Origin of the sequence: Actinomadura sp. NPDC000600 (genome assembly GCF_040492135.1) — a bacterium.
Lineage (GTDB): Bacteria > Actinomycetota > Actinomycetes > Streptosporangiales > Streptosporangiaceae > Spirillospora.
In genome coordinates, this window is the sequence record NZ_JBEUPD010000047.1 from 1 (window position 1) to 56,275 (window position 56,275).

At 72.1% G+C, this 56,275-nt stretch carries 53 protein-coding genes and 1 riboswitch (1 of these 54 cut by a window edge); of the genes, 35 read left to right on the forward strand and 18 right to left on the reverse strand.

Annotated elements, in window-relative coordinates:
* Positions 1-1,318 precede the first annotated feature (1,318 nt).
* Complete coding sequence (locus ABWI07_RS39035; RefSeq protein WP_353821609.1) at positions 1,319-1,618, forward strand: hypothetical protein; 300 nt, start codon at positions 1,319-1,321, stop codon at positions 1,616-1,618.
* Positions 1,619-1,742: 124 nt separating this feature from the next.
* Here ABWI07_RS39035 and ABWI07_RS39040 read toward each other — a convergent pair whose 3' ends face one another.
* Both ABWI07_RS39040 and ABWI07_RS39045 read right to left on the reverse strand, forming a co-directional pair.
* Entirely contained in the window at positions 1,743-2,204 is a 462-nt protein-coding gene (locus tag ABWI07_RS39040) for a nitroreductase family deazaflavin-dependent oxidoreductase (RefSeq protein WP_353821610.1), read from the reverse strand.
* Positions 2,201-2,650: a DUF6069 family protein gene (locus ABWI07_RS39045; protein WP_353821611.1), complete on the reverse strand. Its 450-nt coding sequence runs from the start codon at positions 2,648-2,650 to the stop codon at positions 2,201-2,203. The genes ABWI07_RS39040 and ABWI07_RS39045 overlap by 4 nt, the downstream gene beginning before the upstream one ends.
* Positions 2,651-2,773: 123 nt before the next feature.
* Between ABWI07_RS39045 and ABWI07_RS39050 the strand changes: the two genes are divergently transcribed.
* Positions 2,774-3,259 carry a MarR family winged helix-turn-helix transcriptional regulator gene (locus tag ABWI07_RS39050; RefSeq protein WP_353821612.1) on the forward strand — a complete coding sequence of 162 codons (486 nt, stop codon included), beginning with the start codon at positions 2,774-2,776 and terminating at the stop codon, positions 3,257-3,259.
* A gap of 15 nt (positions 3,260-3,274) precedes the next feature.
* On the opposite strand, the gene ABWI07_RS39055 is transcribed toward ABWI07_RS39050, so the two are convergent.
* Entirely contained in the window at positions 3,275-4,246 is a 972-nt protein-coding gene (locus ABWI07_RS39055) for a GlxA family transcriptional regulator (protein ID WP_353821613.1), read from the reverse strand.
* 89 nt (positions 4,247-4,335) lie between these two features.
* Here ABWI07_RS39055 and ABWI07_RS39060 point away from each other — a divergent pair, with 89 nt between their 5' ends.
* The gene (locus tag ABWI07_RS39060) at positions 4,336-4,722 is read left to right on the forward strand and encodes a cupin domain-containing protein (RefSeq protein ID WP_353821614.1); all 387 of its coding nucleotides are present in this window, start codon (positions 4,336-4,338) and stop codon (positions 4,720-4,722) included.
* A 14-nt stretch (positions 4,723-4,736) separates the two neighbouring features.
* On the opposite strand, the gene ABWI07_RS39065 is transcribed toward ABWI07_RS39060, so the two are convergent.
* Positions 4,737-6,383, reverse strand: coding sequence for a methyltransferase domain-containing protein (locus tag ABWI07_RS39065; protein WP_353821615.1), 1,647 nt, complete (start codon positions 6,381-6,383; stop codon positions 4,737-4,739).
* A 101-nt stretch (positions 6,384-6,484) separates the two neighbouring features.
* Between ABWI07_RS39065 and ABWI07_RS39070 the strand changes: the two genes are divergently transcribed.
* Positions 6,485-7,114, forward strand: coding sequence for a TetR/AcrR family transcriptional regulator (locus ABWI07_RS39070; protein WP_353821616.1), 630 nt, complete (start codon positions 6,485-6,487; stop codon positions 7,112-7,114).
* Between the two features lie 74 nt (positions 7,115-7,188).
* On the opposite strand, the gene ABWI07_RS39075 is transcribed toward ABWI07_RS39070, so the two are convergent.
* On the reverse strand, positions 7,189-7,443 hold the full coding sequence (locus ABWI07_RS39075) for a hypothetical protein (RefSeq protein WP_149259016.1): 255 nt from the start codon (positions 7,441-7,443) through the stop codon (positions 7,189-7,191).
* Positions 7,444-7,597: 154 nt separating this feature from the next.
* Here ABWI07_RS39075 and ABWI07_RS39080 point away from each other — a divergent pair, with 154 nt between their 5' ends.
* Positions 7,598-7,855: a hypothetical protein gene (locus ABWI07_RS39080; RefSeq protein WP_149259017.1), complete on the forward strand. Its 258-nt coding sequence runs from the start codon at positions 7,598-7,600 to the stop codon at positions 7,853-7,855.
* Between the two features lie 155 nt (positions 7,856-8,010).
* Here ABWI07_RS39080 and ABWI07_RS39085 read toward each other — a convergent pair whose 3' ends face one another.
* The gene (locus ABWI07_RS39085) at positions 8,011-8,580 is read right to left on the reverse strand and encodes a DUF6817 domain-containing protein (RefSeq protein ID WP_200841836.1); all 570 of its coding nucleotides are present in this window, start codon (positions 8,578-8,580) and stop codon (positions 8,011-8,013) included.
* Between the two features lie 273 nt (positions 8,581-8,853).
* On the opposite strand from ABWI07_RS39085, the gene ABWI07_RS39090 reads away from it, so the two are divergent.
* Positions 8,854-9,684, forward strand: coding sequence for an alpha/beta fold hydrolase (locus tag ABWI07_RS39090; protein WP_353821617.1), 831 nt, complete (start codon positions 8,854-8,856; stop codon positions 9,682-9,684).
* A 54-nt stretch (positions 9,685-9,738) separates the two neighbouring features.
* On the opposite strand, the gene ABWI07_RS39095 is transcribed toward ABWI07_RS39090, so the two are convergent.
* Positions 9,739-10,497, reverse strand: a complete 759-nt coding sequence (locus tag ABWI07_RS39095) for an AraC family transcriptional regulator (RefSeq protein ID WP_353821618.1) — start codon at positions 10,495-10,497, stop codon at positions 9,739-9,741.
* A 55-nt stretch (positions 10,498-10,552) separates the two neighbouring features.
* Here ABWI07_RS39095 and ABWI07_RS39100 point away from each other — a divergent pair, with 55 nt between their 5' ends.
* Positions 10,553-11,764: an MFS transporter gene (locus ABWI07_RS39100; RefSeq protein ID WP_353821619.1), complete on the forward strand. Its 1,212-nt coding sequence runs from the start codon at positions 10,553-10,555 to the stop codon at positions 11,762-11,764.
* Here ABWI07_RS39100 and ABWI07_RS39105 read toward each other — a convergent pair whose 3' ends face one another.
* Genes ABWI07_RS39105 through ABWI07_RS39115 form a run of 3 tightly spaced genes read right to left on the reverse strand, consistent with a single transcriptional unit; the run spans position 11,765 to position 13,412 of the window.
* A complete protein-coding gene (locus tag ABWI07_RS39105; protein ID WP_353821620.1) occupies positions 11,765-12,259 on the reverse strand; it encodes a MaoC family dehydratase in 495 nt (164 codons plus the stop codon).
* Between the two features lie 42 nt (positions 12,260-12,301).
* Positions 12,302-12,784 (reverse strand): hypothetical protein, encoded by a 483-nt coding sequence (locus tag ABWI07_RS39110; RefSeq protein WP_353821621.1) that lies wholly within the window; start codon positions 12,782-12,784, stop codon positions 12,302-12,304.
* Between the two features lie 7 nt (positions 12,785-12,791).
* Positions 12,792-13,412: a TetR/AcrR family transcriptional regulator gene (locus ABWI07_RS39115; protein WP_353821622.1), complete on the reverse strand. Its 621-nt coding sequence runs from the start codon at positions 13,410-13,412 to the stop codon at positions 12,792-12,794.
* Between the two features lie 51 nt (positions 13,413-13,463).
* On the opposite strand from ABWI07_RS39115, the gene ABWI07_RS39120 reads away from it, so the two are divergent.
* Together ABWI07_RS39120 and ABWI07_RS39125 are read left to right on the forward strand one after the other, a co-directional pair.
* Positions 13,464-14,009, forward strand: coding sequence for a GNAT family N-acetyltransferase (locus ABWI07_RS39120; protein WP_149259023.1), 546 nt, complete (start codon positions 13,464-13,466; stop codon positions 14,007-14,009).
* A 62-nt stretch (positions 14,010-14,071) separates the two neighbouring features.
* On the forward strand, positions 14,072-14,839 hold the full coding sequence (locus ABWI07_RS39125) for a sulfite exporter TauE/SafE family protein (RefSeq protein ID WP_149259024.1): 768 nt from the start codon (positions 14,072-14,074) through the stop codon (positions 14,837-14,839).
* 41 nt (positions 14,840-14,880) lie between these two features.
* Here ABWI07_RS39125 and ABWI07_RS39130 read toward each other — a convergent pair whose 3' ends face one another.
* Entirely contained in the window at positions 14,881-16,227 is a 1,347-nt protein-coding gene (locus tag ABWI07_RS39130; protein WP_353821623.1) for a glycoside hydrolase family 15 protein, read from the reverse strand.
* 1 nt (position 16,228) lies between these two features.
* On the opposite strand from ABWI07_RS39130, the gene ABWI07_RS39135 reads away from it, so the two are divergent.
* The 4 genes from ABWI07_RS39135 to ABWI07_RS39150 all read left to right on the forward strand — a co-directional run bounded on the left by ABWI07_RS39135 (position 16,229) and on the right by ABWI07_RS39150 (position 21,042).
* Positions 16,229-16,513 (forward strand): hypothetical protein, encoded by a 285-nt coding sequence (locus ABWI07_RS39135; RefSeq protein WP_353821624.1) that lies wholly within the window; start codon positions 16,229-16,231, stop codon positions 16,511-16,513.
* A gap of 262 nt (positions 16,514-16,775) precedes the next feature.
* Positions 16,776-17,978, forward strand: coding sequence for an ADP-forming succinate--CoA ligase subunit beta (gene sucC, locus ABWI07_RS39140; RefSeq protein ID WP_353821625.1), 1,203 nt, complete (start codon positions 16,776-16,778; stop codon positions 17,976-17,978).
* A gap of 2 nt (positions 17,979-17,980) precedes the next feature.
* Entirely contained in the window at positions 17,981-18,868 is an 888-nt protein-coding gene (gene sucD, locus ABWI07_RS39145) for a succinate--CoA ligase subunit alpha (protein ID WP_149259026.1), read from the forward strand.
* Between the two features lie 176 nt (positions 18,869-19,044).
* On the forward strand, positions 19,045-21,042 hold the full coding sequence (locus tag ABWI07_RS39150; RefSeq protein ID WP_353821626.1) for a cell division protein PerM: 1,998 nt from the start codon (positions 19,045-19,047) through the stop codon (positions 21,040-21,042).
* A gap of 100 nt (positions 21,043-21,142) precedes the next feature.
* Here the strand turns inward: ABWI07_RS39150 and ABWI07_RS39155 are convergent, their stop codons facing one another.
* Positions 21,143-21,643, reverse strand: a complete 501-nt coding sequence (locus ABWI07_RS39155) for a DUF4190 domain-containing protein (protein ID WP_149259027.1) — start codon at positions 21,641-21,643, stop codon at positions 21,143-21,145.
* A 211-nt stretch (positions 21,644-21,854) separates the two neighbouring features.
* On the opposite strand from ABWI07_RS39155, the gene purN reads away from it, so the two are divergent.
* From purN to ABWI07_RS39170, 3 genes are all read left to right on the forward strand, one after another.
* Positions 21,855-22,616, forward strand: coding sequence for a phosphoribosylglycinamide formyltransferase (gene purN, locus ABWI07_RS39160; RefSeq protein ID WP_353821627.1), 762 nt, complete (start codon positions 21,855-21,857; stop codon positions 22,614-22,616).
* Positions 22,597-24,162, forward strand: a complete 1,566-nt coding sequence (gene purH, locus ABWI07_RS39165) for a bifunctional phosphoribosylaminoimidazolecarboxamide formyltransferase/IMP cyclohydrolase (RefSeq protein WP_353821628.1) — start codon at positions 22,597-22,599, stop codon at positions 24,160-24,162. The genes purN and purH overlap by 20 nt, the downstream gene beginning before the upstream one ends.
* Before the next feature lie 326 nt (positions 24,163-24,488).
* Entirely contained in the window at positions 24,489-24,665 is a 177-nt protein-coding gene (locus ABWI07_RS39170) for a hypothetical protein (protein WP_160160889.1), read from the forward strand.
* Between the two features lie 63 nt (positions 24,666-24,728).
* On the opposite strand, the gene ABWI07_RS39175 is transcribed toward ABWI07_RS39170, so the two are convergent.
* Complete coding sequence (locus ABWI07_RS39175) at positions 24,729-25,337, reverse strand: GNAT family N-acetyltransferase (RefSeq protein WP_353821629.1); 609 nt, start codon at positions 25,335-25,337, stop codon at positions 24,729-24,731.
* A 126-nt stretch (positions 25,338-25,463) separates the two neighbouring features.
* Positions 25,464-25,549: riboswitch (ZMP/ZTP riboswitch) on the forward strand.
* A gap of 64 nt (positions 25,550-25,613) precedes the next feature.
* On the opposite strand from ABWI07_RS39175, the gene ABWI07_RS39180 reads away from it, so the two are divergent.
* Positions 25,614-26,462, forward strand: a complete 849-nt coding sequence (locus ABWI07_RS39180; RefSeq protein WP_149259030.1) for a bifunctional methylenetetrahydrofolate dehydrogenase/methenyltetrahydrofolate cyclohydrolase — start codon at positions 25,614-25,616, stop codon at positions 26,460-26,462.
* A 166-nt stretch (positions 26,463-26,628) separates the two neighbouring features.
* On the opposite strand, the gene ABWI07_RS39185 is transcribed toward ABWI07_RS39180, so the two are convergent.
* Positions 26,629-27,360: an FHA domain-containing protein gene (locus tag ABWI07_RS39185; protein WP_149259031.1), complete on the reverse strand. Its 732-nt coding sequence runs from the start codon at positions 27,358-27,360 to the stop codon at positions 26,629-26,631.
* A gap of 217 nt (positions 27,361-27,577) precedes the next feature.
* Between ABWI07_RS39185 and ABWI07_RS39190 the strand changes: the two genes are divergently transcribed.
* The 5 genes from ABWI07_RS39190 (at position 27,578) to ABWI07_RS39210 (ending at position 35,444) form a co-directional block, all read left to right on the forward strand.
* The gene (locus ABWI07_RS39190) at positions 27,578-28,018 is read left to right on the forward strand and encodes a DUF3017 domain-containing protein (protein WP_149259032.1); all 441 of its coding nucleotides are present in this window, start codon (positions 27,578-27,580) and stop codon (positions 28,016-28,018) included.
* A 138-nt stretch (positions 28,019-28,156) separates the two neighbouring features.
* Positions 28,157-29,374: an NADP-dependent isocitrate dehydrogenase gene (locus ABWI07_RS39195; RefSeq protein WP_149259033.1), complete on the forward strand. Its 1,218-nt coding sequence runs from the start codon at positions 28,157-28,159 to the stop codon at positions 29,372-29,374.
* A gap of 332 nt (positions 29,375-29,706) precedes the next feature.
* On the forward strand, positions 29,707-30,696 hold the full coding sequence (locus tag ABWI07_RS39200) for a malate dehydrogenase (protein ID WP_149259034.1): 990 nt from the start codon (positions 29,707-29,709) through the stop codon (positions 30,694-30,696).
* A gap of 247 nt (positions 30,697-30,943) precedes the next feature.
* Positions 30,944-32,716: an HSP90 family protein gene (locus ABWI07_RS39205; RefSeq protein ID WP_353821630.1), complete on the forward strand. Its 1,773-nt coding sequence runs from the start codon at positions 30,944-30,946 to the stop codon at positions 32,714-32,716.
* Positions 32,706-35,444: a hypothetical protein gene (locus ABWI07_RS39210; RefSeq protein ID WP_353821631.1), complete on the forward strand. Its 2,739-nt coding sequence runs from the start codon at positions 32,706-32,708 to the stop codon at positions 35,442-35,444. The genes ABWI07_RS39205 and ABWI07_RS39210 overlap by 11 nt, the downstream gene beginning before the upstream one ends.
* 46 nt (positions 35,445-35,490) lie before the next feature.
* Here ABWI07_RS39210 and galK read toward each other — a convergent pair whose 3' ends face one another.
* Together galK and galE are read right to left on the reverse strand one after the other, a co-directional pair.
* Positions 35,491-36,654 (reverse strand): galactokinase, encoded by a 1,164-nt coding sequence (gene galK, locus ABWI07_RS39215; protein WP_353821632.1) that lies wholly within the window; start codon positions 36,652-36,654, stop codon positions 35,491-35,493.
* Positions 36,651-37,604 carry a UDP-glucose 4-epimerase GalE gene (gene galE / locus ABWI07_RS39220; RefSeq protein WP_149259037.1) on the reverse strand — a complete coding sequence of 318 codons (954 nt, stop codon included), beginning with the start codon at positions 37,602-37,604 and terminating at the stop codon, positions 36,651-36,653. The genes galK and galE overlap by 4 nt, the downstream gene beginning before the upstream one ends.
* A 141-nt stretch (positions 37,605-37,745) precedes the next feature.
* Here galE and ABWI07_RS39225 point away from each other — a divergent pair, with 141 nt between their 5' ends.
* From ABWI07_RS39225 to ABWI07_RS39240, 4 genes are all read left to right on the forward strand, one after another.
* Positions 37,746-38,795 (forward strand): hemolysin family protein, encoded by a 1,050-nt coding sequence (locus ABWI07_RS39225; RefSeq protein ID WP_149259038.1) that lies wholly within the window; start codon positions 37,746-37,748, stop codon positions 38,793-38,795.
* 18 nt (positions 38,796-38,813) lie between these two features.
* Positions 38,814-39,890 carry a tryptophan--tRNA ligase gene (gene trpS / locus ABWI07_RS39230; protein WP_149259540.1) on the forward strand — a complete coding sequence of 359 codons (1,077 nt, stop codon included), beginning with the start codon at positions 38,814-38,816 and terminating at the stop codon, positions 39,888-39,890.
* Positions 39,880-40,527: a 2'-5' RNA ligase family protein gene (locus tag ABWI07_RS39235; protein WP_235036743.1), complete on the forward strand. Its 648-nt coding sequence runs from the start codon at positions 39,880-39,882 to the stop codon at positions 40,525-40,527. Before trpS ends, ABWI07_RS39235 begins: the two co-directional genes overlap by 11 nt.
* A 107-nt stretch (positions 40,528-40,634) precedes the next feature.
* Positions 40,635-41,819 carry a YihY/virulence factor BrkB family protein gene (locus tag ABWI07_RS39240; protein ID WP_353821633.1) on the forward strand — a complete coding sequence of 395 codons (1,185 nt, stop codon included), beginning with the start codon at positions 40,635-40,637 and terminating at the stop codon, positions 41,817-41,819.
* 31 nt (positions 41,820-41,850) lie between these two features.
* On the opposite strand, the gene ABWI07_RS39245 is transcribed toward ABWI07_RS39240, so the two are convergent.
* Both ABWI07_RS39245 and ABWI07_RS39250 read right to left on the reverse strand, forming a co-directional pair.
* Positions 41,851-42,321, reverse strand: a complete 471-nt coding sequence (locus ABWI07_RS39245; RefSeq protein ID WP_149259040.1) for a nuclear transport factor 2 family protein — start codon at positions 42,319-42,321, stop codon at positions 41,851-41,853.
* 126 nt (positions 42,322-42,447) lie between these two features.
* A complete protein-coding gene (locus ABWI07_RS39250) occupies positions 42,448-43,716 on the reverse strand; it encodes a D-alanyl-D-alanine carboxypeptidase family protein (RefSeq protein ID WP_353821634.1) in 1,269 nt (422 codons plus the stop codon).
* 537 nt (positions 43,717-44,253) lie between these two features.
* On the opposite strand from ABWI07_RS39250, the gene ABWI07_RS39255 reads away from it, so the two are divergent.
* The 9 genes from ABWI07_RS39255 to ABWI07_RS39295 all read left to right on the forward strand — a co-directional run.
* Positions 44,254-45,420: a glutamate--cysteine ligase gene (locus tag ABWI07_RS39255; RefSeq protein ID WP_353821635.1), complete on the forward strand. Its 1,167-nt coding sequence runs from the start codon at positions 44,254-44,256 to the stop codon at positions 45,418-45,420.
* A gap of 271 nt (positions 45,421-45,691) precedes the next feature.
* Positions 45,692-47,179 carry an amidohydrolase gene (locus ABWI07_RS39260; protein WP_502912894.1) on the forward strand — a complete coding sequence of 496 codons (1,488 nt, stop codon included), beginning with the start codon at positions 45,692-45,694 and terminating at the stop codon, positions 47,177-47,179.
* Positions 47,180-47,450: 271 nt separating this feature from the next.
* Positions 47,451-48,509, forward strand: a complete 1,059-nt coding sequence (locus tag ABWI07_RS39265; RefSeq protein ID WP_149259043.1) for a BMP family lipoprotein — start codon at positions 47,451-47,453, stop codon at positions 48,507-48,509.
* Positions 48,510-48,677: 168 nt separating this feature from the next.
* Entirely contained in the window at positions 48,678-50,216 is a 1,539-nt protein-coding gene (locus ABWI07_RS39270; protein ID WP_149259044.1) for an ABC transporter ATP-binding protein, read from the forward strand.
* Entirely contained in the window at positions 50,213-51,505 is a 1,293-nt protein-coding gene (locus ABWI07_RS39275; protein ID WP_235036745.1) for an ABC transporter permease, read from the forward strand. The genes ABWI07_RS39270 and ABWI07_RS39275 overlap by 4 nt, the downstream gene beginning before the upstream one ends.
* Complete coding sequence (locus ABWI07_RS39280; protein WP_353821636.1) at positions 51,502-52,860, forward strand: ABC transporter permease; 1,359 nt, start codon at positions 51,502-51,504, stop codon at positions 52,858-52,860. The genes ABWI07_RS39275 and ABWI07_RS39280 overlap by 4 nt, the downstream gene beginning before the upstream one ends.
* A 5-nt stretch (positions 52,861-52,865) precedes the next feature.
* Complete coding sequence (locus ABWI07_RS39285) at positions 52,866-53,270, forward strand: cytidine deaminase (protein WP_149259046.1); 405 nt, start codon at positions 52,866-52,868, stop codon at positions 53,268-53,270.
* Positions 53,271-53,369: 99 nt separating this feature from the next.
* Positions 53,370-54,644 carry a thymidine phosphorylase gene (locus ABWI07_RS39290; protein WP_149259047.1) on the forward strand — a complete coding sequence of 425 codons (1,275 nt, stop codon included), beginning with the start codon at positions 53,370-53,372 and terminating at the stop codon, positions 54,642-54,644.
* Positions 54,645-54,734: 90 nt separating this feature from the next.
* On the forward strand, positions 54,735-56,275 hold the 5' portion of the coding sequence (locus ABWI07_RS39295) for a Xaa-Pro dipeptidyl-peptidase (protein WP_353821637.1). The gene runs 313 nt beyond the window's last position; only the first 1,541 of its 1,854 coding nucleotides appear in the window; its start codon is at positions 54,735-54,737; its stop codon lies beyond the right edge, outside the window.

A 56,275-nucleotide genomic window follows, 5' to 3' on the forward strand; every position in this document is an offset into this window, starting at 1 on the left:
CCCAGCCACGAACAGCCCAGCCACGAACAGCCCAGCCACGAACAGCCCAGCCACGAACAGCCCAGCCACGAACAGCCGAGCCATGGGAAGTCGAGTCATGGACGGCTGAGCCATGGGCGGCTGAGCCTTGGACGGCTGAGCCGCGACCAAGCGAGCGGCGAGTAGCTGAGCCGCGGACGGTCGAGCTGCGAGCCACCGCGCCGCGAGCCACTGACCCGCGGACGGTCGACCCGCGGACGGTCGACCCCCGGACCGTCGAGCCGCGGACCGTCGAGCCGCGGACCGTCGAGCCGCGCGCCACCGGGGCGCGAGCCACCGCGCCGCGAGCCACCGCGCCGCGAGCCACCGCGCCGCGAGCCACTGACCCGCGGACGGTCGAGCCGCGGACGGTCGACCCGCGGACCGTCGAGCCGCGGACCGTCGAGCCGCGCGCCACCGGGGCGCGAACCACCGGGGCGCGACCAAGCGAGCCACCCACGACCATCCACTGGGCCGCTTGATGGTCGTTTCGTTTGGTGTGCTCGAGGGTGCTTCGTCGTGACGATGATGGAGCGCTCAGGGCAGACGAGTTTGTGGGAGTCGTTTCAGCGGGCGGTGCCACCTGCACCGACGCGTCCGCAGGGTGGTGTGGGCGGCGCCGCGCCGCTGATCGAGAGGTGGTGGATGCGGCCGTGTTCCGGCCCACCACCGGTTGCGCCAAGCGGTAGGGCCTGCGTCTTGCTCGTCTCGGAGGCCTTTATGGTGCGCGCCAGAGTACGGCCGACCCCTGCGCGGTCGCTGTCTTCTGATTGGGCGCATTCGTGGTCAGGGCATGTCGCCTGGCGCCCCATGCTTCTTGCGTTGCTCACTGACTCGGGACGCGTGGGACTGCTGCCCTATCAGTGCTAGGCGGCCAGCGGCGGGACACCGTGGCTGCGTAGGCGCCCGGGACGGTGGGGGCCGGCGCCTCGGCCGCGGCGGTGATGTGGGCGGATCCGGGGCGTTGCCGACGGCCGGGGCGGATAGCGCCTTGTCCTTGGTCTTGGCCGGGTCCGTGATGGCCGTGCGCGCGGCCCGCTGCGCAGCTCGATCAGCCCGTTCCAGCGTTCTTTGCGGAACCGTGCGATCCACTTGTGCGGCGCCGTGCTGGGACGCCATTCGGTCGGCCATGGCCTAGTGCACCTAGGTTGCGGCAAGACCTGCACCCGAGCTCTGCTTCGACTCGTCCGACCACCGTCTCAGCCCCCTTCCGCCAGGCTCGCGACGACACATGTAGGAGCACAGGATTTTCACCCCGCGAGAATCAGCAGGCATGCGCGTGAGTGAGAGCGGAGTGTGTATGACGCTTCAGGAGTTGATCAGTCGGCTGACTGCAGCAGATGACAGCCTTACCGTCTACGCCAGCGAACCCTGGTCCGCGCACAGCGACGCCGTAGCCGTCGTCAATGCCGATGGCACAACCCGACCCGACCAACAGGGGCGGGCCTACCTGCTGGAAAGCGTCCTGGTCCGCGACGTCCTGGAAGCCTGGAGCAGCCACAATGGCGGAGCCGCTCCCTCGCCGCAGGAGGCCTGCCAGGCCGTCGTCTACTACGCCGAAAACGATGCGTACCTGTTCCCGGACGACGAGCTGACTTGATCAGAACGTAGAGGCCCCGGCGCCAGGGAAACCAGCGGCGGGTGCGTCGCTACGACGCCTCGTGCAGGCCGGGGTGGGTCTGCACGATCCCTCATGGAGACGCCGGGGCGCTAACCGCACCTCGTCACGGATGGGGTGTGGGGTCAGGGGTGACAGGGGCCAGGATTACTACCGGGATTTCGCGGTCGGAGGTGGTCTGGTAGTTGTCGTACAGGGGGAAGATCGAGGCCATTCGGGCCCATAGCGGTGGTTTCTCCTGCGGGGTGGCGGTGCGGGCCTGGGCGGTGAAGGTGTCGGCTCCGAGTTGCACGGCCACCTGCGGGTGTGCGGTGAGGTTGAGGTACCAGGCGGGAGGCTGGACGGCTCCCGCGTTGGAGGCCACCACCAGGTAGCGGTCCGCGTCTCGGCCGTAGATCAGTGCGGTGCGGCGCAGTCGGCCGGACCGGCGGCCTCGCGTGGTGAGCAGCAGCGTAGGCCAGCCCTGGTAGAGGTGGCCCTGGGCGCCGTCGGTTTCGAGGTAGGCGCGGATGTGGTCGGCGACCCAGGGGGTCGGGCTGTCGTGGATCTCCTCGCCGGGTGCGGTCATCGCTCGCTCCCGGTGCCGGCGCGGCGGGAGGTGGCCGTCCGCCAGAAGACGGGGATGAGAATGGCCCCGACGGCCACGTGGGTGAGGGCCAGCACCGCTTTGCTTCCCCCGGAGGCCTGTACGCCGATGATGGGCAGGAACGACAGCGCGAGCACGATCAGGGCGGCGGTGGTCCAGATCCGGGCCGTGAGTGGCGTTACCCGCTCCAGTGCGGCGAGCGCGGCCCAGCCGAGCAGCGACGGGGCCAGTGCGAAGACGCCGATGGCGGCCGCTCCCAGGTCCTGCGGCTCCTGGCCCTTCTGCTGGACGACCAGGTCATGGCCCAGCAGCGGCTCCCCGATCGCCCAGATGGCCAGTGCGGCCGCGACCGCGCCCGCCACTGCGAGTGCCCGCGCACGCCGCGGACTTCCGAGGTCGGCGCGGCCGCCCGTGCTCAGTTGCGTCATCTCGAAGGCTCCTTCAGCTGCTTGATAGTTAAGTTTCTGAAGTTCTTTGGGCAGGCGGGGAGCGTAGCACTTACTTCAGTAGCTAAACAATTAAGCGACTTAAGTGACGGCTATGCTGGCCGCATGAGTCTCGATGCCGACGCCGCCGCCGAGACCGGCGCAGGTTCCGACGGGGATGCGGTCGTAGCGGAGTTGAGTGCCCTGGTCTTCGAGGTCACCGGGCGGTTGCGGGCCCAGTTCAACGCCGCCGCGGCGGAGCTCGGCCTTCCTCCGGCCCAGGCGCTCGTCCTGACCAACCTGTCCGGACCCGCCCCGATGCGTCAGCTCGCCGACTGGCTGTCATGTGAGCCGTCGAACGTCACCGGCATCGTCGACGGTCTGGAGGGCCGCGGCCTGGTGACGCGGCAGCCCGCGCCGGGTGACCGCCGCGTCAAGCACGTGGTGCTCACCGAGGCAGGTGAGCGCAAACGTCGGGAGTTGCGTTCCAGCGCCCACGCGCTGGCCACGACCTTTTTTGAAATGCCCGGCCCCGACCAGAAGCACCTCCGTGACCTGCTGGCGCGCGTCTTGACCGGCCCTCCGGCGAGCGTGGATGCCGGATCTGGCTGAGGCGCGGAGCCTTCGTCACCTCGAAGGCAGGACGTGCCCTTGCGGCCTGGTGCGGAAGGTGCGGCGGTAGGCGCCCGGTGTCGTGCCCAGGGTGTTGAGGAAGCGTCTGCGGAGGTTGGTGGCCGAGGAGAGTCCGGTGCGCCTGGCGATGGCGTCCAAGGGAAGGTCGGAGGACTCCAGTAGGTCTTGTGCCGCGGCGATGCGCTGGGCGAGCAGCCACTGCCCCGGGCTGGTTCCGAGTTGCTCGGCGAACCGGCGGGCGAGGGTGCGCGTGGATACGCCCGCGTGTGCGGCCATGCTCTCGATGGTCACCGGTTCGCCGAGCCGCTCGGCGATCCAGTCCAGCAGGGGTGCCAGCGTGCCGTCGATCTGGGCGGGGCGCGGCGGTGCCGAGTACTGCAGCTGGCCGCCCTCGCGGTGGGGCGGCATGACCATGGTCCGTGCGACATGAGCGGCGTAGCGGGCACCCTGGTCGCTGCGGATCAGGTGCATGCACAGGTCTATGCCGGCTCCGGCTCCGGCGCTGGTGGCGACGTCTCCGTGGTCCACGTACAGGACATCCGGGTCGACCTGGACGTGCGGGAAGCTTGTGGCGAGTTCGTCCGCCAGGCCCCAGTGGGTGGTCGCCTTCCGTCCGTCCAGGAGGCCCGCGTGCGCCAAGGCGAAGGCGCCGGAGCAGATGCTGACCACTCGGGTGCCGCGGGCATGGGCGCGGCGCAGGGCTTGGACGACCGCGGGGGACGGCGGTCTGTCGGCGGGCAGCCAACCCGGGACGATCACGGTGTCGGCCGCGTCGAGCGCGTCCAGCCCGTCGGTCACGATCATGTCGTACCCGGCCAGCGTGGCTACGGGGCCGGGGTGCTCCGTGCACACGCCGAAGGCGTACCGGACTGGAAGCCCGGCCCGCTCGATGCCGAACATCTGCGCCGCGCAGCCGAGTTCGAAAGTCGATTGGGGTGGACGTACGAGCGCCGCCACGCGATGCATGGCATGAAAGTACCGCAACATGTCTTTCCTGACACTCGGCCGGGTGCGGTGCCGATCGCCAGGCTTGTCCCATGACTACGGAACGTCCTATGGCTGCCGAACGCCCCGTGACTTCGGAACGCCCCGTGAGCGCGGAAAGCCTTGTGACTGCGGAGGACGGTGCGTCCGGCTATGTGTGGTCCACCGTTCAGGACGCCCCAGTCCGTGAGCTCTTCCCGGGCATCCGGCTGCGGCCGCTGTGGAAGGGGGACAACGGCGCGAAGGCCTTCGTCCTGCAGATGGACCCGAACACGTGCTGGGAAGGGGTCGACGTCCATGATCCAGGTCCTGAGGAGGTCTTCGTGGTCTCCGGAACCTTCAACGACGGCGACCGGGACTACCCGGCCGGCTCGTTCATCCATGCCCCGGCGGGCTCTTCCCACGTCCCGCAGACGTCGACCGGCTGCACCCTGTTCCTCTTCTATCCGGAAGGCTGAAAGCCCGGCCGAGGTCAGGGGCGGATGGCGCGCACCAGCCACACGGAACCGCGGATGTGGACGCCGTCCGGCGTCTCGTAGGCCGCGAGTGCTGCTTGGAGTTCCTGTCGGACGCGGGTGATGACGGTCTGGTCCACGTCTTGGAGGTTGTAGCGGACCGGGCCCTGGCTGAGGATGAAGTCCGCGGCGTCGCCGGTGTCACGGCCGTAGTCCATCGGCGCCTGGACGGGACGCACGTTCACGTCCGTCAGGCCTGCTTGGTGCAGTACTTCGCGGATCCGGGCTGGGTCGGACAGCGAGCCCATGCCCTGGGCCGCGGGTGAGGGGCGGCGCATCAGCGGCGCAAGCGCGGCGGTGGCCTGGGCGTACTCGCTGTCCGGGCCACCGGCCTGCGGAACGATGAACGCCATTCGGCCGCCGGGCCGCAGCGCGCGGGCGATGTTGGCGAACGCCGCGGCGGGGTCGGAGAAGAACATGACGCCGCCGCGGCTGACGACGACGTCGAAGCCGCCTTCCTCGAAGAGATGGGCCTCCGCGTCGGCCTGATCGAACCGCGCGTTGACGATGCCGTGCTCGGCGGCGTCGGCGCGGGCGCGGGCCAGCATCGGTTCGGAGATGTCGACGCCGACCGCCCGTCCCGCCTCGCGTGCGGCCAGCAGGGTGAGTTGGCCGGTGCCGCATCCAATGTCCAGGACGGTCTCCTCCTCGCCGATCGCGGCGAGATCCAGGAGCGGCTGGTTGAAGCCGCCCATCATCGCGTCGTAGCGCGGGGCGTTGTCGGCCCAGGCCGTCCCCTCCCACCCGTTCCACGCTTCGGACTGCTGGACGTTGATGACCGAGTGCATCCCATCTCCTTCGCTGAGGTCGTGGTCGTGGTCGTGGTCGTGGTCGTGGTTGTGGTCGCGGGCGTGGGCGTGGGCGGCTGATGTGGGCGCGTCGGTGTGGCGCAGCGTGAACCAGAAGGTGGGCACCGGGTTCGTGCCGGGTGTGACGTCCACCAGTTCCCAGCCGGGGAACCGGGCCCGCAACTCGTCGGCGGTGACGCCGGAGATCGGGTCGTCGAACGCCTCGGGGCCGTAGCCGAACATCAGCAGCAGCGCGCCGGGGGCGGCGCGGCCGGTGAGGCCGATGGCGTAGGCGTCGCGGCGGTGCGGTGGGATCCCGCAGTAGCAGCTCAGGTCGAAGAACAGGTCGTAGGGGCCGGGCACGTCCAGTTCTTCGAGCCTGGTGGCGTCTCCGTGCAGCAGTCGGACCGCCGTCCCTGCCGCGGCGGCCTTGGCCCGGGCCTGGTCGATCGCCCGGCCGATCAGGTCGACGGCGGCGACGTCCCAGCCGTGCCGGGCCAGATAGACGGCGTTGGTCCCGGTGCCGCAGCCGAGTTCCAGGACGCGGCCGGGCGGCAGCGCGTCGTCTCCCTCCACCAGCGCGACGAGCTCTGGCGGGGTCACACCGCTGTCCCAAGGCGGTCTGCCGGTGCGGTAGTAGGCCTCCAGTTCCCTTCGGACGGACTCCTCTTGCTCACGTTCCGCGCCGATCCCGTGTGCGTCCGCTCTCTGCGCGATGTCCGGCTGTTCCACGGCCTCTCCCAAGTCATCCACGGCGTCTCCCAGGTCATCCACGGCGTCTCCCACGTCATCCACGGCCTCTCCCGCGTCATTCACGGGGCCTCCGAGTCATCCACGGGCCTCCGAGTCATCCGTGGTCTCCTTCCAAGTTCTTAGAGCTGAACTCTAGTGATGAACTCTAGAGATATACTCCGGCCATGGAGACCGTCAAGCGGCCGGACAAGCGGGCCGAGCGTTCGCGGCGCACCCGGGGGAAGGTCATCGAGGCGGCGCGGGAGCTGTTCGTCGCGCAGGGCTACGGGGCGACGAGCCTGCAGGAGGTCGCCGACCGGGCGGGGGTGGCCGTCCAGACGGTGTACTTCGTCTTCGGCAACAAGCGCGCGCTGTTCAAGGACGTCGTGGACACGTCCATTGCCGGGGACGCCGAGCCGGTCGCCACCATGGAGCGGGAGTGGTTCCGCGCCGCCTGCGCCGAGCCCACCGCGGCCAGCCAACTTCGGACGCACGTGCACGGCACCGGCGAGATCCTCGGCCGGGTCGCCCCGATCCTGCCGATGATCGCGGCTGCCGGCGCCGCCGATCCGCAGATCGCCGCGCAATGGCCCGACGACCCCGACCCGCGCTACACCGTGCACCGCGCCGCCGCCGAAGCACTGGTCGCCAAGCCCGACGCCCGCCCCGGCGTCTCCGCCGATATGGCGGCCGACCTGCTGTTCGGCCTGCTCAGCCCGCAGCTGTACCTGCTTTTCGTTCAGGACCGCGGCTGGACGCCGGACGCCTGGGAGGAGTGGGCCCGCACCACCTTGGCCGCTCAGCTATGCGGCTGAGTGCGGTTGAGCGCAGTTGAGCGCGGCTGAATCCGGCTGAGCGAATACCGGGGTGCCCGCGGAGCGCGTGATGATCATGCCGGCGTGGACGACTCGCGGATCGTGGACGACTTACGGATCAGGCCGCGCACCCGCTCCTGCTTGCCGCCGGACGACCTTCCGGCGCCGAGCGTGCTTTGGCGGCGACCTTCATCGAGGCCGACCGCCTCGGCAGGCGGTGGAGGAGCCGAACCCGGAACCGCCCGACACTGCCCGGAACCGTCCGACGCGGCGTCGTCGCAGCGCAGGATCGCCGACATCATGCGCGGCTGCCGGAGCGAGGCCGGCACCTCCAGATCACCTCGTCGATCTCCGCCCCCAGTGGGGCAGGGCCCAGTCGCCACCTGCTGTCGATCGATCCCGGCGGCTGCCGGTGCCGGCGCATGCCGGCGGGCGGCCGGGCCTGTCTTCCGCGACCGCGCATCCGCGACCGCGCATCCGGCCGTGACACGCCGCTACCGGCTGGCCTGCTTCACGCTGCATCCGCAGATGCGCATGATGGGCCGTGTCGAACGCTCCGCCCTCATCGCGGGCGGCGGGCTCCGCGAGGGGTGGTCCGACGGCCTCGAGTGGATGGACCGGCTGGACGAAGTCCTGCGCGGCGGCGGGCACCGCCCCGACCGCGTCCGCCTGCCGGCGAGCCTGCGGCTGGTCGTTTCCGACTGCCGCGACCGCCGGGGTTGCGTCTACATCGATGACTAACGCGGCCGCCTCGCGCTTCTGGCTGCCGCGGACACCGCGACCGCCGAGGTGCTTCTGCGGGAGGCCCACGCCTTCACGCGCGGCGAGACGGTCGTCAACTGCATCCCCACCGCCGACCCCTGGGCGGTGAATGTCGGGCTGGCTCGCGGTCCGCGTCACACGGGGTGCGTGCTTCGCCGGGCGTCTTCGATGGCGTGGAGGGCAGGGGCGCTCAGCAGGGACCGCCAGGTGGCGAACAGGTCCAGAAGATCTGTGACCTGGGCTCTGTCCAGGGAGGCCGTGCGCATGACGTCCAGTTCGTTGGCGACGGTGAGTTCGGCGAAGTCCCGGCGCCGACCTGCCGAGGGTCGCAGCGAAAAGCCGGTGAAGCGGTCGGCGAAGGCGCCGTCGGGGCGGTGCAGGGATGGATACGTTCGGGCCCGGTCGCAACTGGCGTACAGGTAGACGAGGGACTCGGCCTCCGTCCCGACGATGGCGCTCAAATCCTCGCGCCGGTCAACGGAGCCGAGTGCTACGGGGAAGCCGTCGGTTCCGTAGAAGGCGTGGCACAGGCCCGCAAGACGAAGTGTGCGTCGCGCACCCCAGGCGCCGAGGAGAGCGTGCACTCGGTGGAGGTGCTCCAAGAGAGTGCCGCCGGGATGCTGGATCAGGTCGGCGCGTTTGGTGCGCAGCAGTTCGGCGGCCTCGGCCTCGCTGGCCACGCGGTCGTTCTGCTCCGTCGTCACGCCCGCTCCTTCGCCGGAGGTCCTCCCGACAGGCTGCGAGCCGAAGACGACGCTCGTCAATCGGTGATTCTGGTTCGCCTCACCCAAGGCTGAGCTTGGAGTCGCGGAGGTGGAGCGGGAGAAAGACCCCGTAAAGACACCTCGACCGGCCATTGGTCGTTCTGGGCGTTAGTTGGGGTATTGGAGCGCCTGATGTCGAATGGGCGCATTGCCGCAGATTGCGGCGATTCATCCGGTCCATCGTTCCCACACGAGCGCTACGGGGGTTCCAGCATGGGGTTCGTCACCACTCGCGACGGCAACGAGATCTTCTACAAGGACTGGGGCAGCGGGCCTCCCGTCGTCTTCATCCACGGCTGGCCGCTCAACGCCGACGCGTGGGAGGACCAGATGAAGCTGGTGGCCGACAACGGCTACCGCGGCATCGCCCACGACCGCCGGGGGCACGGACGCTCCAGCCAGCCGTTCGACGGCTACGACTTCGACACCTTCGCCGACGACCTCAACGACCTGGTCAACGAACTCGACCTGCGGGACGCCACGCTGGTCGCGCACTCGATGGGCGGCGGCGAGCTGGCCCGCTACATCGGACGCCACGGCACCGGGCGGGTCCGCAAGGTCGTCCTGCTGTCGGCGATCACGCCGTCCATGCTCCAGACCGAGGACAATCCGGATGGCGTGCCCCAGCAGGCGCTGGAGGACATCAAGAACGGCCTCATGCACGAGCGCTCGCAGTTCTGGAAGGACGCCTCGGAGGGGTTCTTCTCCGCGAACCGTCCGGGCAACAAGGTCACCCAGGGCAACCGTGACGCGTTCTGGTTCATGGGCATGCACGAGAGCCTCCAGGCCGGCGTGAAGTGCGTGGACGCCTTCGGCTTCACCGACTTCCACGAGGATCTGCGCAAGTTCGACGTGCCCACCCTGATCGTGCACGGCGACGACGACCAGATCGTCCCGATCAATGCCACCGCCCGCAAGGCGGCCGAGATCGTTCCGGACGCCGTCCTGAAGGTGTACGAAGGGTCCTCGCACGGCATCGCGATGGTGCCGGGCGACAAGGAGAGGTTCAACGCCGACCTGCTCGACTTCCTGAACGGCGGCTGAGCCTTCCTGAACGGCTGAGCCTTCCTGAACGGCTGAGCCTGCCGGGGCGCCCGCTCACGCGGGGTGGTGGGTGCCCGGGGTGTGGCCGAAGGCCCGGCGGAAGACGTCGATGAAGCTGCTGGCGGACGACCAGCCGCACCGGTGGGCCACGGTGGTCACCGGCGTGTCCTCGGCCAGAAGCACCAGCGCGTGGTACAGGCGCAGCTGGGTGCGCCACTGCGGGAACGTCATCCCGAGGTCGGCCCTGAAGAGCCGGGACAGGGTCCGCTCGCTCGCGCCGACCTCCCGGCCCAGCTCGGCGAGCGTGCGGTTGTCGGCGGGATCGGCGTGCAGGATCGCGCACAGCGCCTTGAGGTGCGGGACGGTCGGGGCGGGAAGGTGCAGCGGCTGCTGGGACGAGACCCGCAGCTGGTCCAGCAGTACGTCCCGCAGCCGGGCGCGGGCGGGGGTGTCGTCGTCCGGGTCGCGGGTGTAGGCGAGGATCAGCTCCCGCAGCAGCGGGCTGACGCCGAGCACCGCCGGCTCGTCCAGCCCGAGCGGGTTGTCGGCGGCGGGGAGGCCGACCAGGTGCAGTTCGAGCTCGCCGTGGGCCTGGTGGGAGTGGACGGCCCCGGCCGGGATCCAGATGGCGCGGTCGGCGGGCGCCACCCATGACCCCGCGCTGGTGGTGACGGCCACCACGCCGCGTCCGGCGTACGCGATCTGGTGGTCGTCGTGGCGGTGGGCGTCGATGGCGGCGCCCGGCGCCAGCGAGCGCGCCCGGGTCGGTGCGACCGGTTGATGGCGGGTTTGTTGATGGCGGGTTTCCTGCATTGGTTGGCAGATTATCGGAAGCCCGACATGGTCCCCGCGCGTGAGCATGAGGGACGTGTCAACGAGAAGGTCGGTCTTCCTGCTGTCCGCCGGGCACGCCTGCGTGGACGTCTACCAAGGTTCGGTGACGGCGCTCGTCCCGTTCTTCGTCGCCGAGCGCGCCTACACCTACGCCGCTGCCTCCGGCATCGTCCTCGCCGCGTCGCTGCTGTCCTCGGTGGCGCAGCCGCTGTTCGGCGCGCTCACGGACAGGTGGGCGATGCCCTGGCTGCTGCCGCTGAGCACGCTTCTCGGGGGAGTGGGGATCGCCCTGAGCGGTCTCAGCGGCGACTACGCGCTCACCCTGGCCTTCGTGGCGGTCTCCGGGATCGGGGTCGCCGCCTACCATCCCGAGTCGGCACGGGTCGCGCGGAAGGCCAGCAGAGGCAGCCATACCGCGATGAGCTGGTTCTCCGTCGGCGGCAACCTGGGCTTCGCGCTCGCGCCCCTCCTGGTCGCGGCGGTCGTCGCGACCGGCGGCCTGCGGTGCACGCCGTTCCTGGTGGTGCCCGCGCTCGCGGGCAGCGTCCTGTGCCTGCCCGTCCTGCGCACCCTTGAGGGGACGGCCTCCGGCGGGCGCGCGGCCACGAACGCCGGAGTCGACGACCGGCGGTCCTTCATCAGGCTGTCGCTGGCCGTGATCTGCCGGTCGGTCGTGTTCGTCGGGCTGAGCACCTTCATCTCGTTCTACGCGCGGGAGCGCACGGGAGGAGGCGTGGCGGCGGGGACCGCGGCGCTGTTCGTCCTGTACCTGGGGGGCGCGGTGGGCACCGTGCTCGGCGGTTCCCTGGCCGCCCGCTGGGACCGGGTCACCGTCGTGCGCAGGTCGTACCTGCTGACCGCCGCCGCCGTCGCGGGCGTCGTGTTCGTGCCCGGCCCGGCGCTCTACCTCTTCGTGGCGCTGACCTCCGCTGGCCTTTACATCCCGTTCTCGCTGCAGGTCACGCTGGGCCAGGACTACCTGCCCACGCGCGTCGGCACCGCCGCCGGTGTCACCCTCGGTCTGACGGTCAGCGTCGGCGGCCTCGCGAGCCCCGTCCTCGGCGCCGTCGCCGACGCCTCCTCGCTGCGCGTGGCGCTCACCCCGCTGATCGCGCTGCCCGCGCTGGCCTGGCTGCTGTTCCGCACGCTGCCCGAGCCCGCCGTCCCGGCGCCGGCCACCGAGCCGGTGCCCGCCGACAAGCCGGTGCCCGCCGACGAGCAACGGTGGGTGGAGGGTGCGCGGTGATCAGGTCGGTCGGCGGCGGAGGAGGTTCGCCGGGAGGGTGTGCAGGACGAGCTGGTCGTCCTGGTTGAGGAGTTCGGCGCGGGTGAGCACGATGCCCCGGTCCGGCTTGGAGCGGGACGGGCGGGTCTCCAGGACGGCGACGCGCAGGCGGAGGGTGTCGCCGGGACGGACGGGAGCGGGCCAGCGCAGCTCGTCCACGCCCGGGGAGGCGAGGCTCGCGACCCGGGACAGGAAGTGGTCGGCGAACAGCCGCATCATGATCGAGCCGGTGTGCCAGCCGCTGGCGATGATGCCCTTGAACGGGCCGGACGCGGCGAAGTCCGGGTCCACGTGGATGGGCTGCGGGTCGAATCGGCGGGCGAACTCGATGATCTCCGCCTCGTCCGGGGTGACGTGCCCGTACTCGTAGGTGGTGCCGGCGGTGTAGTCCTCGAAGTAGCGGTCGTCGATGGGGGCGGTGAAGTCGTCACCGAGGGCGCGCGTGCTGATCGTCATACGACCAGGATCGCCCAGCGGCGTCCGGCCCATCTAGGCGGCTCAGCGCGGGGGCGGAACGTGCCGTCGCCATTCCTCCCAGAGCTCGGCGTGCAGCCTGTAGAGGCCGTAGGGGGTGTCGCCGGACGGTTCCCTGAGGCGGGTGCCCTGGTCCACGGGCATCGACGCGAGGCTGACGGGGAAGAAGGCGGCCTGGCGCTCGCGCTCCTCGGACCGCACCTGGAGCAGCCAGAAACCGTGGTGGGCGTCCGCGGAGATCTCGATGATCTCCGTCCAGGCGAACCGGCGGCGGCCGTGGCCCGCGACGAGGGTGAGGCCCTCCGCGTCCAGGATCATGCGTGTCCGCAGCATGGCGACGGCACCGAGTGCGAGCGCGAAGCACGCGATCCCGGCGGCGAGCGTCGGGATGCCCGCGCCGTCGCGGGCCTTCTGGACCGCCACGACGCCGAACAGGGCGGCGATGGCGCCGCCGGCGAGGATCATGGCGAGGTGTCGGGGGCAGCGCAGCGTGCGCGGCTTGCTCATCGGGGCATTATTCGTTCTCCCCGGGCGCCGCGGGGAAGCGGGATCCCGTCGCCAGGGAGGCCAGGAAGGCGTCCAGGAGCGCGGTCTGGCGGCCGGGCGGGTACGCGTCGGGGGCGAACAGTGCGTGGACGACGATGCCGTGCGCGAAGGCGGCGGCGGACGCGACGGTGTCGTCCACGTCGGTCGCGGCGGGCAGCTCGCCGCGTTCGACGGCGGTGGCGACGTGCGGGCGGAGCCGGGCCCGCCAGTCGTCGTAGCGGCGCCGCTGGCGCTCGCCCAGCTCCGGGTCGGCTAGCGCCACGTCCCATGAGCCGACCCAGACGCGGTTCATGGCCGACGCGGCGGGAGTCAGCGGCAGGACGTCCAGGAGCGCGGCACGCAGGGACGCCAGGCCGGGCGGTGCCTGGCGGAGCGGCCGGTTCGCGGTGCGCTCCTCGGCGAGGTCCAGGGCGTAGGCGACCAGGGCCCTCTTGTTCGGGAAGTAGTGCGTGAGCAGGCCGGTGGACGCGTCCATCTCCGCCGCGACGGCGCGCAGGGTCAGGCCGGTGAAGCCGCGGGCGGCGAGGACGCGCCAGACGGCCTCGGACACGTCCCGGCGCCGGGCGTCGTGATCACCTCGGGCGGGCATTCCCGTAGAGTACATAACAAACGTTCGGTACGTACCCCCCCGGGAGGCTCCATGTTCGCTCGCACGCTCGCCGAGGGCGCGGAACTGCGCCCGTTCGAGCCATGGCAGGCGGCCGAGTTCGCCGAGCACGCGGACCGGGTCCGCAAGGACATCGAGCAGTACATCCCGTGGGCCCGGACCGTGGTGGACGAGAAGTCGGCCCGCGCGTTCCTCCAGGCCTACGCCGAGAGGCAGGCCAGGGACCAGGGCCGCATGTACGGCATCTGGGTGGACGGCGTCCTCCAGGGCGGCACGGTCTTCCGGACGTTCGACGCCGCGCAGGGCGTCTGCGAGGTGGGCGTGTGGCTCGCGGTCGAGGCGCGGGGGCGCGGGCTGATCACCGAGGCCGTCCGCGTCATGATCGACTGGGCGGTCGGTGTGCGGGGGATGCACCGGGTGGAGTGGCTGTGCGACCCGCGCAACGCCGCCAGCGCGGCCGTGGCCGAGCGGCTCGGGATGACCTGCGAGGGCGTCCTGCGGCAGGCCTTCGTGCTGGACGGCGAGCGGCGGGACGTCCAGGTGTGGGCGGTCCTCGCCGACAAGTGGACGGCCCCCTGATCCACCGGTCCCGGTAGGGTAATGGATGATCTTATTTTTACTCCTTACCCCCGGGAGTGTCCGTGCATGCAGAGCAGGTCCTCTTGCTGCTGGCCGCCGCCGTCGCCGCGGGCTGGGTCGACGCCGTGGTCGGCGGGGGAGGGCTGATCCAGCTGCCCGCGCTGCTGCTGCTGAACCCGGGGCAGCCGGTCGCGGCCGCGCTCGCCACCAACAAGCTGGGGTCGATCGCGGGCACCACCTCGGCGGCCGTCGCCTACGCGCGCAAGGCCAAGCCCGATCTCCGGGTCGCCGTCCCGGCGGGCCTGCTCGCGGTGGCCTGCGCCGCCGGCGGGGCCCTCTGCGCGGCGGCGATCTCCTCGGACGTGCTGAAACCCCTCATCATGGTCGTCCTGCTGGCGGTGGCCGCGATCGTGGTGTTCAGGCCGGACCTCGGCCGGGTCCCGCGGCCGGCGCTGCGGACCCGCCGCCGGGTCGCCGCCGCCGTCCTCGTCCCGGGCGTCGCGATCGCCTTCTACGACGGGCTCCTCGGGCCGGGCACGGGGACGTTCCTGGTGATCGCCTTCACCGCGCTGCTCGGCATGGACTTCGTCGACGCCTCCGCCACCTCGAAGATCATCAACGCGGGCACCAACCTGGGCGCGCTCGCCGTGTTCGCGGTGCAGGGGCACGTCCTGTGGGCCGTCGGGCTCGGCATGGCGGCCTGCAACATCGTCGGCGCGCAGCTCGGCGCGCACATGGCGATCAGCCGCGGCGCCGGTTTCGTCCGGGCCGTCCTGCTCTGTGTCGTCACCGCGCTCGTGCTGAAGCTCGGCTACGAGCAGTTCGGCTAGGAGCAGTTCGGCTAGGAGTCCCCGCTGGTAGGGAGGCCCTGCTACGGGGTCGGGAGCGGGCGCTCCAGCGCGGAGAGGCTCAGCAGGACGAGCGACGCCGTCCAGCCCAGGGGTGCCGGGCCCGCGGGCTTGCCGGTCGCACCGACCTTCTCCGGCAGGACGCCCATGGACGTGCGGTGCGCGGAGAGCCAGCCGAGCCGGTCGTGGGCCTCGCCCGTCCGGCCCGACGCGGCCGCGCTCAGCCCGAACAGCGCGGTCTCAGGCGTCCAGGCGACGGCGGGGTCGCCGGACCACCGCTCGCCCGGCAGGACGCCCCCGTTCGGCAGCGCCTGCTTGCGCGCGGCGTCCGCGACCGCGGCGGTCACGCCCGCGTCGGCCGGCGCGAACGGCGGCGCGATGAACGTCACCGAGGTGTCCATCAGCCCGCCGGGGACGGGTGAGCGCGGGTAGCCGTAGGGGGCGAACTGCCGGGCCACCGCGTCCGATACCCGCTGCGCGGCGTGCCGCCACTGCGCCGCCCTCTCGCCGTCGCCGCGCATCTGTGCGAGGTCGGTCGCCGCGCGCAGCCCGGCCAGCACCGGGCCGACCACGCCGAGCGTCGGGCGGCGCGGGTCCTGCTCGTGCCGGTGGCCGCGCTCCCAGTAGTCGGACGAGGCGGGCGGGAGGCCCTCGGCGTCCAGGGAGCGCGCCAGGTGGTCGGCGGCGCGCCGCACCATCGGCCACAGCACGGGCAGCTCGTCCTGGTCGGCGGCCTGGACGCGGTAGAACCACGTCGACCACAGCACCCAGCCGAGCGAGTCGAGTTGCGGGGCCCGCCCGTCCGCGACGGCCGTGCCGTCGGGGTTGTACCGCGCGGCCCACATCCCGTCGTCGTGCTGCGCGCGGGCGAGGAAGCGCAGGATGCGGCGCGCCTCGGACGGATGCCCGGTCGCGGCGAACGCGGCGACGGCGAACGCGGAGTCGCGGGGCCAGCAGTACCGCCACTTCGAGTACCAGGACGCCAGGGATGCCCCGTTCGAGCGGGTGAGGAGCCGGAGGTCGAGCAGGGCGCGCGTCGCCATGTCGCGGTAGGCGCCCCCCTGGCCGCCTTCCGGGACGGTGCCCTGCGCCAGCCAGGCGCTGTCGGACCGGACCGCTCGGGCCACCCGCGGGTCGGAGGCGTCCACGGTGATCGGCGCCTCGCCGCCGGACGGGACGAGCCGGATCCGGCCGTCCGCGAGCCTGACCACCGAGCTGCCCGGCAGGTAGGAGGCCCCCTCGGCCTGGTCGGGGGACAGCGGGACGCCCGCGAACGGCCATCCGCCGCCGCCGACGAGCCCGGGGCTCGCCCAGCCGGGGTCGGGCGGCTCGGGGACGGTGGCCCCGCCGGTCGCCACGAGGGCCGCCACGATGAGCAGGCCCGCGGTGCGCCGAACCTTGCGGACCCCCGAGCCGCCGCGCTTCGAGATTCGTCCGCGCGGCACGATCCGCCTGCGCGAAGCGGTGGGCCCGCCCGCGGGCGGAGGCACGGTCGGCGATGCGGATGACGACGCAGATGGCGATGCGGATGGCTGCGCCGACGGCGGTGCGGACATGGCGGACGTGATGGGGACCGGTGCCGCGATGGACGTGTCCCGTTCCTCCGCCATTGCCATGCGTTCGCCCCCTGTCCGCCTGGCCGTCTCGCCGAATTAGTACATCAAACTACGTCAATCGGTTCATCCTCCTCACGGGCCACTCGTGCCCTGCCTTGAGGATGAGCACACCTCCCGCCCGGTGAGCCGTCACGCCAAGGGGAAGTCTCGGTGACTTATGTGACCCGGCGGCGTCACCATGAAGACGGGTTGACTAGGCTGCATCGACGGAGCGGACCGCAGAGTGCCGGCCGCACGGACACCCGTGTAACCCCCACTCGTGTGGTCGCACATTCGGCTGTCGATCCGTAAAAGGACGCCTCGTGGACCTGTTCGAACATCAGGCGAAGGAACTCTTCGCCGAGTACGGGGTACCGGTGCCCACCGGCAAGGTCGCCCATACTCCCCAGGAAGCCCGGGCCATCGCGGCGGAGCTGTTCGCCGCGGGGAGCTCGAAGGTCGTCGTCAAGGCCCAGGTGAAGACCGGGGGCCGCGGCAAGGCCGGCGGCGTGAAGCTGGCCGACTCCGCCGACGAGGCCGAGCAGCTCGCCACCCAGATCCTCGGCATGGACATCAAGGGCCACACGGTCCACAAGGTCCTGGTCGAGGAGGGCAGCGCGATCGCGCAGGAGTACTACTTCTCGTTCCTGCTCGACCGCGCCAACCGGACCTTCCTCTCCATCTGCTCCGTCGAGGGCGGCGTGGAGATCGAGGAGGTGCCGCACGACCGGCTGGCGATGGTGCCGGTCTCCCCGCTGGAGGGCATCGACCGCGCCAAGGCCCGCGAGATCGCGGAGCAGGGCCGCCTCCCGCAGGAGGCCCTCGACGGCGCCGCCGAGCTGATCGAGCGGCTGTGGGCCGTGTTCACCGACGAGGACGCCTCCCTCGTCGAGGTGAACCCGATGATCCTCACCGCCGACGGCCAGGTGAAGGCCCTCGACGGCAAGGTCTCCCTGGACGACAACGCCTCGTTCCGCCAGGACGACCACGAGAAGCTCGAGGACAAGGCCGCGGCCGACCCCCTGGAGGCGGCGGCCAAGGCCAAGGACCTCAACTACGTCAAGCTGGACGGCAGCGTCGGCATCATCGGCAACGGCGCCGGCCTGGTCATGTCCACCCTCGACGTGGTCGCCTACGCCGGTGAGGGGATGAAGGGGGCAGGGGAGGTGGGCGGGGGCCAGAAGCCCGCGAACTTCCTCGACATCGGCGGCGGCGCGTCCGCCGAGGTGATGGCGAACGGGCTGGAGATCGTCCTGTCCGACGCCGACGTCAAGTCCGTCTTCGTCAACGTCTTCGGCGGCATCACCGCCTGCGACGCCGTCGCCAACGGCATCGTCTCGGCCTACAAGCTCCTGGCCGACCGCGGCGAGGCCGTCGACCGCCCCCTCGTCGTCCGGCTGGACGGCAACAACGCCGAACTCGGGCGCAAGATCCTCACCGACGCGGCGCTGCCCGGCGTCCAGCAGGTCGACACCATGGACGACGCGGCCAAGCGCGCCGCCGAACTCGCAGCGGCAGGTGCATGACAATGGCCATCTGGCTCACCGAGAACAGCAAGATCATCGTCCAGGGCATCACGGGCTCCGAGGGCACCAAGCACGGCCGCCGCATGCTCGCGTCCGGCGCCCAGGTCGTCGGCGGCGTGAACGCCCGCAAGGCCGGCCAGACGGTCGACTTCGACGGCACGACCCTCCCGGTGTTCGGCACCGTCAAGGAGGCCATGCAGGAGACTGGCGCGGACGTCTCCGTCGTCTTCGTCCCGCCGAAGTTCACCAAGGACGCCGTGGTCGAGGCGATCGACGCCGAGATCCCGCTCTGCGTCGTCATCACCGAGGGCATCCCGGTGCACGACACCGCCTACTTCTGGGCTTACGCCGAGTCTAAGGGAAACAAGACCCGCATCATCGGGCCGAACTGCCCCGGCATCGCGTCCCCCGGCAAGTCGAACGCCGGCATCATCCCGGCCGACATCACCACGCCCGGCCGCATCGGCCTCGTGTCCAAGTCGGGCACGCTGACCTACCAGATGATGTACGAGCTGCGCGACATCGGCTTCTCCACCTGCGTCGGCATCGGCGGCGACCCCGTCATCGGGACCACCCACATCGACGCGCTCCAGGCCTTCCAGGACGACCCGGAGACCGACGCCATCGTGATGATCGGTGAGATCGGGGGCGACGCCGAGGAGCGCGCCGCCGCCTACATCGAGCAGCACGTGACCAAGCCGGTCGTCGGCTACGTCGCCGGGTTCACCGCCCCCGAGGGCAAGACCATGGGCCACGCCGGCGCCATCGTGTCCGGCTCCGCCGGCACCGCGCAGGCGAAGAAGGAGGCCCTGGAGAAGGTCGGCGTCCGGGTCGGCAAGACCCCGAGCGAGACCGCCGTCCTCATGCGGGAGATCATGCAGAAGCTCTGACCCCCGGGACCAGGCTGAGAACGCCGGACCATCCGAAAGACGCCCGAGCCGCCCCGCGGCCCGGGCGTCTTTCGCGTCCCGGCGCGCGGAGGCGCGTTGGGACGGGGCGTGATGACAAAGGCGACACGCCGGGCGGGCGGCCCTTGCGGGGACGGGGGCGGTGCCAGCATGGACCGGTGAGCGACAAGACCCCCGGGCAGCGTGCGAAGCGGGAGCCGTCGAAGGCCGCGTCTCCGAAGGCGGTGCCTTCCAAGGCGGCGCCCTCGAAGGCCGCGCCGGAGAGCGGAGCGGGGCGGGCCGCCGGGCCGCCGCGCGCGGACTCCGGACGCGGCCGGTCCGCGGCCGCCGCCCCCGCCAGGCCGCTGTACGTGACGGGCCTCGTGGCGGCGCTGTGGTGCATCGGCATCGGGCTCGCCGTGCTCATGACGATCACGCTGATCGGCTGGATCGCCGCGCCGAAGACCGCGCTCGGCCACGGCATGGCCGGGGTGTTCCGGACGGCCGTGAACTTCTGGCTGGTCTCGCACCACGCGGGCTTCTCGTACGGGCAGGGACGGTTCGGGCTCCTTCCGCTCGGCGTGCTCGTCCTGCCCGGGGTGCTGCTGTACCGGGGCGGCGGCTGGATGATCCGGGTGACCGGGCTGCCGCACCGGCAGCGGATCGCGGTCGTGCAGGTGGCGGTCGCGCTGGCCGCGCCGTACGCGGCGCTGGCCGGGCTGCTCGCGCTCGCGGCGTCGACCAAGGAGGTCAGGCCGTCGGCGTGGCAGGCGCTCGTCGGATGCTTCCTCGTCGCCGTCACCGCGGGCGGGCTCGGGGCGGCGCGGGCGGTCGTGGCGGCGGAGGCCCAGGGGCGGCGGGTCCGCTCCGGGCTGGGTGCGCTGCTGCGGCTGCTGCCCGACCGGCCGCGGTCCCTGGTGATCGGCGTGGCGGGGTCGCTGAGCGTGCTGCTCGCGTCGGGCGCGCTGCTCGTGGCCGGGTCCCTCGCCACGCACATGTCGGACGCCGACGACCTCTACGACATGCTCGCCCCCGGTGTCGTCGGCGGCGTCCTGCTGCTGCTGATCGAGCTCGCCTTCCTGCCGAACGCGGCGATCTGGGGCATGGCGTACGCGGTCGGGCCCGGGTTCTCCGTCGGCGCCGGGACGAGCGTCTCCCCGACCGGGGTGTTCCTGGACGCCGTGCCCGCGTTCCCGCCGCTCGCGGCCCTGCCCCAGCCGGGCCCGGCGCCCGCGATCTCGCTGCTCGCGCTGGCGGCGCCGTTCGTCGCGGGCGCGGTGGGCGGCGTCCTGACGATCCGGTCGCTGCCGAGCCCGGTGTCGGAGGGCGCGCCGCTGTGGGGGTTCGTGTCCGGCGCCCTGACCGGGGCCGTCGCGGCGCTGCTGAGCGCGCTGGCGGGAGGTCCGCTGGGCGGCGGGCGGATGGCGACCGTGGGCCCGTCCGCCTGGCAGGTCGGGCTGATGGCCGCCCTCGAGGTGGGGATCTCGGCCGCGATCGCCGCGTGGGTGGCGAACTGGATGGTGCTGCGGCGCCCGGCGCGCGCCCCGTCCAAGAAAACGAAGTCCCGGAAGGCGAGAACAGGGAAGGCGAGAACAGGGAAGGCGAGAACAGGGAAGGCGGGGGCTGAGGCGGCAGGGGCTGAGCCAGGGCCTGGGAGGCGGGCGTCCAAGAAGGCCTCCGCGGCGATGCCGGCTTCCGGGACGGGCGCGCCGAAGAAGCCGGCCAAGCAGAAGAAGCCTGCCAAGCCCAAGAAGCAGGCGCGGGGGGTGCCGGAGCCGGTCGTTCCGCTGTCCGCGCCCGTCCCCGGGGACTACGACCTGCACGCGGAGAGTCCGCCCAGGCCGGGGCCGAGGGCGCCGCACGCACCGGACCCGCTGGAGTTCGAGGAGGCCGAGCCCGTCCTCGCGCCCCGGCGCTCCCGCCGCCGGCCCGAGCCCCTGCCCGACCTCATCGAGGACGTCCCCCCGCCGCCGGGCGACGGCACGGTCGTCGTCGAGGGGCATCTGGCGGACGAGCCCGACGAGCCCGACGCGCGGGACGGCCTCGGCGGACACGAGGAGCCGGAGCCCGCGGAGAGGCGGCGCCCAGTCCCGCCGCCCCGCGAGGACTCCGGCCGCACCGAGAACCGGGGCGGCGCCATCTACGTCCTGCGCGACGAGACCGACCAGGACGGCTGACCCGACTCTGGATCCTCAGAGCGGGCGATTCCGAGGGGCCGGGTCAGCGGGGGCTGGGCAAGCGGGGCGGGGTCAGCGAGGCCGGGTCAGCGAGGCCGGGTCAGAGGAGGTCGCCGTACTTGTCCATGCTGCCGGCGGGCAGGTCGAGCTTCTCCTCGATCCTGGGGTAGTACTTCTCGCGGCACGCCTGCTTGTCGGTGGTGGTGTTGGACGCGCTGACGCAGCTCTGGTAGCCGCTCAGCTCCGTCCACAGGAACGCCGTGAGGGAGACCGACAGCAGCGAGAACGCCAGCCCGAGCGACCCGAGCACGATGCCGGGGACGGCGCCGGGGGCGGGGGACTGCGTGCGGCGCGCGTTCCGGCGGGCCTTGATGCCGACGACGAGTGCGGCGACGCCGAGCACCAGGCCGAGCGGGTAGAAGAAGAACGCGGTCAGCAGGGCGACGCCGCCGAGCCACAGGGCCCGCCAGCCGGTGCCCCGCCCGCCCTCCCGCGGTCCCGCGGGCGGCTGCCCCCCGGGTCGCGCCTCCGGGCGGTCTTCGGGCTGGGCCGGACGGTCCGGCTGCTCGCTCACGTTCTTCTCCTCCTGGCCCGTGCGCATGTCGATTCCCTGCGGTCTGCCGTGCGGTCCGGGTCCGTACGGTCTGGGTTCGTGCGGTCCCGGTTCGTGCGGTCCGGGTTCGTGCGGTCCCGGTTCGTATGGTCCGGGTTCGTGTCGTCTTGTGTGGTCTGGTTCGTGCGGTCTGGGGTGAAGCGGCGCCGACGTCGCCCGATAGGCTTCGTGGTGTCCCAGCAACGTCCACCGGGGAGTCATGGTGTCCGCCCGGCTCGTCGTCCTCGTCTCCGGCGCGGGGACCAACCTACAAGCGCTGCTCGACGCGTGCGCGGATCCAGCCTACGGGGCGAAAGTGGTGGCCGTGGGGGCGGACCGCCCCGATATCGGGGGAACCGAGCGCGCCGAACGCGCGGGTGTGCCCACTTTCACCCTTCGCATACCGGATTTCGCGTCCCGGGACGACTGGGACGCGGCGCTCGCCGAGGCGGTCGCGAAGCACGAGCCTGACCTCGTGGTGTCCGCCGGCTTCATGAAGATCCTCGGCCCGCACTTCCTGGCGCGCTTCGGCGGCCGGACGGTCAACACCCATCCCGCGCTGCTGCCGTCGTTCCCCGGCGCGCACGCCGTACGGGACGCCCTGGCGTACGGGGTGAAGGTCACGGGCTGTACGGTTCACTTCGTCGACGAAGGCGTGGACACCGGACCCGTCATCGCCCAGGAGACCGTTCCCGTGGGCTGGCATGACGACGAAGACTCCCTGCACGAGCGGATCAAGCAGGTGGAGCGCCGCCTCCTCGTCGACGTCGTCGGACGGCTGGCCCGCGACGGATGGACCGCGCGGGGCAGGCGGGTCTCGATGAAGTGCAGGACCTGCGGGGACGCGCCCGACGGCGCTTCGTCCGCCACTGCCTCGTCCGGCAGCGGTTCGTCCGGCAGCGGTTCGTCTGACAGCGGTTCGTCTGACAGGGGTTCGTCCGATCAAGAGGGGAGCTCGGCCGGTGAGTCGGGTGGCGATTAAGCGCGCGCTGATCAGCGTGTACGACAAGTCCGGGCTGGAGGAGCTGGCCCGCGGCCTGCACGAGGCGGGAGTGGAGATCGTCTCGACCGGGTCGACGGCGGGCCGGATCTCCGCGGCCGGCGTCCCGGTGATGAAGGTGGAGAAGCTCACCGGGTTCCCCGAGTGCCTGGACGGGCGGGTCAAGACCCTGCACCCGAAGGTGCACGCGGGCCTGCTCGCCGACCGGCGCAAGGAGGACCACCTCCAGCAGCTCGACGACCTGGCCGTGGAGCCGTTCGACCTGGTGGTCGCGAACCTGTACCCGTTCGCCGACACGGTGGACTCGGGCGCGACGCCGGACGAGTGCGTCGAGCAGATCGACATCGGCGGCCCCACGATGGTCCGCGCCGCCGCGAAGAACCACGCGAGCGTCTCCGTCGTGGTGGACCCGTCCGGCTACGGAACGGTCCTGGACGCCGTGCGGGCCGGCGGTTTCACCCTGGACGAGCGCCGCCGCCTCGCCGCGCGGGCGTTCGCGCACACCGCGTCCTACGACGTGGCCGTGGCCTCCTGGTTCGCGAGCGCCTACGCGCCCGACGAGACCGCCGCCGAGACGCGGTGGCCCGACTTCCTCGGCGCCACGTGGGAGCGTTCGAACACCCTGCGGTACGGCGAGAACCCGCACCAGCGGGCCGCCCTGTACCGCTCGCCGGGCGAGACGGGCCTCGCGGGGGCCGAGCAGCTCTACGGCAAGGAGATGTCCTACAACAACTACGTCGACACCGACGCCGCGCGCCGCGCCGCCTACGACTTCACCGAGCCGTGCGTCGCGATCATCAAGCACGCCAACCCGTGCGGCATCGCGGTCGGCGCGGACATCGCCGAGGCGCACCGCAAGGCGCACGCCTGCGACCCGGTGTCGGCCTACGGCGGGGTGATCGCGGCGAACCGGCCGGTCACCGCGGACATGGCCCGGCAGGTCACCGAGAGCTTCGCCGAGGTACTGGTCGCCCCGTCCTTCGAGGACGAGGCCGTGACCGTCCTCAAGGACCGGTTCAAGAACATCCGCCTGCTGGTCTGCCCGGACGCCCCTGTCGGCGACACCGAGTACCGGCGCATCGACGGCGGCATGCTGCTGCAGGGCGTCGACCGCGTGGACGCCGACGGCGACGACCCGTCCGCCTGGGAGCTGAAGACCGGCCCCGCCGCGGACGAGGCGACCCTGCGCGACCTGGTCTTCGCCTGGCGGGCCATCCGCTCGGTGAAGTCCAACGCGATCCTGCTGGCCGCGGACGGCGCCACCGTGGGCGTCGGCATGGGCCAGGTCAACCGGGTCGACTCCGCCAAGCTCGCCGTCGCGCGGGCCGGGCAGGAGCGCGCCGCGTCGTCCGTGGGCGCGTCCGACGCGTTCTTCCCCTTCCCGGACGGCCTGGAGGTGCTGGCCGAGGCGGGCGTCCGCGCGATCGTCGAGCCGGGCGGGTCCGTCAACGACGACAAGGTGATCGCCGCGGCGGAGAAGGCGGGCATCACCCTCTACTTCACCGGCGTCAGGCACTTCTTCCACTGACGGCTCGCCAGGCGCGCCGCTCCTGCGGGCGCGCCGTCCTGCCGGACGCGGGGGCGGCCCCCGGCTCGTGATCCACGGCCGGGGACCGCCCCCGCCGGCATGTCCGAAGCCCTCTCGTCCCGCGCGGACGCGGGACGCCGCGCCCGGGGCTCCTCAGCGGCGGGTCAGCCCTGCGCCCGTGCCGTCGCGGTTCAACGAGGTTGTCCGTTTGTGACCTATTTTTCGGTGCGGGACCGCGCACCGGCGCCGGGCGGGTAGCCTCGGGCTGCCGCGCCCCCCTTGACCCTCCCTTGACCCCGGCGCGGGCGTTCCGTGTTGGAGGCGGGATGGATTTCCTGATGTCCCTCATGCTCGGCGTCGTCTACCAGGCCGACTCGCTGCTGATGGAGTCCCGGCAGGTGATCGGGATCGTCGCCGCGTTCCTGGCCGCGGTGCTCGCCGCCCAGTTCGGCTGGCACGGCACCGACCGCGTCATCGGCCGGCGCCAGCGCTCCGAGGACTGAGCGCTCCGAGCCCTGACCGCTCGAAGGGCCGAGCATGTGAGGGGCGGCCGGGGCCGCGCGCCCTCAGCGCAGTCTCGCCCGCAGGGCCCGCTCGGCGGCGGGCCACTCGTCGTCCGTCATCGCGTAGGCGGCGGTGTCGCGGATCGAGCCGTCCGCGCGGATCCGGTGCTTGCGGTGGACGCCCTCGAACGACGCCCCGAGCCGCTCGATCGCCGCACGCGACCGCTCGTTGCGGACGTGCGTGTGCCACCCGACCCGGATCGCTCCCAGATCGCCGAACGCGCGGCCCATCAGGAGCAGTTTCGCCTCGGTGTTGAGGCCCGTCCGGTGCCACCGCGCCCCGAGCCAGGTGTGGCCGATGCACAGGCCGCGATGGGACGGGGAGATCTCGTAGTAGGAGGTCATCCCGGCGACCTCGCCGGTCACCGCGTCGATCTGGACCCAGGGCAGGCGCAGCCCGCGCTCGCAGGCCGCCAGCGCCGTGTCGACCAGTGCGCGCATGTCCGCGGCGCCCGCCGGCTGACGCTCGTTCATCCAGGTCCACAGTCCCGGGTCCTTGGACGCCTCGAACAGCCCGTCGGAGTGCTCGGCGGCCAGCGGCTCCAGCCGCACGTACCGTCCGGTCAGGACGGGTCGCTCGAACCATGCGCCGCTCAACCGTTCGTCGCTCATGCCGAGCACGCTAGGAGCCCGGGGCGGACTCCGGCAGAGCCACTTGGCGCCGTTATCCGCAAGCCACTCGCGCGGGCGCTCCCCGGGAAGTCCCTGGGCGGCCGTTCGCGGGCGGCCGGTTAGCATGGGTTCCTACGCGACTGGCGCGGTCAAGGTGGATCACCACCGGGGAGCGAACGACAGTCCGGACACCGCGCGCCTGGGTGGACGGGACCCCTTCCGGCCGGGCATTGCGCCCGGGGCCCGGTCCCGGCCGACATCCACGCGGAGGAACGCATGACGGCACAGATTCTGGACGGCAAGGCCACGGCCGCCGAGATCCGCTCGAACCTCAAGGTCCGCGTCGAGGCGCTCCGCGACCGCGGCGTGTCCGTCGGGCTCGGCACCGTCCTGGTCGGCGACGACCCCGGCAGCCACTCCTACGTGAACATGAAGCACCGCGACTGCGCCGAGGTCGGCATCGAGAGCATCCGCCGCGACCTGCCCGCCACCGCGTCCCAGGACGAGGTGGAGCGCGCCGTCGCCGAGCTGAACGCCGATCCCGCCTGCACCGGCTACATCGTCCAGCTGCCGCTCCCGAAGGGCCTGGACGAGCAGCGCGTGCTGGAGCGCATCGACCCCGCCAAGGACGCCGACGGCCTGCACCCGACGAACCTCGGCCGGCTCGTCCTGATGCAGCCGGGCCCGCTGCCGTGCACGCCGAAGGGCATCGTCGAGCTGCTGCGCCGCTTCGACGTCCCGCTGAGGGGCGCCGAGGTCACGGTCGTCGGCCGCGGCATCACCGTCGGACGCTCCCTCGGCCTGCTGCTGACCCGCCGCAGCGAGAACGCGACCGTCACCCTCTGCCACACCGCGACCCGCGACCTCGCCGAGCACACCCGCAAGGCCGACATCGTCGTCGCCGCCGCGGGCGTTCCCGGCCTCATCACCGCCGACATGGTCAAGCCCGGCGCCGCCGTCCTCGACGTGGGCGTCTCCCGGGTGGACGGCAAGCTCGCCGGCGACGTCGCCGCCGACGTCCGCGACGTCGCGGGCTGGGTCGCGCCCAACCCCGGCGGCGTCGGCCCGATGACCCGCGCGATGCTGCTCGCGAATGTCGTCGAGGCCGCCGAGCAGACCCGCTGACCGACCGCCGTCCCGAGACGGCGCGCCGCGGGGGCCGCCACCCAGCACCGGGTGGCGGCCCCCGCTCACGCAGCCCTGGCCGCGCCGTCACATACGCGGCCGTATGGGGGGCTCAGCGATCGCCCTCTGGTTTGCGCTGCCGGGGAGGGCGACCGCAGGTCTCACATCAGCTGGCCCTCCGTCCCGCGGCCGTGCTGTGCGCCGGACGGCCCGGCGCGTGGGTGTGGCCCGTCGTGCCCGGCCGGCGCGTCTCGGTGGTGCCGCGCACCCCGGGGACGCGCCCGTCCATCGGCGGACGTCCCTGCTGGGGGACGTGCACCGGCGGCAGCGGTCGGACGAGGCCCATCGCGATGACCTCGTTGGCGAGCCGAGTGCGCCGGTTTGCGCCCTCGGGGATCCGGAACTTCTGATAGAGGCGCAGCAGATGCTGCTTGACCGCGGCCTCGGTGACGACCAGCTCGCCGGCGATGTCGCGTGCGGTGGCCGGAGCCACGAACGCCTCGTCGGACAGGGCGGGCCGGCACAGCGAGGTCAGCACGTCGACCTCGCGGCGGGTGAGCTCGGGTGCGACGGCGCGCCGCAGTTCGACGTCCGGGTCGACCTCCTCACGGGGGATGCCCCCCAACCGGCAGCGCGCCGTGCCGAAGCTCACGACGTCACCGTCCTCCAGTACACGGCGTGCGATCGGCCGGCCGTTGACGCGCGTCCCGTTGCGGGACAGGCCCATGTCCACCACGTAGACGTACGGGCCACGTCGGACGATCTCTGCGTGCAATCGGGACACACTCGGGTCGTCGAGGCGGATGTCCACTCCTCTCCCTCTCCCGACCGTCGTCACGTCGGGGCGCAGCGGCATCACCAGCCCGCTGTCCTCGATCCGCATGAACGGCCCCTCCACGGCAGTCCTCCCAGCTAGTTAGCGACCCCTGTCTGCCGGGTTACCCGGGCGCCGTGCCGTCACACCCTCCTACTGGCGAGTAGGACCGGTGGCGCAAGGGATTGCGGGCTCTCGGCCATCACCTGGGGCACATAGGACCCATCCGCATTCCGGCGGGGCGCGCGACCGAGAGCGCGCGATGTCGTGCCGGGACCCGAATGCCTATACCGTGAGGGCCATGAGCACCCAGGTGCATCGGCGCAGGCGCAAGGCGCCGCGTCGGAGGGGCGCCGCCCCGCACTGGCTCGCGCGGCTGCCGTACCTCCTCGTGCTCAGCGGCGTCGGCGCGGGACTCACCCTGTGCGCGTTCCACTACTTCCGCAAGGGCTCGGGCCTGATGGCCGCCGCGCTGCTCATCGGCGCGCTCGCCAGGCTGCTGCTGCCCGAGTCGCAGCTCGGCCCGCTCGCCGTCCGCAGCCGGTCGGTCGACTGCTGGACGCTCGTGATCCTCGGCGAGATGGTCGCGTTCGTCTCGCTGAGCGTCCCGCCGATGAACAAGACCGGGCTCGTGCTCGCCGGCGCGTTCGGCGTCCTGATCGCCCTCACGATGCTGGTGCGCGGTGTGCGGCTCCTCATCGCCGGGCGTTCCTCCCGGACGGGTGAAGGGCCGCCGGGCTAGCGCGTCCATGCAGGTGGGGGCGAGGGCGGGGGTCGCCGTGGCAAGGCCAGGTCTAGACCTCATGACCGCCTCGGCTAGCCTAGCCAGTTGAGCCTTACAAGGACTGCTGGCCAGGTGTAGGAAAGGGACAGCACAAGCATGCCCAAGATCAAAGTAGCGGGCCCGGTCGTCGAACTCGACGGCGACGAAATGACGCGGATCATCTGGAAATTCATCAAGGACCAGTTGATCCTGCCCTACCTCGATGTGGACCTGAAGTACTACGACCTGGGGATCGAGCACCGTGACGCCACGGACGACCAGGTCACCGTCGACGCCGCCAACGCCATCCTGGAGCACGGCGTGGGCGTCAAGTGCGCGACCATCACCCCCGACGAGGCGCGCGTCGAGGAGTTCGGCCTGAAGAAGATGTGGCGGTCCCCGAACGGGACGATCCGCAACATCCTGGGCGGCGTGATCTTCCGCGAGCCGATCGTTGTCTCCAACATCCCCCGCCTGGTCCCCGGTTGGACGAAGCCGATCATCATCGGCCGCCACGCCCACGGCGACCAGTACAAGGCCACCGACTTCGTCGTGCCCGGCCCCGGCAAGGTGACGATCACCTACACCCCCGAGAACGAGGGTGAGCCGATGGAGTTCGAGATCGCGAACTTCCCCGGCGGCGGCGTGGCCATGGGCATGTACAACTTCGACGACTCGATCCGCGACTTCGCCCGGACGAGCATGCGGTACGCGCTCAACCGCGAGATGCCGCTGTACATGTCGACGAAGAACACGATCCTCAAGGCCTACGACGGCCGGTTCAAGGACCTCTTCCAGGAGATCTACGAGACCGAGTTCAAGGCCGAGTTCGAGTCCAAGGGCCTCACCTACGAGCACCGCCTCATCGACGACATGGTCGCCGCGGCGCTCAAGTGGGAGGGCGGGTTCGTCTGGGCCGCCAAGAACTACGACGGCGACGTCCAGTCCGACACCCTCGCGCAGGGCTTCGGCTCCCTCGGCCTCATGACCTCCGTCCTCATGACCCCGGACGGCAGGACCGTCGAGGCGGAGGCCGCGCACGGCACGGTGACCCGGCACTACCGGCAGCACCAGCAGGGCAAGCCGACGTCGACCAACCCCATCGCGTCGATCTTCGCCTGGACGCGCGGGCTGGAGCACCGCGGCAAGCTCGACGGCCAGCCCGAGGTCATCGACTTCGCCCGCAAGCTGGAGCAGGTCTGCATCGAGACCGTCGAGAGCGGCCAGATGACCAAGGACCTGGCGCTGCTCGTCGGCGGCGAGACCCCCTGGCTGACCACGCAGGGCTTCCTGGAGGCGCTCGACACCAACCTCCAGAAGAAGATCAACTCCTGATCTGGCCCCCCGGCGGAGTCGACCTGTCGCAGGCGGTCGACTTCGCGTAGGCGGTCGAGGGCCGTCCCGGATCCGTCCGGGGCGGCCCTTCCGCCTTCTCGGGACCGCATCCAGCCTTTCCGGACGGCGTTCCGCCTGTTCGGGGACGGGGTGGCATGCCGGGAGGTGCACCTGGACGGGCGCGGGTAGGACGTGCGCGATAGCCTGGCACCGCAACTATCTCGACGGCGAGAGAACCCGCGCCGGCCGGCGCATGCGGGCGGCCTCTCGGGCGGTCGGGTTCCCAAGGATGGCCGCCTGAGCCCCGTCAGGTCACAGCAGGAGAAGGACGCATGACTCGCACCCCAGTCACCGTTACCGTTACCGGCGCCGCGGGCCAGATCGGCTACGCGCTGCTGTTCCGCATCGCGTCCGGGCACCTCCTCGGCGCGGACGTGCCCGTACGCTTGCGCCTGCTGGAGATTCCGCAGGCGGTGAAGGCCGCCGAGGGCACCGCGATGGAACTGGACGACTGCGCGTTCCCGCTGCTGTCCGGCATCGACATCTTCGACGACGCCGGGCGCGCGTTCGAGGGGACGAACGTCGCGCTGCTGGTCGGCGCCCGCCCGCGCACGAAGGGCATGGAGCGCGGCGACCTGCTGGAGGCCAACGGCGGCATCTTCAAGCCGCAGGGCGAGGCGATCAACGCTGGCGCGGCCGACGACGTCAAGGTCCTGGTGGTCGGCAACCCGGCGAACACCAACGCGCTGATCGCGCAGCAGCACGCCCCGGACGTCCCGGCCGAGCGGTTCACCGCGATGACGCGCCTCGACCACAACCGCGCGCTGGCGCAGCTGTCGAAGAAGGCGGGCGTCTCGGTCGCCGACCTCCGGAAGATGACGATCTGGGGCAACCACTCCGCCACGCAGTACCCGGACCTGTTCCACGCCGAGATCGCCGGCAAGAACGCCGCCGAGACGGTGAACGACCAGAACTGGCTGGAGAACGACTTCATCCCGACCGTCGCCAAGCGCGGCGCCGCGATCATCGAGGCGCGGGGCGCGTCGTCGGCGGCGTCGGCCGCGTCCGCCGCGATCGACCACGTGCACACCTGGGTGAACGGCACCGCCGACGGCGACTGGACGTCCATGGCGGTCGTGTCGGACGGCTCCTACGGCGTCCCGGAGGGCCTGATCTCGTCCTTCCCGGTCACCACCGAGGACGGCGAGTGGGAGATCGTCCAGGGCCTGGAGATCGACGACTTCTCCCGCGCCCGGATCGACGCCTCGGTGAACGAGCTGTCGGAGGAGCGCGACGCCGTCCGCAAGCTCGGCCTCATCTGACCCGCTCCCTCTGCTTCATCCGCTTCACGGACGAGCCCCGGACCGCCCAGGTCCGGGGCTCGTCCCATGCGCACCCCGCCAGGCCGGACCGAGGGTGCAGGGGACGAGGGGCGGGTCGTGCGTCCCAAGGCGCGTCGTCCGCGGGTCGGTGTGCTCAGGGGGCGGCGGCGGGTGCAAATGATCTGAAGGCGTCGGTATCGGTCGCTAGGGTGTGATCGCTCGGAAAGTGATCGGGGGAGGCGTGCCGGTGGCCGAACAGGCGTTCCAGGTGGATCTGCGGGGCGTGGTGGATCTGCTGAGCCGCCATCTCTACGCCAGCCCGCGGGTCTACCTGCGGGAGCTGCTGCAGAACGCGGTGGACGCGATCACGGCGCGCGGCGCGGGGGGCCGCGTCGAGATCGAGACGGGCGGCGGCGTGCTGTGCGTGCACGACGACGGCGTCGGCCTGACCGAGGACGAGGTCCACACGCTGCTGGCGACGATCGGGCGGTCGTCCAAGCGGGACGAGCTCGGGTTCGCGCGCCACGACTTCCTCGGCCAGTTCGGGATCGGGCTGCTGTCGGCGTTCCTCGTCGCGGACGAGATCGAGGTCGTGACGCGGTCCGCGCGCGGCGGCGGCCCCGTCCGGTGGACGGGGCGCTCCGAGGGCAGCTACCAGGTCGAACCAGGCGAGCGGGACGAGCCGGGCACGACGGTGACGCTGCGGGCCCGCCCGGGGTCGGCGGAGCTGCTGAGCCCGCCGGTCGTCGCCGAGCTGGCCGCCACGTACGGGTCGCTCCTGCCGGTCGAGCTGGTCGTGGACGGCGTCGCCGTCACCGGCGACGGACCCCCGTGGCGCGCGTCCTACCGCGACCCCGCCGACCGCAGGCGGGCGCTGGACCGCTACTGCGAGGACGTCTACGGGTACACCCCGTTCGACGTGGTCGACCTCGACGTGCCGGAGGCGGGGCTGACGGGCGTCGCGTTCGTCCTGCCCGAGCCGGTGGCGCCGTCCGCGCGCTCCGCGCACCGCGTCTACCTGAAGCGGATGCTGCTGGCCGAGCACGTCGAGGGCCTCCTGCCCGACTGGGCGTTCTTCGCGCGCTGCGTCGTGGACGCGGGGGAGCTGCGCCCGACCGCGAGCCGCGAGGCCCTCTACGAGGACGAGCTGCTGGAGTCGACGCGGCACGGCCTCGGCGAGGTGCTGCGGCAGTGGCTGGTGAAGCTCGCCGAGACCGACCCGGCGCGGCTGCGGGCGTTCCTGCGGCTGCACCAGCTCGGCGTCAAGGCGATGGCCCTGCACGACGACGACATGCTGCGGATCGTCGACCGGTGGCTGGAGTACGAGACGTCCTCCGGGCCGATGACCCTGCACGAGTTCCGCCGCCGCCACCCGGACGGCCGCTTCACCGCGAGCGTGGACGAGTTCCGGCGGCTGTCGGCGGTCGCGGGCGCCCAGGGCGTGGGCCTGGTCAACGGCGGCTACGTCCACGACACCGAGATCATCGAGCGGCTGCCCGACCTGGACCCCGACATCCGGCTCACGCGGCTGGACGCGGCGGAGCTGACCACCACGTTCGGCGTCCTCGACCCGGCGACCGAGCTGGCGCTGCGGCCGTTCCTCGCGGCGGCGCAGCGGGCGGTGGAGCGGCTCGGCTGCGAGGTGGTGGTCCGCGACTTCGATCCCGCGTCGCTGCCCGCGCTGTACCTGACGAGCCGGGACGCGCAGTTCCGCGAGGAGCTGGAGCGCGCGAAGGAGGAGGCGGGCGAGCTGTGGGCGGACGTGCTCGGCGCGGTCAACGCCTCCGCCGGCATCGACCGCCCCCAGCTCGTGCTGAACCACCGCAACCCGCTGGCGCGGCGCGTCACGGCGCTCGGCGACGGCGGGCCGGTCGAGCCCGCGGTCCAGGCCCTGTACGGGCAGGCGCTGCTGCTCGGCCACCATCCGCTGCGTCCCGCCGACACGGCTGTCCTGAACCGTTCCTTCATCGGCCTGCTGGAGTGGGCCGTCCACTCCCCGGAAGGTCCCGATGAGCACTGAGGACGTCTACGCGCTCATGGCGCGGTCGCAGGAGCTTCCCTACGGGGAGGCCCGCACCGTCCTGGTCGAGGACGCGCTGCGCCGCGCGGAGGCGGCCGGCGACGAGGTGCTGGCGTTCCACGTGCGGATCAGGCTGACCGACGCCTACCGGTACGGCGGCGAGCCCGCGAAGGCGTTCGCGACGTTCGGCCGCACGCTGGCCGACCACGACCGCGACCCCGCCCGGTTCGACGAGACGCACAACCTGCTGTGGCAGATGAAGGCGGCGGTCAGCTCCCTGACCCTGTTCCCGGAGATCCCGCTGGACCGCGCCTTCGCCGTCCTGGACGACATGGAGCGCCGCTACAAGACGGGCGGCCACAGCCTCCAGGCGGTGTACCACTACCGCAACGTGGTGGCGCGGCACATCGGCGACGGTTCGGCCGACGAGTGGTTCGTGAAGTGGCGCACGGCCGAGCGGGACGAGCTGTCCGACTGCGAGGGCTGCGACCCGACCGGAATGGTCCGCCACCTGGTCGAGGCCGGGCGGCACAAGGAGGCGTTCCAGATCGCCGCGCCCGTGCTGAGCGCGCAGCTGCGCTGCAACGAGCAGCCGCAGTCGATCCGGACGGCGATGCTGCCGGTCTACCTGCGCACGGGCCGCCTGGAGAAGGCCGCCGACGCGCACCGCCGCGCCTACCGGGTGCACCGGGCCCGCCTCGCCGACCTCGGCGACATCGCCGACCACCTGGAGTTCTGCGCGGTCACCGGCAACGAGGCGCGCGGCCTGGAGATCCTCCAGCGGCACATCGGCTGGCTCGACCGGGCCCCGTCCACGCACGCCGACATGAACTTCTCCGCCGCGGCGGCCCTCGTGCTGGGGCGGGTCGAGGCGGCCGGCCACGGCGCCGCGACCGTCCGCCGCCCGGCGGCGGGCGACCGCCCGGCCGCGGACGTGCCCGTGCCCGAGCTCCGCGCCGAGCTGGCCGAACGCGCGACGGCGCTGGCGGCCCGCTTCGACGCCCGCAACGGCACGTCCCACCAGGGCGACGAGGTGCGCGCCACGCTGGCGGCCGAGCCGGTCGTCGACTTCCTGCCGCTGGCCCCCCACCACCGCCGTTCGGTCCCCGCCCCCGCGCGGCGGACCGACCCCGCCCCCGAGCCGCGGACCGACGCCGCCCCCGAGCCGCGGAGCGACGCGGTGCCCGAGCCGCGGAACGGCTCCGCCTCTTCCGCGGACGTCTCCGACCTCGCGTCGGTGGACGATCTCGACGAGCTGCTCGAACGGGTGGACCGGTGCCGCAGGGAGGAGGACCTGCCCGGCATGCTGGCGGCCTGCCGGCGGTTCGACGCCGTTGCCGAGACCACCGAGCCGACGCCCCTTCAGAGGGCCCGCCGCATTGACGGCCGGGGCATCGAATTCGCCATCGACGGGAACGCCCAGGGCGCGGTCGAGTGCTGGGAGGAAGCGGCCCGGCTCTACGCCGAACTGGGCGACGAGACGGGTCGGCACCGCGTGCTCGGCCGCCTCGGCGCCATGCGCATCGACCTCGGCGACGAGGGCGGCCTGGAGCAGGTGATCGCGTCGGCCGAGCACCTCGCCGCGCACCCGGGGGAGGCGGGCGACGCCACGGGCGCGCTGCTCCGCCTCGCCACCGCGCAGATCAGGTTCGAGCGTCCGGCCGAGGCCCTCGCCACGCTCGACAGGGTCGACCTCGACGACGCGCCGGAATTCGCCGGAGAACTGTGGTTCCAGCGAGGGCAGGTGCTTCTGCGGACCGGTGACGCCGAGGCCGCGGAGGAGGCGCTGCGCCGCTCCCTTGACGCGTCGCGCGCCTCGGACCGGCCGGAGACGCTCGCCGCGCCCGCCCTGGCGCTCGCCGGCGTCCTGGCCCGGCGGGAGGGCGGGCCGGACGAGGAGGCGTTCGCCCTGTTCGACGAGGCGCTCGCCGTCCTGCGCGGCCCCTCGCCGCTGCGCGCGGCCGTGCACACCGACCGCGGCCTGACCTTCCTCGCCGCCGACCGCCCCGCGGACGCCGTCGCCGACCTCGTGGAGGCCATCGCGGCCTGGACGGCCGAGGGCATGCACGAGCAGGCCGTCCACATCCGCACGGACCTCGCCAACGCGTACCTGCGCACGGGCCGCCACCTGGAGGCCGCCGAGGTGGCCGAGGAGGCGCTGCCCGGCCTGGACGGCGAGAACGCCCGGAACTGCCGCCTGATCCTCGCGCACGCGCAGAAGGAGATGGGCGAGGAGGACGCGGCCGCGACCTTCGCCGACCTCGCCGAGGAGGCCGCGCGGGACGGCCGCCCCGACGCCGCCGCGCATTTCCTGGAGGAGGCCGCGGGCGTCCTGTCCGCCCTCGACAAGGACGCCCTGGCCGCCGCCCGGTTCGCCGAGGCCGCCGAGGCCTGCGAGAAGGCGGGCGACCCCTACGGGCTGGTCCGGACCCGCCGCCGCGCCGCGATGTGCCTGCTGTGGAGCGGCGACCGCGATAAGGCCGTCACCGCCATGGAGACGGCCCGTGCGGCCCTGGCCGGGCTCCCGCCGGACAACGAGCCCGCCCGCGTCTGGGAGACCGCCCTCGTCTCCTTCGACCAGGCCCGCCTCCTCGCCCAGGTGGGCCGCCTGCCCGAGGCCGCCGCCCACGCCGCCGCCGCCGCGGACGGCTTCACGACCTTGGACGAGACCGACGCCGCCGAAGAGGCCACCCGCCTCCACAACGACATCAAGGCGGCCATCGAGTAACAGGGGCCCCGGCTGCCTGGCCAGGCTCCTTGGTCAGGCTCCTTGGTCAGGCGACGCGGTGGGCGCCCTGGGAAGGGGCGGCCTCCAGGAAGTCGGGGGGCGTCCAGCCGCGCCTGGTGTAGGCGTCGGTGATCGCGTCGCGGACCTTCGGGGCCCGTGCGGCGGGGGCGAGGACGATGACGGAGCCGCCGAAGCCGCCGCCCACCATGCGGCCGCCCCGGGCGCCCGCGCGCAGCGCGGCGTCGACGGTGGCGTCGGCCTCGGGCCAGGAGATCTCGAACTGGTCGCGCAGGGACAGGTGCGAGGCGTTCAGCATGGCGCCGAGCTCCGGGAGGGCCCCGGCGCGCAGCAGCCCCACGGCGGCCTCGACGCGGTGGTTCTCGGTCACGACGTGCTGGACGCGGCGCCGCAGGACGGGGTCGCGCAGCGACGCGAGGGCGGCGGCGAGGTCCTTGACGTCGCGCAGGGCGTCCACGCCGAGGAGGGACGCGGCCTCCTCGCACTCCGCGCGGCGGCGGCCGTAGTCGCCGCCGGTCAGCGCGTGCGAGGCCCGCGTGTCGACCACCAGCAGGACCATGCCCGCGGCCGCCGGGTCGAACGGGACCTGCGACGACAGCCCGCTGCGGCAGTCGAGCATCAGCGCGTGGCCGGGCGTGCACAGCAGCGAGGCCGACTGGTCCATGAGGCCGCACGGCATGCCGACCTGCTCGTTCTCGGCGCGCTGCGCGAGCCGGGCCAGGGCGGGCCGGTCGATCTCGACGCCGTGCAGGTCGCACAGGGCCAGCGCGGTCGCGCACTCCAGGGCCGCGGACGAGGAGAGGCCCGCGCCCTGCGGGAGGTCGGAGTCGACCAGCAGGGACGCGCCGCCCGTCCCGTGCTCGCGCAGCACGCGCGCGACGCCGACCGGGTAGGCGGCCCACTGCCGGTCGGCGGGCCAGTGCTCGGAGGCGACCGTTCCGCCGTCCACGGGCGCGGTGACGGCGGTGGCCGCCTGCAGCGACCGCACCTCAACCACGCCGTCGTCGCGGGGGGCGGCGGCGACCGAGACGCCGCGCGGAAGCGCGAACGGCAGGACGAAGCCGTCGTTGTAGTCGGTGTGCTCGCCGATCAGGTTGACCCGTCCGGGGGCGCGCCACACGCCCTCGGGGGCCCGCCCGAACGCCTCGGCGAAGCTCGCGCTCAGCGTCTCGGTCATCGGGGTCTCGGTCATCGGGAGCGCAGGAACGTCCACGCGTCGTCGACCATGGTGCGCAGGTCGCGCTCGGGCTTCCACCCGAGCCGCGTCTGGATCTTCTCCGACGAGGCGACCAGCACGGCGGGGTCGCCGGCGCGGCGCGGCGCCACCTCGGTCGGGATGTCGCGGCCGGTGACCTCGCGGCAGACCTCGACGACCTCGCGGACGGAGCTGCCGGTGCCGCTGCCCAGGTTGAAGATCTCGTGGCGGCCCGGCTCGCAGGCCTCCAGCGCGAGCAGGTGGGCGCGGCCGAGGTCGGTCACGTGGATGTAGTCGCGGACGCAGGTGCCGTCCGGCGTCGGGTAGTCGTCGCCGAACATCTTCACGGTCTGGCCGTTCCCCTGCGCGATCTTCAGCACGTTCGGGATCAGGTGGGTCTCGACCGCGTGCCGCTCGCCGAGCCGCCCGTAGGCGCCGGCGACGTTGAAGTACCGCAGCGACACCCCGCCGACGCCGTGCAGCCGCGCGTACTCGGCGAGCGCCGTGTCGATCGCGAGCTTGGACGCCCCGTAGGGGTTGGTCGGTCGGGTCGGGTCGGTCTCCAGGATCGGTGCCGACTCCGGCTCGCCGTAGGTCGCGGCGGTCGAGGAGAACACGATGCGGGGGACGCCCGCGACGCGCATCGCCTCCAGCAGGGCGAGGGACTCGCCGAGGTTCTTGTCCCAGTACAGGCCCGGCTTCTGGACGGACTCCCCGACGAGCGACTTGGCCGCGAAGTGCAGCACGGCGTCGAACCCGGCGCCGCCGAGCACCTCCGCCGCCGTGTCGCGCATCGTGCCGCGCACCAGCCGGGCGCCGTCGGGCACCGCGTCCTCGTGCCCGGTGGACAGGTCGTCGAGCACGACGACCTCGTGCCCCGCCTCCAGGAGCAGAGCGGAGACGACGCTGCCGACATAGCCGGCGCCTCCGGTGACGAGCAGCTTCACTGACGGACCTCCACGACGAGACTCCGGCTGGTTCACGACGATCAGGGACGATCCGGACGGCGGGGGCCGTCCAGGCTGGTGCGTCCAGGCTATGGGGTCCGCCCAGGCTATCCGGAACGCCGAACGGGGAAGGCTGAACCCATGGACCGGACGCCGTCCCGGCCGCCCGTGGGGCCCGCGGGCGCGCTCGCCCGCCCTCTCGTGTGGCTGCTGTCGAGTTCCACCCAGCTCGTCGTGCGGCTCTCGGGCGGCGACCCGGGCGCGCTCCGCGAGGAGATCACCGCGGAGCGGATGCGGGTGCTGGTGGCGCAGAACACCCAGCTCACCGCCGACGAGCGGGCGCTGATCGGGGAGGTGTTCGCGGCGGGGGAGCGGCCGCTGCGCGAGGTCCTCGTCCCGCGCACCGAGGTGGAGTTCCTGGACGCCTCGCTCCCGCTGACCGCCGCCGCGCGGATCGCCGCGGCCACCCCGCACTCGCGCTTCCCCGTCTGCCGCGACTCGCACGACGAGGTGATCGGCTTCGTGCACATCCGCGACCTGCTGGCCCCCGTCCTGCCGACGCTCCCCGACGCTCCCGTCCTGCCCGGTGGGGAGGCTTCGGGGGTGCGGGGCGCGGGTTCGGTGGGGGAGCTGGTGCGGCCGGTGAAGTTCCTGCCGGCCTCGAAGCGGGTGCTCCCGGCGCTGTCGGAGATGCGCCGCGAAGGCTGCCACCTGGCGATCGTCATGGACGAGTACGGCGGCGTCGCCGGCATCGTCACGCTGGAGGACCTCGTGGAGGAACTCATCGGTGACATCCGCGACGAATATGATGTACAGGACGCGCAGGCACGGCGCCTGCACGGCGGGGTGGTCGAGGTCGACGGCCTGCTCAACCTGGACGACTTCGCCGCCGAGACCGGCATCCGGCTGCCGGCCGGGCCGTACGAGACGGTCGCCGGGCACATCATGGCGGTGCTGCGCCGGGTGCCCGCCGAGGGCGACTCGGTGGAGGCCGGCGGGCGCCGGCTCGCGGTGGCCCGGATGGAGGGCCGGCGGGTGGCGCGCGTGCGCGTCATGCCGCGGGCGACGCCGCAGGCCCTACCGGTGCCGCCCGGCACGCCGTCCGCGACCCCGCGGACGGTGATCGGCGACGCCGCCGCCGGCTCCGGCACCCGGCAGGCCGCCGGCGGCGAAACCTCCGGTGACACCTGAGAGAATCGGTCCGTGCACATGCCCGAAGCGCCCAGCCCCGAAGCGTCCGCCGGAACGGCCGCGGCACCGCCGCGCGTGCTGTCCGGCATCCAGCCCACCGCCGACTCGTTCCACCTCGGCAACTACCTGGGGGCGCTCCGGCAGTGGGTCTCGATGCAGGACACCCATGACGCCTTCTACTGCGTGGTCGACCTGCACGCGATCACCGTCGAGCACGACCCCGCGCTGCTGCGCCGCCGCACCAAGGTCGCCGTCGCCCAGCTCCTCGCGATGGGCCTGGACCCCGAGCGCGCCACGGTGTTCGTGCAGAGCCACGTCCCCGAGCACGCCGAACTGGCCTGGGTGCTCGGCTGCCTGACCGGGTTCGGCGAGGCCCAGCGGATGACCCAGTTCAAGGACAAGTCGTCCAAGCAGGGCACGAGCGGGACGACCGTCGGCCTGTTCACCTACCCGGTCCTGCAGGCCGCCGACATCCTGCTCTACTCGCCCGACCCCACCGTCGAGGGCGACCGGGCGCTGCGCGTCCCCGTCGGCGAGGACCAGCGGCAGCACCTGGAGCTGACCCGCACCCTCGCGCAGCGGTTCAACCACCGCTTCGGCGAGACGTTCGTGCCGCCCGAGGCGCACATCCCCGCGGGCGCCGCGAAGATCACCGACCTGCAGGAGCCGGACGCCAAGATGAGCAAGTCGGCGTCCTCGCCGCAGGGCATCATCGACGTGCTGGAGGAGCCCGGCCCGATGCGCAAGAAGATCATGCGCGCGGTCACCGACACCGGCACCGAGGTCGTCTACGACGAGGAGAAGAAGGCCGGCGTCACCAACCTCCTGCGGATCTTCTCCGCGCTGGAGGGGACCTCGATCCCGGACCTCGAGGCCCGCTACGCGGGCTCCGGGTACGGGCAGTTCAAGAAGGACCTCGCACAGGTCGTCCTCGACACGTTCACCCCGATCAGGGAGCGCACCCTCAAGCTGCTGGACGACGAGGAGCGGCTCGACCAGGTGCTCGCCCTCGGCGCCGAGCGCGCCTCCAGGGTCGCCACCGCGACGATGGAGACCGTGCGCGAACGGGTGGGATTCGTGGGACGTGGTCGCTGACGGTCCCGCTCCCGACGCCGCGGAGGGCCCCGGGGAGGCGCCCTCCGCCGGCGGCGGTGTGATCCCCGCCGGCGGCACGCGCATGATCGGCGTGGCCATCCCGATCCCCGACCCGCACGGCGCGTTCCTCCAGGCCCGGCGCGCCTCGTTCGGCGATCCGCTCGCCTACTCGATCCCGGCGCACATCACGCTGCTGCCGCCGACCGAGATCCGTGACTCCGACCTCGACGCCGTCGAGGAGCACCTGCGCGGCGTCGCGAGCACCGAGAGCCCGTTCCCGATCAGGCTGCGCGGCAGCGGAACGTTCCGGCCGGTGTCACCGGTCGTGTTCGTGGCGCTCGCCGAAGGGATCGGCGGGTGCGAGCGGGTACAGGCGAAGGTCCTGTCGGGGCCGCTCGCCCGGCCGCTGCCGTTCCCGTACCACCCGCACGTCACCATCGCCCACCACCTCTCCGACAGCGTCATGGACCAGGCGTTCAAGGATCTCGCCGGCTACGGCGCCGACTTCGAGGCGTGGGGCTTCTCCCTGTACGAGCACGGGCAGGACGGCGTGTGGCGCCCGCAGTGCGACTTCATCTTCGGGGACGGCGCCGTGCCGTCGCCGGGTGGTTCCCGAGGCGGCTCCCCGCCCGCGTGAACCGGGGCGGGCGGCGCTTTGCCCGCCTGATGTGGCGGAAGACGCTGCGTTGACCGATCGATTACCGTCTGCGGCATCGAGTGGCCCCGGTTGGGTACGTTGCGTGCATGCGGCAGGTGATCGGCAGGGTCCAGCGGCGGAGCGAGTCCCTGTTCGGCGACGGGAAGGCCGCGCTGCGCCGTTCCCGGGAGCGCTCGCGGGGGTTCGACCACCTGGTGCGCGCGTTCGAGCGGTACCAGGAGCGCCGCGGCGACCGGCTCGCCGCCGCCCTCACCAGCTACGCGTTCCTGTCGTTCTTCCCGCTGATGGCGCTGGCGTACGCGCTGCTCGGCTATCTCGTCGGGGTCAGCGACGAGGCCCGCGACTACTTCGTCCGGGCGATCAACTCGCAGCTGCCGGGGCTCGCCGGCCAGCTGGACGTCGAGCAGATCGCCCAGTCGAAGACCGCCGTCGGCGTCCTCGGCCTGGTCGCGCTGCTGGTCACCGGGATCGGCTGGGTGCAGGTGCTGCGCGAGTCCCTGCGCGACATCTGGGGCAACGAGCCGGGCGGCGGCGGCAACTTCTTCCTGAAGCGGCTGTGGGACGGCGCCGTGCTGGCGTTCCTCGGTCTGATCCTGGTCTGCGGCATGGCGGTCACGACGGTCACGACGTCCGCCACCCACACCGTCCTCGGGTGGCTCGGGCTGGAGGACGTCCCCGGCGCCGGCACCGGGCTGCGGCTGCTGTCGCTGATCTGCGCGATCTTCTTCGACACCGTGGTCTTCCTGGCGCTGTTCTCCCGGCTGTCGGGCACCCGGGCGCCCTGGCGGCGGATCATCCGGGGCGCGCTGTTCGGCGCGGTCGGCTTCGAGATCCTCAAGCAGATCGCGGCGTTCCTGATCGGGCGGACGACGCAGAACCCCGTCTACGGCACGTTCGCCGTGCTCGTCGGGCTGATGGTGTGGATCAACATCGCGACCCGGTTCGCGCTGTTCGTCGCCGCCTGGACGGCGACGCGCCGCGTCATCCTCGCCGCGGACGCCACTAACCCGGAGAACAGCGCCGACCTCGCGGAGGTCGAGGAGCTCCAGGAACGCGCCGGCGAGAAGCCGGGCAGGCACGAGAAGCCGGGCAGGCACGAGAAGCCGGGTGAGGACGGGGAGACGCTCCAGGAAGAGGAGCCGGGGCGCCCCAGGAAGCCGGGCCGGCACGAGAAGGCAGGCGTGGACGAGGCAGGCGTGGACAAGGCGGGTGTGGACAAGGCGGGCGGGGGCGAGAAGCCGGTCCAGGCCCAGAAGCCGGTCCAGGCGTAGAGAGCCCGCGGCCGCGTCAGTGACGGCGGCGTCAGGACGGGACGGTCGTGCGGGACCAGAAGGCGTCGTCGGCGTACTGGTCCTCGGCCAGGGTCCGGATCTCGGTGATCTTCCCGTCCCGGATGCGGAACAGGTCGACCGAGCGGCCGTCCAGGACCTGTCCGGGACGCTCGGCGCAGGTCTGCACGAGGGCCGCGCCGTACTCGTCGTTGGCCATGATCGAGTAGGGCTCGGCGCGGAACGTCCCGCCGGACAGCTCGAACAGCCGGACGTAGAAGCCCAGGACCTCCTCGGGCGTCCGGTACACGCCGCAGATGGGCCCGCGCCCCGGGACGCGGTGCACGACGTCGTCGGCCAGGAGCCCGCGGATGAGGTCCATGTCGCCCTTGGCGAAGGCCGTGTAGCCGTCCTTCAGCAGCGTCACGTTCGGATGCTCGTCGAAGCCCGGTGGTGCCGGTGAGGGGGCGGGTGCGCCGGGCACGGGGACGTGCAAGTCGGACATGGCGCGTTTCCTCCCCCGAGGCGCCGTTCCGCCGTCCCGCGGCGGTGACGAGATCACCGGCGCCACCGCGAGCGTATGCCTCCTGGCCAGGGGGTGCCAGCGCCGTGGGAAGGGGTGGGAGAAGCTTTACCGGCCGCTGCGGTAGCGGGCCGCCTCCAGCCGCCGCCTGCGGCGCAGCACCACGAACAGCGCCGTGATCGCGAGCAGGGCGCCCACCGCGCCGCCGCCGACCAGCAGCCACATGCGCGAGGAGTCGTCGGAGGCGAGGGGCGCGTCGGGCAGCACGCCCGAGCCGCCGTCCTTGCGGGTCTTCTCGAGGTCGCCGGGCGGCACGAGGGCGCCCACCGGCTGCACCTTGCCGCGGGCCGCGAAGCCCCAGTTCAGCAGCTTGGCCGCGTAGGCCGACGGCGGCATGTCCGCCCGCATCAGCGAGATCACGATCGTGTGGCCGCCGCGGCGCGCCTCGGCGACGAACGTCTGCTGGGCGGCGATCGTGTAGCCGTTCTTGCCGCCGAGCATCCCGGGGTAGGCCAGCCGCTCGCCCGGGAGCATGTGGTTGTGCGTGTGGATCGGGTACCCGCCGACCTTCTTGCCCTTCTTGCGCTCCTTCTTCGTCGGGGGCGCCGGGAACTGGAAGTCGATCGCCTGCATGTAGGCGCGGTACTCGGGGTTCTTCATCCCCTCGCGCAGGATGAGCGCGAGGTCGTAGGCCGAGGTGTGCTGCGTCCGGACGTCCAGCCCGAGGTCCTTGTCCAGCCCGTTCGGGGACCCGGCGAGCGTGTCGCGCGCGTTGATCCGCCTGGCCTCGGCGTTCATGTCGGCGAGGGTCCTGCGCATCCCGCCGGCGGCCTCCGACAGCGTGACCGCCGCGTCGTTGGCGGACATCATCAGCAGCGCGTGGAACAGGTCGGAGACCTTGTACTGCATCTTCGGCGTCAGGCCGACCTTGGTGCCCTCGGTGTCGCACGCCTTCTGGGACGGCCGGACGAGCCGGTTCGGGTCCAGTTCGGGGACCAGCGTCAGCGCGGTGAGGGTCTTGAGGGTGCTGGCGGGCAGGTAGTGCCCGTGCGGGTCCTTGGCGGCGAGGACCTGGCCGGTGTCGGCGTCCGCGATCAGGTACGAGGCCGCCTTGATCTTCGGCGGGGCGGGGACGCCCGGTGCCGTGTTCGCGATGATCCCCCGGCTCGCGAGCCGGGGCCCGCCGACCGTCTCGCCGGCCGGCGCCGCGGTTGGGGCCGCGGCCGCCGGTCCCTCGGCGGGCGTCCTCCCGGCGCGTACGCCGGCGGGGGCGGCCGCGAAGGCGGGGGCCGCCGCGAGCGAGGCGGCCGTGACCGGCACGGTGATGACCGTCAGGGCGCGGCGGACGCCGGCCGGCCCTCGTCGCTGTCGTGACAAGCTCCCGACGCTCCTCAATCCCGTGGGAACGCGATCGCTCCCGGCGCGCAGGCGCCCAACGCCCATGACTCCCCCCGAAGACTAGGCGACCTATCCGGCGAAGAGGTACCCGATCACGAAACCGGCAAGCGAGGGACGGATGCGACCGACGCGACGGATGTGACGCAAGTGACAGACAGGACGTACGACGCAGCCGTCCCATAACGTTACGTATGGGACACCTTGGATCGGTTACGATCCGTCATCGACAGGATTTTCAGACGGGCCGACGGTATTTTGGACGGGCTGACTAGTTCGATCTAGTGGTGCGCACACCAAGATCGATGACCGAAAAGTAGGACCTCCGCCCGCCGGCGACCGTCCGCATGAGTCAATTGATCCGCAAAGGGCAGGACGCCCGGCAGGGGGCGGGCACGGACGCCATCATGGAACGAACACGTGACCTGGACCGGCGTTTGTCCAGGCTTAGGGACCCGCTGGCTGAATTGCGCCACGTGCCACGCAACGACCTGCAAGGATTGTGGACGGAGGTTGGCCGTGGCCATTGACTTCAACGCATCGCACGGGGCGACGCTGGGCGTCGAGTGGGAGATCCAACTCGTCGATGCGGAGACCAGGCACCTGCGGCAGGACGCACGCGAGGTGCTCGCCGCCCTGCCGTCGCTCAGCGAGGACGGCGACATCCCCCGCGTCCGGCACGAGCTGATGGAGTCCACGGTCGAGGTCGTGACCGGGATCAGCGACACCGTGGGAGAGGCCAAGGCCGACCTCTCCGGCACCCTCGCCGCCCTGCGCGCCGCCGCGGCCGACCGCGGCCTCGCGCTGGCCTGCACGGGCACCCACCCGATCAGCGACTGGCGGGAGGCCGTGATGGCGCCCATGGGGCGCTACGCGAAGCTCGTCGAGGAGATGCAGTGGCTGGCCCGGCGCATCCAGACGTTCGGCGTTCACGTCCACGTCGGCATCTCCGACGGCGCCAAGGTCATCCCCATCGTCAACGCGCTCTCGTCCTACCTTCCGCACTTCCTCGCGCTCACCGCCTCCAGCCCGTTCTGGAGCGGCAGCGACACCGGCCTCGCGTCCTGCCGGGCGGTCGTGTTCGGCCAGATGCCCACGGCCGGGCCGCCCCACCTTCTAGACGACTGGGCGGCCTTCGAGGATTACATGGACACGTTGATGCGTTCCGGAACGATAAGGAGCATCAAAGAGGTCTGGTGGGACATCCGGCCGCATCCCGACTTCGGCACCGTCGAGATCAGGATGTTCGACGGGATCCCCACGCTGCGTGAGGTGGGCATGGCCGCCGCTCTGTGCCAGAGCCTCGTCACGCTGTTCGAGCAGCAGCTGGACCGCGGGTACACCCTGCCGCGGCCGGCCGCCTGGGTGGTGCGCGACAACAAGTGGCGCGCCACGAGGTACGGGCTCGACGCGATCGTCATCACCGACGACACTGGGAACACCGCTCCGCTCCGCGACGACCTCTACGAGCTGATCAGGGAGCTGGAGCCGGTCGCCGACCGGCTCGGCTGCGCCGAGGAGCTCAAGGTCGCCGGCGAGGTGCTGGAGTACGGGGCCCCGTACGAGCGCCAGCGCGCGATCCGCGCCGCCGGCGGGACCCTGGAGAACGTCGTCGACGCGGCGATCGCCGAGCTCGCGGAGGACAGGTTCGTCACACTGGGGGAGGTCGCACATGCCGGAGCCTGAGGGACCGGACCGCACCGGGGACCCCGCGCGCACCGACCCCGCGACCGCACCCGCCGCGCACGGCGCCGCGGCTTCCAAGCACGCCGCGGCTTCGAAGCACGAAACGCCCTCGAAGAACGACCTGTCCTCGACGGACGACACTTCGAAGGACGACGCGGTTTCAGAGAACGACACGGCCGCGAAGAACGACACGGCCGCTGAGCAGGACACGGTTTCCAAGAACATCACCCGGCGGGCGCCGTTCGGCTCCGCCGTCGCGCAGGGGGCGCACATGACACATCCGGGACCCGGGGTGATGCCCGGCCTTGAACCACCCACCGCCCCGGGGCCGGACGGTCCCGAGGGCCGTGCGGACCTGGGCGCCGCCTCCGGCGCCGCCGGCGCGAACGGGCTGGCGCCCGGCGTGCCCGAGGCTCTCGGCTCCGAGGGAGCCGTGCGGCGGCAGGACGCCTCCGCCGCGGCGGCCGGCGCCCACGCGGCGACCGGCGTCCCCGCGGTGGCCGGCGTCCCGGCGGTGCTCGGCGGGGCCGTGCTGCAACCGCAGCTCGACGCGTTCCTCGCCGCGCACGAGGCGGAGCTGATCGCGTTCCGCCGCGACCTGCACATGCACCCCGAGCTCGGCTACTCCGAGCACCGCACGACCCGCAGGCTCGCCGAGCGGCTCCGCGCGGCCGGGCTGGAGCCGGTGATCCTGCCTAAGGGCACCGGGCTGTTCTGCGACATCGGCCCCGCCGACGGGACGACCGTGGCGCTGCGGGCCGACATCGACGCGCTCCCGCTCCAGGACGAGAAGGAGGGCGTCGCCTACCGGTCGACCGTCCCCGGCGTCGCACACGCGTGCGGGCACGACGTGCACACCACGATGGTGCTGGGCGCGGGCCTGTTCCTGGCCCAGCAGGCGGAGGCGGGGCTGCTGCCCGGCCGGGTCCGGCTGCTGTTCCAGCCCGCCGAGGAGACGCCGGGCGGCGCGCTCGACGTGATGGCCGCGGGCGGTATCGCGGGCGTCGACCGCGCGTTCGCGCTGCACTGCGACCCCCGCATCGAGGTCGGCCAGCTCGGCCTGCGCACCGGTCCGATCACCGCCGCCTGCGACAAGGTCTACGTGAAGGTCACCGGGCCCGGCGGGCACACCGCCCGGCCGCACCTGACCGCCGACCTGGTCTACGCGCTCGCCAAGATCGTGACCGAGCTGCCGTCCGCGCTGTCGCGGCGCGTCGACCCGCGCTCCAGCCTGTCGCTGGTGTGGGGGCGCGTGTCGGCCGGGTCCGTCGCCAACGCCATCCCCGACGACGGGATCGCCGAGGGCACCGTCCGCTGCCTGGACGACGAGGCGTGGCACCGGGCCCCGGAGATGATGAAGGCGCTGCTCCAGTCGGTCGCAGCCGCCTACGACGTGGAGGCGTCGCTGGAGTACGTCCGGGGCGTCCCGCCGACCGTGAACGAGGCGGCCAGCGTGCAGATGTTCCGCGACGCCGCCGCCCAGGTCATGGACGAGGACGGCGTCGTGCCGACCCCGCAGAGCCTCGGCGGCGAGGACTTCGGCTGGTACCTGGAGTCGATCCCGGGCGCCCTCGCCCGGCTCGGCGTCCGCACCCCGGGCTCGCCCGGCGAGTACGACCTGCACCGCGGCGACTTCGACGTCGACGAGCGGTGCATCGCCGTCGGCATGAAGGTCCTGAGCGCCACCGCGCTGACCGCGCTGTGGGACGGCGGACGTCCCGGCGACGCCGAGTCGATCGAGGGGGCCGCGCTGGCCTAGCCCCCGCCGGTCGGGCTGCGGTCATCACCGTGGGTGATCAAGCGGCTCGCCCCTTCCGATCTCCGGGTACCCCGCGCACGAGGGCTCCGCGTGCCGGTCAGCGCCGCCCATGGGCGCGCTGACCTGTGGCGATATGCCTACGCATTGGTAACGGACCTGTTGCGAAACCGTGCAAGCGGGAAGTTTGCGGTCAATCGCGAGGTAGCGTCCGATCGATTTCGGTGACCGGACCGGGTCACCAGACCGTGGGTGGGACGGAAGGAGCGCTACCTTGCGCCGTGGACTGAAGATGACGCTCGTCACCGTGACGGGTGCGGCCCTGACGCTCAGCGCTTCCGCGTGCGGTGGCAAGAAGGCCGAGAGCAGCGGCGGGGACGAGGGCGGCAAGAAGACCCTCAAGATCGGCCTGGCCTTCGACATCGGCGGCCGGGGTGACCAGTCCTTCAACGACTCGGCCGCCGCGGGCCTCGACAAGGCCAAGAAGGACCTGGACGTCAAGACCGAGGAGATCTCCGCCAAGCCGGACGAGCCGGACTCCGACAAGGAGTCGCGCCTGCGCCTGCTGGCCAACAAGGGCTACAACCCGGTGATCGGCGTCGGCTTCGCCTACACGGCCTCGATCAACAAGGTCGCCAAGGACTTCCCGAACACCAAGTTCCTCGTCGTCGACGCCGACCAGTGCAAGGTCGAGGGCGCCAACGTCAGCGGCGCCTGCTTCTCCGAGGAGCAGGGGTCCTACCTGGTCGGCGCCGCGGCCGCGCTGAAGTCCAAGACCGGCACGATCGGGTTCATCGGCGGCGTCAACGTCCCGCTGATCAACAAGTTCTTCGCCGGGTACCAGGCGGGTGCGAAGAAGGCCAAGCCGGGCATCAAGGTGCTGCCGGCCAAGTACCTCACGCAGCCCCCGAACTTCAACGGCTTCAAGGACGCCGGTCTCGGCAACGAGGCGGCCAAGGGCCAGCTCGACCAGAACGCCGACGTGATCTACCACGCGGCGGGCGGCGCGGGCATCGGCGTCATCAAGACCGTCGGCGCGGCCAAGAAGTGGGCGATCGGGGTCGACTCCGACCAGTACAACCAGCCCGCGGTCGCCGGGGTGAAGGACCAGATCCTCACCTCCATGGAGAAGCACGTGGACGTCGCGGTGTACGACTTCGTCGAGAGCGTCGCCAAGGGCACGTTCAAGGCCGGCACCACGCAGTACAACCTCAGCAACGACGGCATCGGCTACGCCACCTCCGGGGGCCACGTCGACGACATCAAGGCCAAGCTGGACGAGCTGAAGGCCGACATCATCAGCGGCAAGATCACGGTTCCGACCAAGGCCTGACGCCGAGGCCCGGGCACGGGGGGATCCCTCCCGTACGGCGACGTGCCGGACCGGCCTCGTCCGGCCGGAACCGCGCACCGGGCGCCACCTCCACGGGTGGCGCCCGGTGCGGCGGCACGTCCCCCGGTCCACGTCTTCTTCACGTTCTAGGCAGGAGGAGGGGCACTCGTGCCTGACCAGGTGCCGGCCGTGCGGCTGACATCGATCACCAAGCGGTTCCCCGGAGTGGTGGCCAACCGCGACATCAACCTCACCATCGAGCGCGGCGAGGTGCACGCGCTCTGCGGTGAGAACGGCGCCGGCAAGTCCACGCTGATGAAGATCCTCTACGGGATGCAGCGGCCGGACGAGGGCACCGTCGAGGTCGACGGCGAGCAGGTCTCCTTCCGGACGCCGGCGGACGCGATCGCCCGCGGCGTCGGCATGGTGCACCAGCACTTCAAGCTGGCCGACAACCTCACCGTCCTCGAGAACGTGATCCTCGGCGCCGAGCCCCGCGCCAAGGGCCGGCGGCGCGGCCGCATCGACTTCGCCGCCGCCCGCGCGAAGATCAAGGAGATGTCGCAGGCGTACGGGCTGCGCGTCGACCCGGACGTGCTGGTCGAGACGCTCGGCGTCGGCGAACGGCAGCGCGTGGAGATCCTCAAGGTGCTCTACCGCGGCGCCCGCGTGCTCATCCTCGACGAGCCGACCGCGGTGCTCGTCCCGCACGAGGTCGAGGAGCTGTTCGGCAACCTGCGGGAGCTGCGCGCCGAGGGCCTGACCGTGCTGTTCATCTCCCACAAGCTGGACGAGGTGCTGACCGTCGCCGACTCGATCTCGGTGATCCGGCGCGGCACGACGGTCGCGACCAGGCTCGACCCGCGGGAGGTGACGTCCCGGCGGCTGGCCGAGCTGATGGTCGGGTCCGAGCTGCCCACCCCCGAGCTGCGCGAGTCGACCGTCACCGAGGACGTCCAGCTTGACGTCGCCGGGCTCACCGTCCTGACCCCCGAGGGTCGTCCCGTCGTGGACGACGTGTCGCTGCGCATCCGCCGCGGCGAGATCGTCGGGCTGGCCGGCGTCGAGGGCAACGGGCAGACCGAGCTCATCGAGGCGATCATGGGGATCCGGGGCGCCGACGCCGGGACCATCGGCTACGGCGGCGACGACATCACCCACTGGGCGACGCGGCGGCGCCGCGAGGCGGGCATCGCCTACATCCCCGAGGACCGGCACCGGCACGGGCTCATCCTGGAGGGGACGCTCTGGGAGAACCGCATGCTGGGCCACCAGACCCAGCGCCCGAACGTGCGCGGCCCGTGGGTCGACCGGCGCGGCGCACGCCGCGACACCACCCGGATCGTCCAGGCCTACGACGTGCGGACGCCGGGGATCGACGTGCCCGCCGCCGCGCTCTCGGGCGGCAACCAGCAGAAGCTCATCGTCGGGCGGGAGATGTCCGGCGACCCGCACCTGCTCATCGCAGCGCATCCGACGCGTGGCATCGACGTCGGCGCCCAGGCCGCCATCTGGGAGCACCTGCGGCAGGCCCGCGCGGACGGGCTGGCCGTGCTGCTGATCAGCGCCGATCTTGAGGAACTCATCGGTATGTCCGACACCCTGCACGTGATCCTGCGGGGGCGGCTGGTCGCGGAGGTCGATCCGCGGACCGTCACCCCCGAGGAGCTCGGCTCCGCCATGACCGGCGCGGGAGCGCCCGCATGAGCGACGAGCGCAAGGACCTGGACCCGGCGGGCGAGGAGCCCGCCGGCGTTCCCGCGCCGCGGAAGGGCGACGCTCCCGAGCCCGGGCCGTCGGCCGCGAAGCCGTCCGGGCCGGTGGAGCCGGAGACGGTGCCGTCGTGGAAGGCGATGCTGCGCGGCCTCGGCCCGCGCGGCCTCGGTCTGAAGATCGGCGCGCCGGTGCTGGCACTGCTGATCTCCCTCGGCATCACGATGATCCTGCTGCGGATCACCGGCGCCGACCCGGTCAGCTCGATCCAGAGCATGGTCGACTACGGCACGACCGACAACTCGATCGTCGACATCATCAACCGCGCCGCCCGCTACTACCTGTCAGCCGTGGCCGTGGCGATCGGGTTCCGGATGGCGCTGCTGAACATCGGCGTCGACGGCCAGTACCGGATGGCAGCGTTCCTCGCCGCCGCGCTCGGCGGCGCGGTGGCGCTTCCCGCGCCGTTCGGCCAGATGCTGACGATCATCGCGGCGATGGTGGTCGGCGGGCTGTGGGCGGCGATCGCGGGCGTGCTGAAGGTGACCCGCGGGGTCAGCGAGGTGCTGTCCACGATCATGCTGAACGCGATCGCGACCGGCCTGATCGCCTACCTGCTGAACGACAAGCGGCTCGCCGAGGCGCGGCCGGGCAGCAACAACGTCGCGACGGCGAAGATCCCCGAGTCGGGGCGGGTCGGCGGCCTGAACGGCTTCCTGTCCTCGATCGGCATCGACCTGCCCGGCGACGTGTACGGGCTGCTTCCGCTGGCGATCCTGGTCGGCGTCGTGTTCTGGATCGTCATCAACCACACCAGGTTCGGGTTCGACCTGAAGGTGTCGGGGCTTTCGCCGTCGGCCGCGCAGGCCAGCGGCGTCAACGCCCGCCGCATGATCGTCTACACGATGGTCGCGTCCGGTGTGGTGGCGGGCCTGATCGGCATGCCGGAGCTGCTAGGCGCGTCCTACGAGTACTCGCTGAACTTCCCGCCCGGCCTCGGTTTCACCGGCATCACGGTCGCGCTGCTCGGCCGCAACCACCCGGCCGGCATCGCGCTCGCCGCGCTGCTGTTCGCGTTCCTCGACCAGACCTCCGACATCCTCCAGGAGGTCGACGTCCCGAAGGAGATCGTCGGGGTCATGCAGGGCGTGGTCGTGCTGACCGTCGTCATCGTGTACGAGCTCGTCCGGCGCTGGGAGATCCGGCTGCAGCAGCGGGCCGTCGCCGCCGAGCTGGCCACCGGCCACGACCTGGCCCGCGAGGCCGCTGGGAGTGCCTCATGAGCACCGCGACCGAGACGGCCACCGCCAGGAAGGCCGTGAACGGCAAGCGGCGGCTGCGCTGGCCGCACTACCTGCTCATCGCGTCCGGCCTGCTGGTGCTGCTGTCGCTGGTCCGGGTGATCGACGACGCCGACCCGGTGACCTCCAGCGGGACGGTCAGCGCCGCGCTGCGCCTCGCCGTGCCGATCTTCCTGGCCGGGCTCGGCGGGCTGTGGTCCGAGCGGTCCGGCGTGATCAACATCGGTCTCGAGGGCATGATGATCCTCGGCACCTGGACGGGCGCGTGGGCCGGCTACCAGTGGGGCCCGTGGATCGGCGTCCTCGCCGGGATCATCGGCGGTGCGCTCGGCGGGCTGCTGCACGCGATCGCGACCGTGTCGTTCGGCGTCGACCACATCGTGTCCGGTGTCGCGATCAACATCCTCGGCCTGGGGCTCACCCAGTTCCTCGCCGGTCTGATCTTCGACAAGGGGGAGGCGAAGGCGCTCGGCGGCGGCCCCCGCCAGTCGCCGCCCGTCGATCCGATCCAGACGCTGACGCTGCCGGTGCTGTCCGGAGGCAAGATCGGCGGCTGGCAGAGCCCCGACTGGCTCGGCTCGCTGGAGAAGCACCACTGGTTCCTGGTGTCGGACCTCGCGGGCATCGTGCGCGGCCTGACCAGCGACATGTCGCTGCTGACGCTCGTGGCGCTGCTGCTCCTCCCGGCCAGCTTCTTCGTGCTGTGGCGGACGGCGTTCGGGCTGCGGATCCGCTCGTGCGGCGAGGACCCGTACGCGGCCGAGTCGCTCGGCGTGCAGGTCTACCGGATGAAGTACGCGGCCACCATGATCTCGGGCGGTTTCGCGGGCCTGGCGGGCGCTTTCCTCGTCACCGTCGCCGCGCCGATCTACCAGGACGGCCAGACCAACGGCCGCGGGTTCATCGGCCTCGCCGCGATGATCTTCGGCAACTGGCGTCCGGGTGGCCTCGCCGCCGGCTCGCTGCTGTTCGGCTACACCGACGCGATGAACGTGCGCGGCGGCGGCGAGTCGGTGCACGCGCTCCTGCTGTTCGTGGCCATCCTGCTGATCGGCGTGGCCGTCTGGCAGGGCGTGCGCGCGAACCGCCTGCTCCCGCAGGCGGCGCTGGACGCGGCGCACCGCCGCGACATGCGGGGCGCCGTGATCGGCTCCGTGCTGTCCCTGGTCACGGCCGCCGCGCTGCTCACATGGTTCCTGCTGAGCGACATCGTCCCCGGCGAGCTGGTCTCCTTCACGCCGCACCTGACGACGCTGCTCGTCCTGGCCCTGGCCAGCCAGCGCCTCCGCATGCCCGCCGCCAACGGGCTCAGGTACAGGCGTGGTGAGGCACGATAACCCCTATGGAGATTGATTGGCCTGCTCTGCGCGTTGCCGCGCGGGAGGCGATGGCTCGTGCTTACTGCCCGTACTCCGGGTTTCCGGTCGGGGCCGCCGCGCTGGTGGACGACGGCCGGATCATCACGGGGTGCAACGTGGAGAACGCCTCGTACGGCGTCGGCCTGTGCGCGGAGTGCTCCGTCGTGTCGGCGCTGCACGGGCCCGGCAAGTCGGAGCGGCCCCGGCTGGTCGCCATGGCGGTGGTCGACCGGCACGGGAACCCGCTGATGCCGTGCGGGCGCTGCCGGCAGTTGCTGTGGGAGCACGGCGGCGCCCCGATGCTGCTGGAGACGACGCGCGGCATCCTGCCCATGTCGGACGTCCTGCCGGACGCGTTCGGTCCCGACGACCTCGTGGACCGGGCCTGACCGGCACGTCCCGCTCGACAACGCCGGTCGGCGCACCCCGCCGGCCGGCCGCACACCCCAGCCAGACCGACTCAGCCTGACCGGCACAGAGAGGATCTCGTGGACGCCATCGATGTCATCCGCGCCAAGCGGGACGGCGGGACGCTGACCCCCGAGCAGATCGACTGGGCGGTCGACGCCTACACCCGGGGCGCGATCGCCGAGGAGCAGATGTCGGCGCTGGCGATGGCGATCCTGCTCAACGGCATGTCGCGGGCCGAGGTGGCCCGCTGGACCGAGGCCATGATCCGCTCCGGCGAGCGGATGGACTGGTCGGCGCTGGACCGTCCGACCACCGACAAGCACTCCACCGGCGGCGTCGGCGACAAGATCACCCTGCCGCTGGCGCCGCTGGTGGCGGCGTGCGGCGCGGCCGTCCCGCAGCTGTCGGGGCGCGGCCTCGGCCACACCGGCGGGACGCTCGACAAGCTGGAGTCGATCCCGGGCTGGCGGGCGTCGCTGTCGAACGCGGAGATGCTGGACGTGCTGCGCTCGGCGGGCGCGGTGATCTGCGCGGCGGGCAGCGGCCTGGCGCCGGCCGACCGCAAGCTCTACGCGCTGCGCGACGTGACCGGCACGGTGGAGTCGATCCCGCTGATCGCCTCCTCGATCATGTCCAAGAAGATCGCCGAGGGCACGGGCGCGCTGGTGCTGGACGTCAAGGTCGGCTCGGGCGCGTTCATGAAGACGGTCGGCAACGCCCGCGAGCTGGCCGAGACGATGGTCGCGATCGGCTCCGACCACGGGCTGCGCACGGTCGCCCTGCTGACCGCCATGGACCGTCCGCTCGGCAACGCGGTCGGCAACGCCGTCGAGGTGGCCGAGTCGGTCGAGGTGCTCGCCGGGGGAGGCCCGTCCGACGTGGTCGAGCTGACCCTGACGCTGGCGCGGGAGATGCTCGACGCCGCCGGGATCTCGGGCAAGGACCCGGCCGACGCGCTGCGCGACGGCTCCGCCATGGACGTCTGGCGCCGGATGATCACCGCGCAGGGCGGCGACCCCGACGCGCCGCTGCCGACCGCCCGCGAGACCCACGTGGTCACGGCGCCGTCCTCGGGCGTCCTGACCAGGCTCGACGCCTACGGGGTCGGGGTGGCGGCCTGGCGTCTCGGCGCCGGCCGGGCCCGCAAGGAGGACCCGGTGTCGTTCGGCGCTGGCGTCATCTGCCACGCCAAGCCGGGCGACACGGTCGAGGAGGGGCGGCCGCTGCTGACGCTGCACGCCGACGACGAGGCCAGGTTCGGCCGCGCGCTGGAGGCGCTGGACGGCGCCTTCGACATCGAGGCAGGCGGCGCCGTCTCCGCGCACCCCCTGGTCATCGACCGGATCGCGTGAACCGACCAGTTTGTTAATAATCACCGTTGACGGGCGTTGTGTCCGCTCTGGAAGCTGATCAGGTTTCTCTCAGCAGCCAAGGAGCGGACGTTGCGACTCTCACTCCTGCCCGTAGCGGCGCTCGCGGGCGCGGTCGGCCTCGTGGCCGGCATGGTGCCCGCGTACGCCGACGCGGGACGTCCCCACATCGTGGTGAAGGACGGCAAGACGCAGCCCACGTTCTCGTTCAAGGACGCCATCCGCGAGAAGGTGTTCGTCGAGACGACCGTGGACAGCGACCGGGACGGCAAACGCGACCGCGTCTCCGTCTACGTCACGCGCCCCAAGGAGACGAGCGGCGGCCTCAAGGTCGCCTCCATCCTTGAGGGCAGCCCCTACTACGCCGGCACGCAGGACCCGCCGTACCACCCGGCCGACGTGACCGACTACCCGCGCCTCGCGCCGTGGACGCCCCCGCCCGGCCCGCCCGGCCCGACGAGCTACTCGCGCGTCTACTACGACAACTACTTCGTCTCCCGCGGCTACGCCGTCCTCGCCGCCGACACCCTCGGCACGGGCGACTCCGACGGCTGCCCGACCGCCGTCGGCCCGAACGAGACGCAGGGCATGAAGTCGGTCATCGAGTGGCTCACCGGCAAGGCGACCGCGTACGACGCCCAGGGCAACAAGGTCGACGCCGGCTGGTCGACCGGGAACGTCGCCATGGCCGGCAAGTCCTACGACGGCACGCTGCCCCTCGCGACCGCCGCGACCCGCGTGCCCGGCCTCAAGACGGTCGTGTCCATCTCCGGCGTGTCCAACTGGTACGACGAGTACCGCGCCAACGGCGGCGTCGTCGCGCCGGACGGCTGGGAGGGCGAGGACCTCGACCTGCACGCCAAGGCCGTGCTGACCCGCCACGACCTCGAGGTGTGCGCGCCCGTCATGCACGACCTCGAGAGGAAGATGGACCGGGTCACCGGCGACTACAACCGGACCTGGGACGAGCGGAACTTCGCCAAGTCCGCGCCCCGGTTCAAGGCCAGCGTGTTCATGACCAGCGGCCTCGCCGACTGGAACGTCAAGCCGATCCAGATGTCCCTCCTGTGGGACGGGCTGAAGAAGGCCGGCGTCGACCGGAAGCTCTGGATCCACCAGGCCGCGCACGACGAGCCCCTGGACGTCCGCCAGAGCGTGTGGCTCGAAACGCTGAACCTGTGGTTCGCGCATGAGCTCTACAACGTCCGGAACGACATCATGCGCCAGCCCAAGGTCGACCTTGAGCGCACACCGGGCCAGTGGGAGACGCACAAGGACTGGCCGGACGCCTCGGCCCGTCCCGTTCCCCTCGGCCTGTCGGCGAAGGGCCTCGGCCGGCGCGGCCACGGCACCCAGCAGCTGGTGGACGACCCGTCCCGCAAGGCCGAGGACCTGGCAGCGAACCCGGACGCGGCGGACCCCAACCGCCTGATCTATCTCACGCCGAAGCTGACCAAGGCCATGAAGCTCAGCGGCACGGCGCGGATCAAGCTGCGCGCCTCCGTCGACGGCCGCTCGCCCTACCTGTCGGCCCTCCTGGTCGACTACGGCTCCGACGAGCGCGTCTCCGGCTTCGTCCGGACGTCCGACACCTGGTGCTACGGGGATTCCAT

Coding starts and splice junctions, on each gene's coding strand:
- ABWI07_RS39035 (WP_353821609.1), top strand. CDS start 1,319: ATGACGCTTCAGGAGTTGATCAGTCGGCTGACTGCAGCAGATGACAGC.
- ABWI07_RS39040 (WP_353821610.1), bottom strand. CDS start 2,204: ATGACCGCACCCGGCGAGGAGATCCACGACAGCCCGACCCCCTGGGTC.
- ABWI07_RS39045 (WP_353821611.1), bottom strand. CDS start 2,650: ATGACGCAACTGAGCACGGGCGGCCGCGCCGACCTCGGAAGTCCGCGG.
- ABWI07_RS39050 (WP_353821612.1), top strand. CDS start 2,774: ATGAGTCTCGATGCCGACGCCGCCGCCGAGACCGGCGCAGGTTCCGAC.
- ABWI07_RS39055 (WP_353821613.1), bottom strand. CDS start 4,246: ATGCATCGCGTGGCGGCGCTCGTACGTCCACCCCAATCGACTTTCGAA.
- ABWI07_RS39060 (WP_353821614.1), top strand. CDS start 4,336: ATGGCTGCCGAACGCCCCGTGACTTCGGAACGCCCCGTGAGCGCGGAA.
- ABWI07_RS39070 (WP_353821616.1), top strand. CDS start 6,485: ATGGAGACCGTCAAGCGGCCGGACAAGCGGGCCGAGCGTTCGCGGCGC.
- ABWI07_RS39090 (WP_353821617.1), top strand. CDS start 8,854: ATGGGGTTCGTCACCACTCGCGACGGCAACGAGATCTTCTACAAGGAC.
- ABWI07_RS39095 (WP_353821618.1), bottom strand. CDS start 10,497: ATGCAGGAAACCCGCCATCAACAAACCCGCCATCAACCGGTCGCACCG.
- ABWI07_RS39105 (WP_353821620.1), bottom strand. CDS start 12,259: ATGACGATCAGCACGCGCGCCCTCGGTGACGACTTCACCGCCCCCATC.
- ABWI07_RS39110 (WP_353821621.1), bottom strand. CDS start 12,784: ATGAGCAAGCCGCGCACGCTGCGCTGCCCCCGACACCTCGCCATGATC.
- ABWI07_RS39115 (WP_353821622.1), bottom strand. CDS start 13,412: ATGCCCGCCCGAGGTGATCACGACGCCCGGCGCCGGGACGTGTCCGAG.
- ABWI07_RS39120 (WP_149259023.1), top strand. CDS start 13,464: ATGTTCGCTCGCACGCTCGCCGAGGGCGCGGAACTGCGCCCGTTCGAG.
- ABWI07_RS39135 (WP_353821624.1), top strand. CDS start 16,229: ATGAGCAGGCCCGCGGTGCGCCGAACCTTGCGGACCCCCGAGCCGCCG.
- sucD (WP_149259026.1), top strand. CDS start 17,981: ATGGCCATCTGGCTCACCGAGAACAGCAAGATCATCGTCCAGGGCATC.
- ABWI07_RS39155 (WP_149259027.1), bottom strand. CDS start 21,643: ATGCGCACGGGCCAGGAGGAGAAGAACGTGAGCGAGCAGCCGGACCGT.
- purN (WP_353821627.1), top strand. CDS start 21,855: ATGGTGTCCGCCCGGCTCGTCGTCCTCGTCTCCGGCGCGGGGACCAAC.
- ABWI07_RS39170 (WP_160160889.1), top strand. CDS start 24,489: ATGGATTTCCTGATGTCCCTCATGCTCGGCGTCGTCTACCAGGCCGAC.
- ABWI07_RS39175 (WP_353821629.1), bottom strand. CDS start 25,337: ATGAGCGACGAACGGTTGAGCGGCGCATGGTTCGAGCGACCCGTCCTG.
- ABWI07_RS39180 (WP_149259030.1), top strand. CDS start 25,614: ATGACGGCACAGATTCTGGACGGCAAGGCCACGGCCGCCGAGATCCGC.
- ABWI07_RS39190 (WP_149259032.1), top strand. CDS start 27,578: ATGAGCACCCAGGTGCATCGGCGCAGGCGCAAGGCGCCGCGTCGGAGG.
- ABWI07_RS39195 (WP_149259033.1), top strand. CDS start 28,157: ATGCCCAAGATCAAAGTAGCGGGCCCGGTCGTCGAACTCGACGGCGAC.
- ABWI07_RS39200 (WP_149259034.1), top strand. CDS start 29,707: ATGACTCGCACCCCAGTCACCGTTACCGTTACCGGCGCCGCGGGCCAG.
- ABWI07_RS39210 (WP_353821631.1), top strand. CDS start 32,706: ATGAGCACTGAGGACGTCTACGCGCTCATGGCGCGGTCGCAGGAGCTT.
- galK (WP_353821632.1), bottom strand. CDS start 36,654: ATGACCGAGACCCCGATGACCGAGACGCTGAGCGCGAGCTTCGCCGAG.
- ABWI07_RS39225 (WP_149259038.1), top strand. CDS start 37,746: ATGGACCGGACGCCGTCCCGGCCGCCCGTGGGGCCCGCGGGCGCGCTC.
- trpS (WP_149259540.1), top strand. CDS start 38,814: ATGCCCGAAGCGCCCAGCCCCGAAGCGTCCGCCGGAACGGCCGCGGCA.
- ABWI07_RS39240 (WP_353821633.1), top strand. CDS start 40,635: ATGCGGCAGGTGATCGGCAGGGTCCAGCGGCGGAGCGAGTCCCTGTTC.
- ABWI07_RS39245 (WP_149259040.1), bottom strand. CDS start 42,321: ATGTCCGACTTGCACGTCCCCGTGCCCGGCGCACCCGCCCCCTCACCG.
- ABWI07_RS39260 (WP_502912894.1), top strand. CDS start 45,692: ATGACACATCCGGGACCCGGGGTGATGCCCGGCCTTGAACCACCCACC.
- ABWI07_RS39275 (WP_235036745.1), top strand. CDS start 50,213: ATGAGCGACGAGCGCAAGGACCTGGACCCGGCGGGCGAGGAGCCCGCC.
- ABWI07_RS39280 (WP_353821636.1), top strand. CDS start 51,502: ATGAGCACCGCGACCGAGACGGCCACCGCCAGGAAGGCCGTGAACGGC.
- ABWI07_RS39285 (WP_149259046.1), top strand. CDS start 52,866: ATGGAGATTGATTGGCCTGCTCTGCGCGTTGCCGCGCGGGAGGCGATG.